The 56205-nt window shown below is 69.6% G+C and carries 54 protein-coding genes, 2 tRNA genes, 1 pseudogene and 1 riboswitch (1 of these 58 running past the window's edge); of the genes and pseudogenes, 24 read left to right on the forward strand and 33 right to left on the reverse strand.

The window, feature by feature from the left end; genetic code table 11:
- Positions 1-493: 493 nt before the first annotated feature.
- A complete protein-coding gene (gene nagB / locus ABCR94_RS10280; RefSeq protein WP_347118897.1) occupies positions 494-1276 on the forward strand; it encodes a glucosamine-6-phosphate deaminase in 783 nt (260 codons plus the stop codon).
- Between the two features lie 172 nt (positions 1277-1448).
- On the opposite strand, the gene ABCR94_RS10285 is transcribed toward nagB, so the two are convergent.
- The 4 genes from ABCR94_RS10285 to ABCR94_RS10300 all read right to left on the reverse strand — a co-directional run bounded on the left by ABCR94_RS10285 (position 1449) and on the right by ABCR94_RS10300 (position 6227).
- Positions 1449-2978: a glycoside hydrolase family 3 protein gene (locus ABCR94_RS10285; protein ID WP_347118898.1), complete on the reverse strand. Its 1530-nt coding sequence runs from the start codon at positions 2976-2978 to the stop codon at positions 1449-1451.
- A 7-nt stretch (positions 2979-2985) separates the two neighbouring features.
- On the reverse strand, positions 2986-3864 hold the full coding sequence (locus tag ABCR94_RS10290; protein ID WP_347118899.1) for a carbohydrate ABC transporter permease: 879 nt from the start codon (positions 3862-3864) through the stop codon (positions 2986-2988).
- Positions 3861-4868 carry a carbohydrate ABC transporter permease gene (locus tag ABCR94_RS10295; protein ID WP_347118900.1) on the reverse strand — a complete coding sequence of 336 codons (1008 nt, stop codon included), beginning with the start codon at positions 4866-4868 and terminating at the stop codon, positions 3861-3863. The genes ABCR94_RS10290 and ABCR94_RS10295 overlap by 4 nt, the downstream gene beginning before the upstream one ends.
- A gap of 78 nt (positions 4869-4946) precedes the next feature.
- Positions 4947-6227, reverse strand: coding sequence for an extracellular solute-binding protein (locus tag ABCR94_RS10300; protein WP_347118901.1), 1281 nt, complete (start codon positions 6225-6227; stop codon positions 4947-4949).
- Positions 6228-6510: 283 nt separating this feature from the next.
- Here ABCR94_RS10300 and ABCR94_RS10305 point away from each other — a divergent pair, with 283 nt between their 5' ends.
- The 5 genes from ABCR94_RS10305 to ABCR94_RS10325 all read left to right on the forward strand — a co-directional run bounded on the left by ABCR94_RS10305 (position 6511) and on the right by ABCR94_RS10325 (position 13703).
- On the forward strand, positions 6511-7275 hold the full coding sequence (locus ABCR94_RS10305) for a GntR family transcriptional regulator (protein ID WP_347119141.1): 765 nt from the start codon (positions 6511-6513) through the stop codon (positions 7273-7275).
- Between the two features lie 200 nt (positions 7276-7475).
- Entirely contained in the window at positions 7476-9692 is a 2217-nt protein-coding gene (locus tag ABCR94_RS10310) for a carbon starvation CstA family protein (protein ID WP_347118902.1), read from the forward strand.
- Positions 9689-9892, forward strand: a complete 204-nt coding sequence (locus ABCR94_RS10315) for a YbdD/YjiX family protein (protein ID WP_347118903.1) — start codon at positions 9689-9691, stop codon at positions 9890-9892. Before ABCR94_RS10310 ends, ABCR94_RS10315 begins: the two co-directional genes overlap by 4 nt.
- A 134-nt stretch (positions 9893-10026) precedes the next feature.
- Positions 10027-10149, forward strand: a riboswitch (cobalamin riboswitch).
- A gap of 141 nt (positions 10150-10290) precedes the next feature.
- A complete protein-coding gene (locus ABCR94_RS10320; protein WP_347118904.1) occupies positions 10291-12678 on the forward strand; it encodes a ribonucleoside-diphosphate reductase subunit alpha in 2388 nt (795 codons plus the stop codon).
- Positions 12678-13703 carry a ribonucleotide-diphosphate reductase subunit beta gene (locus ABCR94_RS10325; protein ID WP_347118905.1) on the forward strand — a complete coding sequence of 342 codons (1026 nt, stop codon included), beginning with the start codon at positions 12678-12680 and terminating at the stop codon, positions 13701-13703. The genes ABCR94_RS10320 and ABCR94_RS10325 overlap by 1 nt, the downstream gene beginning before the upstream one ends.
- A 75-nt stretch (positions 13704-13778) precedes the next feature.
- Here the strand turns inward: ABCR94_RS10325 and ABCR94_RS10330 are convergent, their stop codons facing one another.
- Positions 13779-14009, reverse strand: a complete 231-nt coding sequence (locus ABCR94_RS10330) for a hypothetical protein (protein WP_347118906.1) — start codon at positions 14007-14009, stop codon at positions 13779-13781.
- Between the two features lie 92 nt (positions 14010-14101).
- On the opposite strand from ABCR94_RS10330, the gene ABCR94_RS10335 reads away from it, so the two are divergent.
- Positions 14102-15070: a helix-turn-helix domain-containing protein gene (locus ABCR94_RS10335; protein ID WP_347118907.1), complete on the forward strand. Its 969-nt coding sequence runs from the start codon at positions 14102-14104 to the stop codon at positions 15068-15070.
- A 36-nt stretch (positions 15071-15106) separates the two neighbouring features.
- Here the strand turns inward: ABCR94_RS10335 and def are convergent, their stop codons facing one another.
- The 9 genes from def to ABCR94_RS10380 form a co-directional block, all read right to left on the reverse strand.
- On the reverse strand, positions 15107-15736 hold the full coding sequence (gene def, locus ABCR94_RS10340; RefSeq protein ID WP_347118908.1) for a peptide deformylase: 630 nt from the start codon (positions 15734-15736) through the stop codon (positions 15107-15109).
- 99 nt (positions 15737-15835) lie between these two features.
- A complete protein-coding gene (locus tag ABCR94_RS10345) occupies positions 15836-16816 on the reverse strand; it encodes a tetratricopeptide repeat protein (protein WP_347118909.1) in 981 nt (326 codons plus the stop codon).
- 106 nt (positions 16817-16922) lie between these two features.
- A complete protein-coding gene (locus tag ABCR94_RS10350) occupies positions 16923-18191 on the reverse strand; it encodes an HD-GYP domain-containing protein (protein ID WP_347118910.1) in 1269 nt (422 codons plus the stop codon).
- 68 nt (positions 18192-18259) lie between these two features.
- Positions 18260-19777 carry an HD-GYP domain-containing protein gene (locus ABCR94_RS10355; RefSeq protein WP_347118911.1) on the reverse strand — a complete coding sequence of 506 codons (1518 nt, stop codon included), beginning with the start codon at positions 19775-19777 and terminating at the stop codon, positions 18260-18262.
- A gap of 203 nt (positions 19778-19980) precedes the next feature.
- Positions 19981-20304, reverse strand: coding sequence for a mycothiol system anti-sigma-R factor (gene rsrA, locus ABCR94_RS10360; protein WP_347118912.1), 324 nt, complete (start codon positions 20302-20304; stop codon positions 19981-19983).
- A complete protein-coding gene (locus ABCR94_RS10365) occupies positions 20301-20972 on the reverse strand; it encodes a sigma-70 family RNA polymerase sigma factor (protein ID WP_347119142.1) in 672 nt (223 codons plus the stop codon). The genes rsrA and ABCR94_RS10365 overlap by 4 nt, the downstream gene beginning before the upstream one ends.
- A 231-nt stretch (positions 20973-21203) precedes the next feature.
- On the reverse strand, positions 21204-21842 hold the full coding sequence (locus ABCR94_RS10370; RefSeq protein ID WP_347118913.1) for an alpha/beta hydrolase family protein: 639 nt from the start codon (positions 21840-21842) through the stop codon (positions 21204-21206).
- A gap of 45 nt (positions 21843-21887) precedes the next feature.
- Complete coding sequence (locus ABCR94_RS10375) at positions 21888-22703, reverse strand: SOS response-associated peptidase (protein ID WP_347118914.1); 816 nt, start codon at positions 22701-22703, stop codon at positions 21888-21890.
- Between the two features lie 93 nt (positions 22704-22796).
- Positions 22797-23207 (reverse strand): ATP-binding protein, encoded by a 411-nt coding sequence (locus tag ABCR94_RS10380; protein ID WP_347118915.1) that lies wholly within the window; start codon positions 23205-23207, stop codon positions 22797-22799.
- Between the two features lie 242 nt (positions 23208-23449).
- Between ABCR94_RS10380 and ABCR94_RS10385 the strand changes: the two are divergent.
- The 9 genes and pseudogenes from ABCR94_RS10385 to ABCR94_RS10425 all read left to right on the forward strand — a co-directional run.
- Positions 23450-23638 (forward strand): annotated as a pseudogene (locus ABCR94_RS10385) (helix-turn-helix domain-containing protein); the annotation flags it as partial.
- 45 nt (positions 23639-23683) lie between these two features.
- On the forward strand, positions 23684-24331 hold the full coding sequence (locus ABCR94_RS10390; protein WP_347119143.1) for a DUF5753 domain-containing protein: 648 nt from the start codon (positions 23684-23686) through the stop codon (positions 24329-24331).
- 11 nt (positions 24332-24342) lie between these two features.
- Positions 24343-24549: a DUF397 domain-containing protein gene (locus tag ABCR94_RS10395; RefSeq protein ID WP_347118916.1), complete on the forward strand. Its 207-nt coding sequence runs from the start codon at positions 24343-24345 to the stop codon at positions 24547-24549.
- A 123-nt stretch (positions 24550-24672) separates the two neighbouring features.
- Positions 24673-24927, forward strand: coding sequence for a hypothetical protein (locus tag ABCR94_RS10400; RefSeq protein ID WP_347118917.1), 255 nt, complete (start codon positions 24673-24675; stop codon positions 24925-24927).
- A 368-nt stretch (positions 24928-25295) separates the two neighbouring features.
- Positions 25296-25844: a hypothetical protein gene (locus tag ABCR94_RS10405; protein ID WP_347118918.1), complete on the forward strand. Its 549-nt coding sequence runs from the start codon at positions 25296-25298 to the stop codon at positions 25842-25844.
- Between the two features lie 230 nt (positions 25845-26074).
- Positions 26075-26788 carry a M50 family metallopeptidase gene (locus tag ABCR94_RS10410; protein ID WP_347118919.1) on the forward strand — a complete coding sequence of 238 codons (714 nt, stop codon included), beginning with the start codon at positions 26075-26077 and terminating at the stop codon, positions 26786-26788.
- A 95-nt stretch (positions 26789-26883) separates the two neighbouring features.
- Positions 26884-28200 carry a 3-phosphoshikimate 1-carboxyvinyltransferase gene (aroA, locus tag ABCR94_RS10415; RefSeq protein ID WP_347118920.1) on the forward strand — a complete coding sequence of 439 codons (1317 nt, stop codon included), beginning with the start codon at positions 26884-26886 and terminating at the stop codon, positions 28198-28200.
- A gap of 4 nt (positions 28201-28204) precedes the next feature.
- Positions 28205-29215 (forward strand): ribosome small subunit-dependent GTPase A, encoded by a 1011-nt coding sequence (gene rsgA, locus ABCR94_RS10420; RefSeq protein ID WP_347118921.1) that lies wholly within the window; start codon positions 28205-28207, stop codon positions 29213-29215.
- Between the two features lie 108 nt (positions 29216-29323).
- On the forward strand, positions 29324-29647 hold the full coding sequence (locus tag ABCR94_RS10425; RefSeq protein ID WP_347118922.1) for a DMT family transporter: 324 nt from the start codon (positions 29324-29326) through the stop codon (positions 29645-29647).
- Here the strand turns inward: ABCR94_RS10425 and ABCR94_RS10430 are convergent.
- Complete coding sequence (locus ABCR94_RS10430; protein WP_347118923.1) at positions 29613-30341, reverse strand: TetR/AcrR family transcriptional regulator; 729 nt, start codon at positions 30339-30341, stop codon at positions 29613-29615. The two genes, ABCR94_RS10425 and ABCR94_RS10430, sit on opposite strands and share 35 nt — an antisense overlap.
- A gap of 167 nt (positions 30342-30508) precedes the next feature.
- Between ABCR94_RS10430 and hisN the strand changes: the two genes are divergently transcribed.
- Together hisN and ABCR94_RS10440 are read left to right on the forward strand one after the other, a co-directional pair.
- On the forward strand, positions 30509-31303 hold the full coding sequence (hisN, locus tag ABCR94_RS10435) for a histidinol-phosphatase (protein WP_347118924.1): 795 nt from the start codon (positions 30509-30511) through the stop codon (positions 31301-31303).
- Positions 31304-31528: 225 nt separating this feature from the next.
- On the forward strand, positions 31529-31933 hold the full coding sequence (locus tag ABCR94_RS10440; RefSeq protein WP_347118925.1) for a CBS domain-containing protein: 405 nt from the start codon (positions 31529-31531) through the stop codon (positions 31931-31933).
- 116 nt (positions 31934-32049) lie between these two features.
- On the opposite strand, the gene ABCR94_RS10445 is transcribed toward ABCR94_RS10440, so the two are convergent.
- Entirely contained in the window at positions 32050-33519 is a 1470-nt protein-coding gene (locus ABCR94_RS10445) for a catalase (protein WP_347118926.1), read from the reverse strand.
- A 126-nt stretch (positions 33520-33645) separates the two neighbouring features.
- Here ABCR94_RS10445 and ABCR94_RS10450 point away from each other — a divergent pair, with 126 nt between their 5' ends.
- Complete coding sequence (locus ABCR94_RS10450) at positions 33646-34062, forward strand: Fur family transcriptional regulator (protein ID WP_347118927.1); 417 nt, start codon at positions 33646-33648, stop codon at positions 34060-34062.
- 123 nt (positions 34063-34185) lie between these two features.
- Here ABCR94_RS10450 and ABCR94_RS10455 read toward each other — a convergent pair.
- The 4 genes from ABCR94_RS10455 to ABCR94_RS10470 form a co-directional block, all read right to left on the reverse strand.
- Positions 34186-34259, reverse strand: a tRNA-Met gene (locus tag ABCR94_RS10455).
- A gap of 132 nt (positions 34260-34391) precedes the next feature.
- Positions 34392-36416: a tetratricopeptide repeat protein gene (locus tag ABCR94_RS10460; protein WP_347118928.1), complete on the reverse strand. Its 2025-nt coding sequence runs from the start codon at positions 36414-36416 to the stop codon at positions 34392-34394.
- A 225-nt stretch (positions 36417-36641) separates the two neighbouring features.
- Positions 36642-36715, reverse strand: a tRNA-Met gene (locus tag ABCR94_RS10465).
- A gap of 42 nt (positions 36716-36757) precedes the next feature.
- On the reverse strand, positions 36758-39679 hold the full coding sequence (locus ABCR94_RS10470; protein WP_347119144.1) for a UPF0182 family membrane protein: 2922 nt from the start codon (positions 39677-39679) through the stop codon (positions 36758-36760).
- 127 nt (positions 39680-39806) lie between these two features.
- Here ABCR94_RS10470 and ABCR94_RS10475 point away from each other — a divergent pair, with 127 nt between their 5' ends.
- Positions 39807-40379 carry a PPA1309 family protein gene (locus ABCR94_RS10475; protein WP_347118929.1) on the forward strand — a complete coding sequence of 191 codons (573 nt, stop codon included), beginning with the start codon at positions 39807-39809 and terminating at the stop codon, positions 40377-40379.
- Positions 40380-40462: 83 nt separating this feature from the next.
- Here the strand turns inward: ABCR94_RS10475 and ABCR94_RS10480 are convergent, their stop codons facing one another.
- From ABCR94_RS10480 to ABCR94_RS10495, 4 genes are all read right to left on the reverse strand, one after another.
- Positions 40463-41551, reverse strand: a complete 1089-nt coding sequence (locus tag ABCR94_RS10480) for a YlbL family protein (protein WP_347118930.1) — start codon at positions 41549-41551, stop codon at positions 40463-40465.
- A gap of 89 nt (positions 41552-41640) precedes the next feature.
- Positions 41641-41811 (reverse strand): hypothetical protein, encoded by a 171-nt coding sequence (locus tag ABCR94_RS10485; RefSeq protein WP_347118931.1) that lies wholly within the window; start codon positions 41809-41811, stop codon positions 41641-41643.
- A gap of 243 nt (positions 41812-42054) precedes the next feature.
- On the reverse strand, positions 42055-42522 hold the full coding sequence (locus ABCR94_RS10490; RefSeq protein WP_347118932.1) for a molybdenum cofactor biosynthesis protein MoaE: 468 nt from the start codon (positions 42520-42522) through the stop codon (positions 42055-42057).
- A 149-nt stretch (positions 42523-42671) separates the two neighbouring features.
- A complete protein-coding gene (locus ABCR94_RS10495; RefSeq protein ID WP_347118933.1) occupies positions 42672-43781 on the reverse strand; it encodes an SDR family oxidoreductase in 1110 nt (369 codons plus the stop codon).
- A gap of 193 nt (positions 43782-43974) precedes the next feature.
- Between ABCR94_RS10495 and ABCR94_RS10500 the strand changes: the two genes are divergently transcribed.
- Together ABCR94_RS10500 and ABCR94_RS10505 are read left to right on the forward strand one after the other, a co-directional pair.
- Positions 43975-45450, forward strand: a complete 1476-nt coding sequence (locus tag ABCR94_RS10500; RefSeq protein WP_347118934.1) for a zinc-dependent metalloprotease — start codon at positions 43975-43977, stop codon at positions 45448-45450.
- Entirely contained in the window at positions 45447-45992 is a 546-nt protein-coding gene (locus ABCR94_RS10505) for an NUDIX hydrolase (protein WP_347118935.1), read from the forward strand. The genes ABCR94_RS10500 and ABCR94_RS10505 overlap by 4 nt, the downstream gene beginning before the upstream one ends.
- Positions 45993-46084: 92 nt before the next feature.
- Here ABCR94_RS10505 and ABCR94_RS10510 read toward each other — a convergent pair whose 3' ends face one another.
- From ABCR94_RS10510 to ABCR94_RS10525, 4 genes are all read right to left on the reverse strand, one after another.
- Entirely contained in the window at positions 46085-46840 is a 756-nt protein-coding gene (locus ABCR94_RS10510) for an AIM24 family protein (RefSeq protein WP_347118936.1), read from the reverse strand.
- Positions 46841-46859: 19 nt separating this feature from the next.
- The gene (locus ABCR94_RS10515) at positions 46860-47540 is read right to left on the reverse strand and encodes an AIM24 family protein (RefSeq protein WP_347118937.1); all 681 of its coding nucleotides are present in this window, start codon (positions 47538-47540) and stop codon (positions 46860-46862) included.
- Between the two features lie 11 nt (positions 47541-47551).
- On the reverse strand, positions 47552-49168 hold the full coding sequence (locus ABCR94_RS10520) for a TerD family protein (RefSeq protein ID WP_347118938.1): 1617 nt from the start codon (positions 49166-49168) through the stop codon (positions 47552-47554).
- Between the two features lie 108 nt (positions 49169-49276).
- Positions 49277-49900, reverse strand: a complete 624-nt coding sequence (locus tag ABCR94_RS10525; RefSeq protein WP_347118939.1) for a M48 metallopeptidase family protein — start codon at positions 49898-49900, stop codon at positions 49277-49279.
- Positions 49901-50137: 237 nt separating this feature from the next.
- Between ABCR94_RS10525 and ABCR94_RS10530 the strand changes: the two genes are divergently transcribed.
- Both ABCR94_RS10530 and ABCR94_RS10535 read left to right on the forward strand, forming a co-directional pair.
- Positions 50138-51283, forward strand: a complete 1146-nt coding sequence (locus ABCR94_RS10530) for a ThiF family adenylyltransferase (protein WP_347118940.1) — start codon at positions 50138-50140, stop codon at positions 51281-51283.
- Positions 51284-51348: 65 nt separating this feature from the next.
- A complete protein-coding gene (locus ABCR94_RS10535; RefSeq protein WP_347118941.1) occupies positions 51349-52785 on the forward strand; it encodes an ABC1 kinase family protein in 1437 nt (478 codons plus the stop codon).
- 27 nt (positions 52786-52812) lie between these two features.
- On the opposite strand, the gene ABCR94_RS10540 is transcribed toward ABCR94_RS10535, so the two are convergent.
- The 5 genes from ABCR94_RS10540 to ABCR94_RS10560 form a co-directional block, all read right to left on the reverse strand.
- A complete protein-coding gene (locus ABCR94_RS10540) occupies positions 52813-53013 on the reverse strand; it encodes a hypothetical protein (RefSeq protein ID WP_347118942.1) in 201 nt (66 codons plus the stop codon).
- 133 nt (positions 53014-53146) lie between these two features.
- Positions 53147-53470, reverse strand: coding sequence for a putative WhiB-interacting protein (locus ABCR94_RS10545; RefSeq protein WP_347119145.1), 324 nt, complete (start codon positions 53468-53470; stop codon positions 53147-53149).
- Between the two features lie 32 nt (positions 53471-53502).
- Positions 53503-53871, reverse strand: coding sequence for a WhiB family transcriptional regulator (locus ABCR94_RS10550; RefSeq protein WP_347118943.1), 369 nt, complete (start codon positions 53869-53871; stop codon positions 53503-53505).
- Between the two features lie 158 nt (positions 53872-54029).
- Entirely contained in the window at positions 54030-54344 is a 315-nt protein-coding gene (locus ABCR94_RS10555; RefSeq protein ID WP_347119146.1) for a hypothetical protein, read from the reverse strand.
- Positions 54345-54523: 179 nt separating this feature from the next.
- A protein-coding gene (locus ABCR94_RS10560) for an ATP-dependent DNA helicase UvrD2 (protein ID WP_347118944.1) crosses the window boundary here: on the reverse strand, positions 54524-56205 show its 3' portion. Its footprint extends 520 nt past the window's final position; the window shows 1682 of its 2202 coding nt (coding positions 521-2202); its start codon lies beyond the right edge, outside the window — the gene reads right to left on this strand; it ends in the stop codon at positions 54524-54526.

Raw genomic sequence — 56205 nt, forward strand, 5'->3', positions numbered from 1 at the left:
CCTCCCTCCCCGCACAGGAGGGTGGATTGAGGTGGTCGGCGCTCTCTGCCCTGACTGCGCCACCGCCTCTCGATCGGCCGGCCGGGCCCGCACGCCCGCCGGTCGAAGCAACTCCGGGCTGCGGTGCCGGACGGGCTGAGGGTCCCGTCGCGGTGCCGCGGCCCGCGGGTGCGCCCCCTTTCCCGTGCCCGTCTCGCACCGCTCGGCCCCAGGGGGCCTCCCAGGCGTCACCGGCCTGCGCCGGACTCCGTCCGCCGGGCCCGCGCAGCCTCCCGTGAGCACACCGGGACCCGAGGTCTCCAGGTGGCTGCCCGCCACGTTCCGCGCGATGCTGAATCGGGGCCTCGCCGAGCCCCACGGCCGTCCGGTCACGGGCCCCTGCCCGCCCGCACCCGCCCCGGAAAGTTCACCCAGGGGCACCGGACACGCCCCGCCCCCTCTGCTAGATTGGTCTATACCACACTTCTCATTTCTTCAGATCGGCAGGCCCAGCGTGGAAGTTGTCATCGTCCCGGACGCCAAGGCAGGTGGCGAGCTCATCGCGGAGGCCATGGCCGGCCTGCTGAGCCGCAAGCCCGACGCGCTGCTCGGCGTGGCCACCGGTTCGACGCCGCTGCCCATCTACCAGGCGCTGACGGCCAAAGTGCGCGCCGGCGCCGTCGACGCCTCGCGCGCCCGCATCTGCCAGCTCGACGAATACGTCGGACTGCCCACCGGTCACCCCGAGTCGTACCGCTCGGTGGTGCTGCGCGAGGTCGTCGAGCCACTCGGCCTGACCAACGCGTCCTTCATGGGCCCCGACGGGGCCGCCGAGGACGTCCAGGCCGCCTGTGAGGCGTACGAGCGCACGCTGGCCGCCGCGGGTGGCGTGGACCTGCAAATCCTCGGCATCGGCACCGACGGGCACATCGGCTTCAACGAGCCGTGCTCCTCGCTCGCCTCGCGCACCCGCATCAAGACGCTGACGCGGCAGACCCGGCAGGACAACGCCCGGTTCTTCGACAGCCCCGACGAGGTGCCGCACCACGTCATCACCCAGGGCATCGGGACCATCCTGGAGGCCCGTCACCTGGTGCTGCTCGCGACCGGCGCCGGCAAGGCGGAGGCCGTGGCCCAGACTGTGGAGGGGCCGGTGTCCGCGCTGGTTCCCGCGTCGGCGCTGCAGCTGCACCCGCATGCGACGGTCGTGATCGACGAGGCGGCGGCTGCCCAGCTGAAGCGGGCGGACTACTTCCGCGACACATACGCGGCCAAGCCCGCATGGCAGGGCCTGTAGCCGGACCGGCCGCATCTCGCCGGACGGGCCCGGTCGTTGTGCCGGGCCCGTCCGGCGTTTCGCCGCTCCCTGAAGTGGGCCGCACGGCTCCGGGCAGCGGTCCGCGAGAGGATCCGGGCAGCGGAAGGCGCCGTAGGCAGCCCCCCGGCCGCCCCGGCGCCTTCTCGCGCGCTCAGACCCCGGCGACAACCTCCGCCGCGGCCCGCCCGCAGACCCGCGCCGCACCGTGCGTCGCGATGTACAGCGCACCGCGCGGCGGCGCCTCGGGCACCCCCATCTCGACCACGACCGTGTCGGGCCGCGCGGCCAGCAGCGCGTCGAGCGCCCCGGCCATCCAGGGATGCCGGTGCACGTCGCGCACCACGGCCACGACCCTGCGGTCCCCCGCCGCCCGCAGCACGCTCCCGGACTCGCTCTCGCTGCCGTACGTACCCGTCTCGGTACCCGGCAGCAGCCGCGTCAGCTCGGCGGCCACACCCCACGGCGTCTCGTCACCGACGGCGATGTTCGCCTCGGGGGTGAAGGCGGCGACGTACGGCGCATCCCCGACCGGCGTGAACCGCTCGGTGCTCCGGGTGATCCGCAGCGCGCGGCGGGCCGCGACCAGGCCGATGCCCCCTGCGGTGCCCGGCGCGAAGGTGTCCCCGCCGAGCGAACCCGCGTCCGGACCCTGCTCCGCGATTCCCCGGCTGTGCTGTGTCCAGCGCGCCAGCGAACGCACCCGCTCGGCCGCGTCGGCGAGTCGCTCCTCGGGCAGTTCGCCGCTGTGCACGGCGGCGACCAGCGCGTCCCGCAGCCGCACCACGATCTCGTCGTCGGCCAGGCCGCCGCCGACGCAGATCGCGTCGGCGCCCGCGGCGATCGCCAGGACGCTGCCGTGCTCGATGCCGTACGTACCGGAGATGGCCTGCATCTCCATGCCGTCGGTGATGATCAGACCCTGGTAGCCAAGATCGTTGCGCAGCAGGCCGGTGAGGACCTGTGGGCTCAGCGTCGCCGGGCGGTCCCGGTCGAGCGCGGAGAGCAGGATGTGCGCGCTCATCACGGACTTGGAGCCCGCCGCGATGGCGGCCCGGAAGGGCACCAGCTCGCGGGCGTGCAGGATCTCCAGGTCCACGTCGATGCGCGGCAGCGCGTGGTGCGAGTCGACGGCCGTGTCGCCGTGCCCCGGGAAGTGCTTGGTGCACGCGGCGACACCCGAGGACTGGAGACCCTCGATGTACGCGGCCGTGTGGCGCGCCACGAGCTGGGTATCGGCGCCGAAGGACCGTACGCCGATGACCGGGTTGCCCGGGTTGGAGTTGACGTCCGCGGACGGCGACCAGTTGAGGTTGACCCCGCACTCGGCCAGCCTGCGGCCCAGTTCGCGGGCGACGGCCCGGGTCAGGTCGGTGTCGTCGACGGCGCCGAGTGCCAGGTTCCCGGGGAAGGAGGAACCGCTCTGCACCTCAAGGCGGGTGACGTCACCGCCCTCCTCGTCGATCGCGACCAGGATGTCGTCCCGCTCGGCCCGCAACTGCGCGGTGAGTGCGGCCAGTTGTTGCGGCGAGGTGATGTTGCGGCCGAACAGGCCGACCGAGGACAGGCCTTCGCCGACCCGGCGCAGCAGCCAATCGGGGGCGGTGGCGCCCACGAAGCCGGGCTGGAGGACGGCCAAGGCATCGCGGGTCAGCGTGCTCGTAGGGCTTGCGAGTGTCGTCATGGCAGCGTCATCCCTTCACTGCGCCGGCCGTCAGACCTGCGGCCATCTTGCGCTGGACGAGGAGGAAGAGGATCACGATGGGGACGGCCATCATGGTGGCGCCGGCCATCATCGGGGCGTACTCGGTGCCGTGCTTGGTGGTGAAGTTGCCGAGCCAGACGGTGGCGGTCTGGTTCTGCTGGCTCATCAGCATCAACGCGTACAGGTATTCGTTCCACGCCTGGATGAACCCGTAGACGGAAGTGGCCACCATGCCCGGGGCGAGCAGCGGGAAGACCACCCGGACGAAGGCGCCGGTGCGGGTGCAGCCGTCGACCATGGCCGCCTCCTCCAGCTCCTTGGGAATGTTCACGATGAATCCGCGCAGCGTCCAGACCGTGAACGGCAGGATGAAGGTCAGGTACGTGATGATCAGGCCGGTGATCTTGTCGTACTGACCGAGTTCGTTCAGTAGCAGGAAGACCGGGATGATCATGGCGACCAGCGGCACCATCTGGACCGCGAGGATGCCGACGATCACGACCTTGCGGCCGCGGAAGGCGAACCGGGAGATGGCGAGCGCGGCGAGCATGCCGACGATGATGCCGATGACGACGACGACGGAGGAGACGAGCAGGCTGCGCCCGACCGGCCCCCAGAAGTCCGCGACGTCGAAGGCCCGGCGGAAGTTCTCCAGCGTGAACGGGCTGGGGAAGAACTGCGGATCGGGATCGATCGCGTCCTTGGCCGGCTTGAACGCCGTATTGAGCATCCAGCAGACCGGGAAGCCCACGACGACGAAGACCAGCAGGCCCAGCGCGTTCCAGCCGGCCTTGCCCTTCTTGCCCTTGCGGGGACGGCCCTTGGGACGGGGGGCGACGGCGGGAGCCGCGGTGGTCGAGGTCACTCCACCTCTCCGATCTTGAGCATCTGGCGCATATAGACGGCCACGACGCCGAGCAGCAGCACCACGGTGACCAGGGCGATCGCGGAGCCGCCGGAGTAGTCGTTGACGACGAACGCCTTCTGGTACGAGTACGTGGTGAGCAGCTGGAACTCGGCCTCGGGGTTGCCACCGCGCATCACGAAGACCTGCGGGAAGACCCCCATGTCCCAGATCACCGAGAGCGTCGTCAGCATGACGATGATGGGCTTGAGTATCGGCAGGGTGACCCAGCGGAAGACGCCCCAGGCGCCGGCTCCGTCGAGGCGCGCGGCCTCTTCCATCTCCTTGGGGACCTGGGTGAGTCCGGCGCTCAGTGTGATCACGACGAACGGCACCGCGCCCCACACGACAAGCAGCATGATCACGGCGAGGCCCTGCGGCCCGCTGGCGAACCAGTTGTGGCCGACCATGTCGACGCCGGGCAGCCTGCTGAGCAGCCAGTTGAGTACGCCGTAATCGGTGTCGAAGATCCACTTGAAGATCGCGGTGGCGACGATGATGGGCATGCCCCAGCTCGCCACCAGGGCGATGCTGATGAGCGCCTTCACCCAGCCGGACACCTGCTGCAGAAGCAGGGCGATGGCCATGCCGAGCACCATGGTGAAGATGACGGCGCCGGCCGTGAAGACGATGGTCCGTACGACGACCGACCAGAACTCGGCGTCGCCGAGGATCGCGGCGAAGTTCTTGAAGCCGACCCACTGGGCTTCCTTGAAGCCCCAGAGCTCCGTCTTGCCGAAACTCTGGAAGGAGAGCGTGACCAGCCGCACCAGCGGATAGCCCATGACGAGCACGATGATCAGCAGACAGGGCGCGAGCAACGCCCAGGGCACCGCGGCTCTGTCGGAGGTCTTTTTCCTGACCGGCCCCCCGGCCCCGGAGGTCCGCGCCCCGGACTCCGTTGGTGGCGGTGGCGATTGCCGCGTCGGCGGCACCTTGGCGGTGGTTGTCTCTGCGGCACTCATCGCGCGCTCCTCAGGGTCCCTCTCCAGCTACGGGCGGCAGGGCCCCGCCGGTTCGGCGGGGCCCTGCCGACTCAGAGGTCACTTGGTGTTGATGACCTTGTCGATCTTGGCGTCGGCGGCCTTCGCGGCGGCCTCGACCGACTTCTTGCCGGTACCGATCTCCTGGAGCATGGTCTGGAGGATCTTGGCCTTCTCGACCTGACCCCAGCCCGGAGCGGTGGGCACGAACCAGCTGGACGCCGCGGCGGTGGCCGGGACGGCCGTCTTCGGGTCGGACTTCAGCGGCTCCAGGTCCGTCTTGTTGTTGGGCAGATTGCCCTTGGCGACGAGGCCCTGCTGACCCTTGGCACCGGTGAACGCGTTGATCCACTCACCCGCGACGGCCTGGGCGTCGGACTTGACCGGGACGGCCAGATCGGAGCCGCCGAGGAAGACCGGGAGGTTCTTGCCGGACGGGCCGGGCATCACGAAGGACTCGATCTTGTCGGCCAGCTTGCCGACCTTGTCGTTCTCCGGGGCTGCGGCGGTACCGCCCTCCCAGGCAGCGGCGAACATCGTGGCGGCCTTGCCCTGGCCGAAGACGACCGGACGGTCGGACTCGTCCTTGGTCTTGTCGGCGTGCATGTACGCGTCGAGGATCTTCTTGTACTCGCCAAGACCCTTGACGGACTCGGGCGAGGACAGGCTGGACTTCCACTGGTCGCCGTCCTGCTTGGCGATGGAGCCGCCGGCGTCGTAGACGAACGACATGGCCGCGTACCAGTCGGGCGAAGGCTGGTACCAGGCGCTGTACTTGTCACCCTGCTTCTTCTGGATCTTGTCCAGGGCGGAGGTGAGCTCCTTGTACGTCTTCGGCACGGCCTTGACGCCCGCCTCGGCGGCGACGTCCTTGCGCCAGGTGCCCACCCGGCCACCGGCGTAGTACGGCACACCGTAGGTCTTGCCCTCGTAGGTGACGGACAGCTTGAGGCCGTCCAGCCAGTCGCCCGACTTGTCGAACTTCGCCGGGTCGATCTCGGCGAACGCGCCGGTGGCCATGTATCCGACCATCTCGGAGTTGCCCATCTCGACCACGTCAGGAGCCTTGTCCGTGGCGAGTACGGCATCGAGCTTGGCGTTCTTGTCCGGCCAGCCGTAGTACTCGTGCTTGATCTTGATGCCCGGGTACTTCTTGACGATCGTGGCGTCGGCGGCCTTGACCAGTTCGGGCCAGTTGTTCTGTGCGTCGACCGTGAGCCAGACCGTCAGCTCCTTGGGCTTCGCCTTGTCGCCACCGCCCGTGCTGTCCGAATCGCCACACGCCGCAACGCTGACCAACATGCCCGCGACGCCTATCGCCGCGATGAGCTTGCGCTTCACGCCAACCCTCCTCAGGGATGCCTGCAACCCCCCGCCCACCGCGAATAATTACGACGAGTACAGCCTGGGGCTGGGACCTGGTCTTGAATGGTTTAGACCAGTACCGGGAGCTTGGCCTAGACCTTTAGGGGTGTCAAGGGTGTATAAGAAGGGCTGTCGCGTCCGTTACCGGACCGACACATGAGGGAGGGCGACGTCTCGTGACCGGACCGTGCCACCATGTGAGCCGCGACAGACGGAGGAGCCGGTGACGGCAACAGCGCAGCAGTCGGAAAGGCGGGCCATGGGTACCGACGGGGGCAGCACGGAGCCGGAGGGCACGACGGCCGGCCGTACCGCGCGCGTGCCCAAGTACTACCGGCTCAAGCGTCACTTGCTGGACATGACCGAAACTCTGCCGCCCGGTACGCCCGTACCGCCCGAGCGCACGCTTGCGGCCGAGTTCGACACCTCGCGCACCACCGTGCGCCAGGCCCTGCAGGAGCTGGTCGTCGAGGGCCGCCTGGAGCGCATCCAGGGCAAGGGCACCTTTGTCGCAAAGCCGAAGGTCTCGCAGGCCCTCCAGCTCACCTCGTACACCGAGGACATGCGGGCCCAAGGCCTGGAACCCACCTCCCAATTGCTCGACATCGGGTACGTCACCGCCGACGACACCCTCGCCGGGCTGCTGGACATCACCACCGGCGGGCGCGTCCTGCGCATCGAGCGGCTGCGGCTGGCCAGCGGCGAGCCGATGGCCATCGAGACGACGCATCTGTCGGCCAAGCGCTTCCCCGCGCTGCGTCGCTCGCTCGTCAAGTACACCTCCCTCTACACGGCGTTGGCCGAGGTCTACGGCGTAAGGCTCGCCGAGGCCGAGGAGACCATCGAGACGTCACTGGCCAGCCCGCGCGAGGCCGGGCTGCTGGGCACGGACGTCGGCCTGCCGATGCTGATGCTCTCCCGGCACTCGATCGACGGGGCCGGCGAGCCGGTGGAGTGGGTCCGCTCGGTGTACCGCGGCGACCGCTACAAGTTCGTCGCCCGCCTCAAGCGCCCCCAGGACTGACCGCTTCCCCCCCCCCCGCTCCCCTGGCGTGCCGGTCCTCCGATCCCCCACAGGCTCCAAGAGGATCGGCACAGCCATGCCCGGCCCCACTCCGGCTCCCGATGCCGTACCGATATGCGGACGGGGGTTACGGACGGCGGATGCACGGCTTAGATTGCGTGCGCGTTACGGGTAAAGATCGCGCGAGGGGACGGAACGTCATGCCGGATTCGATACCACCAGCACAAAGGCAACGGGCACTGACCCCGAAGGCCATCGCCGTATGGGCCGTGGTGGCCCTCGTCGGTGCGACCGGCTGGGTCATGCTCGCCCTCTCACGCGGCGAAGAGGTGTCCGCGGCCTGGATGCTGGCCGCGGCTCTGGGCTCGTACGCCATCGGGTACCGCTTCTACTCACGCTTCATCGCCAACCGGGTCCTGAAGGTCGACAAGACCCGGGCCACGCCCGCCGAGCGGCTCAACAACGGCGTCGACTTCCACCCCACCGACCGCCGGGTCCTCTTCGGTCACCACTTCGCGGCCATCGCCGGCGCGGGGCCGCTGGTCGGTCCGGTGCTCGCCGCCCAGATGGGCTATCTCCCCGGCACCATCTGGATCATCGTCGGCGTCATCGTGGCCGGCGCCGTCCAGGACATGGTGACGCTGTTCTTCTCCACGCGTCGCGACGGCCGTTCGCTCGGCCAGATCGCCCGGGACGAGATCGGTGTGGTCGGCGGCGCCGCCGCCCTGGTAGCGGTCTTCGCGATCATGATCATCCTGCTCGCGGTGCTCGCCCTGGTCATCGTGAACGCGCTCGCGCATTCGCCGTGGGGCGTCTTCTCCATCGCCATGACGATCCCGATCGCCCTCTTCATGGGCGTCTACCTGCGCGTACTGCGTCCCGGCCGGGTCAGCGAGGTCTCCGTCATCGGAGTCGCCCTGCTGCTGCTCGCGATCGTCGCGGGCGGCTGGGTCGCGGAGTCCTCGTGGGCCGACACCTTCACCCTTGAGCCCGGCACGCTGGTCATGTGGATGATCGCGTACGGCTTCCTGGCCTCGATCCTGCCGGTGTGGCTGCTGCTCGCCCCGCGCGACTATCTGTCGACCTTCATGAAGGTCGGCACGATCGGCCTGCTCGCCATCGGCGTCTTCATCACCCTGCCGACGCTGAAGATGCCCGCGGTCACCGACTTCGCGAGCCGCGGCGACGGTCCCGTCTTCGCCGGTTCGATGTTCCCCTTCGTCTTCATCACCATCGCCTGCGGCGCGCTCTCCGGCTTCCACTCCCTGGTCGCTTCGGGCACCACCCCGAAGATGATCCAGAAGGAGACGCAGATCCGGGTGATCGGTTACGGCGCCATGCTGACCGAGTCGTTCGTCGCGGTCATGGCGATGATCTGCGCCTCCATCATCGACCCCGGCCTGTACTTCGCGATCAACTCGCCCGCCGGTGTGATCGGTGACAACGTCCAGGCCGCGTCCGAAGCGGTGACCAACCTCGGCTTCTCCATCGACCCGCAGACACTGGCCCAGGCCGCCAAGGACGTCGAGGAAGAGAGTCTGCTCTCGCGCACCGGCGGCGCACCGACGTTCGCGCTCGGCATGTCGGAGATCTTCTCCGCGGTGATCGGCGGCGCCGGATTGAAGGCGTTCTGGTACCACTTCGCCATCATGTTCGAGGCGCTGTTCATCCTCACCACGGTGGACGCGGGCACCCGGGTCGGGCGCTTCATGCTCCAGGACATGCTCGGCAACGTCTACAAGCCGTTCCGCCAGGTCAGCTGGAAGCCGGGGGTCTGGTTCGCCAGCGCGGTCGTGGTGGGCGGCTGGGGCTACTTCCTGTGGGCCGGCGTGCACGACCCGCTCGGCGGCATCAACCAGCTCTTCCCGCTGTTCGGCATCGCCAACCAGCTGCTCGCCGCCGTCGCTCTCGCCGTCTGCACCACGCTGCTCGTCAAGTCCGGGCGGCTCAAGTGGGCCTGGGTCACCGCCGTGCCGCTCCTGTGGGACGTCGCGGTCACCCTCACCGCCAGCTGGCAGAAGATCTTCTCCGGCGACCCGAAGGTGGGCTTCTTCTCCCAGCGCGACAAGTACCAGGCGGGCATCGACGCGGGCGAGGTCATTCCGCCCGCCAAGACCCTCGACCAGATGAAGACAGTCGTCACCAACTCCACGGTCGACGGCGTGCTGTCCGCGTTCTTCGCCGTCCTCATCATCGTGGTGCTCATCGAGGCGGCCCGGGCGTGCGTCAAGGCGGTCCGCGACCCCGCGAGCGTCAAGCTCAGCGAGACCCCGTACGTCGAGTCCCGTCTCGTCGCGCCCGCTTCGCTCCTCGCGACCAAGGAGGAGAAGGCCGAGCTCGTGGCGGCCGGCCTCGGCCCCGAGGGCGGCATGCGCAAGGACGACGCCGCGCCCGTCGGATCGGGGAGCCGGGAATGACCCGTATCGACGTACGCCGCACTGCGGGCCGGATCCGCTGGTACGTCCGCGAATTGACCGGCGAATCCGCCTACGACCGGTATGCGGCGCACACCAGATCCGGCGATCCACAGGCCCCCGTCATGAGCCGACGGGAGTTCGAACACAGTCGTACGGACGCACGCGAGGCGGATCCCCGGGAGGGCTTCCGCTGCTGCTGAGGCCCTCCGCCCAGTGATCGCACGGGCCGTCGCATCTTCCGGGATGCGGCGGCCCGTTGTCGTACGCAGATCCGAAGCCGCAACACCCGCGACACAACATCTGGGGGGTGCAGCATCCCCCGGCCCCCACATGTATGCTCGTGCTCGCTGTCGCCGCAGGGAAATCCGGTGCGAATCCGGAACTGTCCCGCAACGGTGTGATTGGTGCGCTTTTGCGCACCCAGGAGTCCGAGACCTGCCGACGGTGCATCCGGTTCGACCGACCCGGATGCCGATACGTCCGGGCCTCGCGGTTGGGCCGGTGGACGCAACGCGGTGTGCCGCCCTTTCAGGGGTGAGGTGCGCCCGTGCGGCCCCGTTCCCCCGCCGGCCCCGAGCCGAGCGAGGGAGAGCACCCCGTGACCATCGCGCCAGTCGATCCGGCTTCTGTCACGGTGACGACCGAAGGACCCGGCACAGAGTTGCTGCGGACCCTGACGGACCTCACCGCCGATCTGCCCGACACCGACCCCGGCAGAGTCGCCGCGGCCGCGCTGCGCGGCCGGAACGCCGGTTCTGACGCGGCCGAGTTGCGCATGCTCGCCACCGACGCCGCCGCCGGCCTGATCTCCGAGGACCCGGCGTACTCCCGCCTCGCGGCCCGGCTGCTGACCCGCACGATCCGGGACGAGGCGGCGACGCAGGGCGTCCACTCCTTCTCCGACTCGGTCGGCGTCGGGCACCGCGAGGGACTGATCGCGGACCGTGCGGCGAACTTCGTGGCGCTGCACGCCCCGACGCTCGACGCGCTGATCGACAAGACGGCCGACGACCGCTTCGGCTACTTCGGCCTGCGGACCGTCTACAGCCGCTACCTGCTGCGCCACCCGATCACCCGTCAGGTGATCGAGACCCCCCAGCACTTCATGCTCCGGGTGGCGTCCGGCCTCGCCGAGGACGACTCGGTCCGCGCCCTGGACGAGGTCGCCGCGCTGTACCGGCTGATGAGCCGCCTGGACTACCTGCCGTCCTCGCCGACGCTCTTCAACTCCGGTACGCGCCACCCGCAGATGTCCTCCTGCTATCTGCTGGACTCCCCGCTGGACGAGCTCGACTCGATCTACGGCCGCTACCACGAGGTCGCCCGCCTCTCCAAGCACGCGGGCGGCATCGGCCTTTCCTACTCGCGCATCCGCGCCCGCGGCTCGCTGATCCGCGGCACCAACGGGCACTCCAACGGCATCGTCCCGTTCCTGCGCACCCTCGACTCCTCGGTCGCCGCCGTCAACCAGGGCGGCCGGCGCAAGGGCGCGGCCTGCGTCTACCTGGAGACGTGGCACGCGGACATCGAGGAGTTCCTGGAGCTGCGCGACAACACGGGCGAGGAGGCGCGGCGTACGCACAACCTGAACCTCGCGCACTGGATCCCCGACGAGTTCATGCGCCGGGTCGACGCGGACACCGACTGGTCGCTGTTCTCGCCGGTCGACGTGCCCGAGCTGGTCGACCTGTGGGGCGACGCGTTCGACGCGGCGTACCGCAAGGCCGAGGCGGACGGGCTGGCCCGTACGACGATCCCCGCGCGCCAGCTGTACGGCCGGATGATGCGCACCCTCGCGCAGACCGGCAACGGCTGGATGACCTTCAAGGACGCGTCGAACCGTACGGCGAACCAGACCGCCGAGCCGGGCTCCGTCGTGCACTCGTCGAACCTGTGCACCGAGATCCTGGAGGTGACGGACGACGGCGAGACCGCCGTGTGCAACCTCGGCTCGGTGAACCTCGGTTCGTTCGTGCTGGCCTCGGGCGAGATGGACTGGGAGCGTCTCGACGAAACCGTCCGCACCGCCGTGACCTTCCTCGACCGGGTCGTCGACATCAACTTCTACCCGACCGAGCAGGCCGGCCGCTCCAACGCCAAGTGGCGCCCGGTGGGCCTGGGCGCGATGGGTCTGCAGGACGTCTTCTTCAAGCTGAAGCTGCCGTTCGGCTCCCCCGAGGCGCAGGCGCTCTCCACCCGCATCGCCGAGCGGATCATGCTCGCGGCGTACGAGGCGTCCTGCGCCCTGGCCGAGCGCAACGGCCCGCTGCCCGCCTGGGAGAAGACCCGCACCGCGCGCGGTGTCCTGCACCCCGACCACTACGGCGTCGAGGTCACCTGGCCGGAGCGGTGGGACGCGCTGCGCGCCCGTATCGCGAAGAGCGGCATGCGCAACTCCCTGCTCCTCGCGATCGCGCCGACCGCCACCATCGCGTCGATCGCGGGCGTGTACGAGTGCATCGAGCCGCAGGTCTCCAACCTCTTCAAGCGCGAGACGCTGAGCGGTGAATTCCTCCAGGTCAACGCCTACTTGGTGGCGGAGCTCAAGAAGCTCGGTGTCTGGGACGCGCAGTCCCGCGAGGCGCTGCGCGAGTCCAGCGGTTCGGTGCAGGGCTTCAGCTGGATCCCGGCCGAGGTGCGGGAGCTGTACCGCACGGCGTGGGAGATCCCGCAGCGCGGTCTGATCGACATGGCCGCGGCCCGTACGCCGTACCTCGACCAGAGCCAGTCGCTGAACCTCTTCCTGGAGACGCCGACCATCGGGAAGCTCAGCTCGATGTACGCGTACGCCTGGAAGAAGGGGCTGAAGACGACGTACTACCTGCGCTCGCGCCCGGCGACGCGCATCGCGCGGGCGGCCGGCGCCGGTGCGACCGTGGCCGCCGCGCCCATCCCCGTTCAGCAAGTGACCACCGCGACGGCTCCCGACGAGGACGCCATCGCCTGCTCCCTGGAAAACCCCGAGTCCTGCGAGGCCTGCCAGTAATGACCACCGAGACCGAGACCAAGACCAAGAACCTCCTCGACCCGGGCTTCGAACTCACCCTGCGGCCCATGCGCTACCCGGACTTCTACGAGCGCTACCGCGACGCGATCAAGAACACCTGGTCGGTGGAGGAGGTCGACCTCCACTCGGACGTCAGCGACCTCGCGAAGCTCTCCCCCGGTGAGCAGCACATGATCGGCCGGCTGGTCGCGTTCTTCGCGACGGGCGACTCGATCGTCTCCAACAACCTGGTACTGACGCTCTACAAGCACATCAACTCCCCCGAGGCGCGGCTGTACTTGAGCCGCCAGCTCTTCGAGGAGGCCGTGCACGTCCAGTTCTATCTGACGCTCCTGGACACCTATCTGCCCGACCCGGACGACCGGGCCGCCGCGTTCGACGCGGTGGAGGAGATCCTCTCCATCCGCGAGAAGGCGCAGTTCTGCTTCAAGTGGATGGACTCGGTCGAGAAGATCGACCGGCTGGAGTCGAAGTCGGACCGCCGCCGCTTCCTGCTCAACCTGATCTGCTTCGCGGCCTGCATCGAGGGGCTGTTCTTCTACGGCGCCTTCGCGTACGTGTACTGGTTCCGTTCGCGGGGTCTGCTGCACGGCCTGGCGACCGGCACCAACTGGGTGTTCCGTGACGAGACCTGCCACATGGACGCCGCGTTCGCGTTCGTCGACACCGTGCGCAAGGAGGAGCCGGACCTCTTCGACGACGAGCTGGGCCGGCAGATCACCGACATGATCAAGGAGGCCGTCGAGGCGGAGCTCATGTTCGGCCAGGACCTGTGCGGCGAGGGTCTGCCGGGCATGAACACCGAGTCGATGCGCGAGTACCTCCAGTGCGTCGCCGACCAGCGCCTCCAGCGCCTGGGCCTGGCCCCGGTGTACGGCTCGGAGAACCCGTTCTCCTTCATGGAGCTGCAGGGTGTGCAGGAGCTGACGAACTTCTTCGAGCGCCGCCCGTCGGCGTACCAGACCGCGGTCGAGGGCTCGGTCGGCTTCGACGACGACTTCTAGAATCCCCGCGTTCCACCTGCTTCAGGGCTGCCTCCGGTACGAACCGGGGGCAGCCCTGTGTGCGTTTCACGCCCGTCACTCGGCGTTGCGAGCGGCGGCGCCTCCCGCCAGCTCCCAGTCGGCCCGCGACCGGGAGGCGGAGCCGGGAACGGTCCGCAGGTCCGTCGGCGCCGGAGCGCCGGCGGGGCGTTCCGCCTGCCGGAGCTGACGGTCGATGCGGCGCTCCCTCGCATGGCCGATGAAGGACGGAAGGGTCAGGAGCACGAAGATTGCGAGGACCACGAGGTAGTTCACGACTGTTTCCATGCCTCCACTCTGGCCCTCCCTGCGAAGAAATGTCAGTGGCAGGACTGCCATGGAACCTCGCATTACTGCCACGACGGGTGCACACTGGAAGCATGCTGAAAAACGTGGCCGTGGCGCTGATCGACGGAGTCAATCCGTTCGAGCTCGGCGTGGTGTGCGAGGTCTTCGGGATCGACCGGAGCGATCAAGGGCTGCCGGTCTACGATTTCGCGGTGTGCGCCGTGCAGCCGGGACCGCTGCCCACCCGGGCCGGCGCCTTCACCATCTCCGTGCCGTACGGCCTCGACCGGCTGGAGAGCGCCGACCTCATCGCCATCCCGGCCGACCAGCACTGCGAGGCCCGCGTCTACCCCGAGCCCCTGCTCGACGCGCTGCGCCGGGCCGTCGACCGGGGGGCGCGGGTGCTCAGCGTGTGCTCGGGAGCGTTCGTGCTCGGGGCGGCAGGGCTGCTGGACGGGCGCCGCTGCACCACCCACTGGCGGCACACCGACGAGCTGGCCCGGCGCCATCCACTGGCCCGGGTCGAGCCCGATGTGCTGTACATCGACGACGGGCCCATCATCACCTCGGCCGGCACCGCCGCGGGCATCGACGCCTGCCTGCATCTCGTACGCCAGGAGCACGGCCCCGAGATCGCCAACACCATCGCCCGCCGCATGGTGGTGCCGCCGCACCGCGACGGCGGGCAGGCGCAGTACATCGAGCGTCCGCTGACGCACGCGCGGTGCGACACGGTGGGTGACGTGCTGGCCTGGATGGAGCGGAACCTGGACGTGGAGATGACCGTCGAGCAGCTGGCCGAGCGCGCCCACATGTCGCCGAGGACCTTTGCGCGGCGCTTCCTCCAGGAGACCGGGACCACGCCGTACCGCTGGCTGCTGCGCCAACGGGTGCTGCGGGCCCAGGAGTTGCTGGAGGCCACGGACGACACGGTGGACGCCGTCGCGGGCCGCACGGGCTTCGGCAACGCCGCCGCGCTGCGCCACCAGTTCATGCGTTCACTGGGCACGACCCCGAACGCGTACCGGCGTACCTTCCGGGGGCCGATGCGGGCCGCCTGAGCCCCTTGCGTACGCCTTCGTCGGTCATGTCACCCGTCAGGCGTTCTCGACGATCGGGTAGCGCGCCGTGCCCTCTTCCATCTGCCGCAGTGCGTCCTTGCGGTCCCGCTTCGAGAGCCGGTCGATGTACAGGTAGCCGTACAGGTGGTCCGTCTCGTGCTGGAGGCAGCGGGCGAAGTAGCCGGTGCCGCGCACCTTGATCGCGTTGCCCTTGGCGTCCCGGCCGTGCACCACCGCGTAGTCGGGGCGGGCCAGCTCGGCGTACGCCGTCGGGACGGACAGGCAGCCCTCGTTGGCCTCTTCGAGCCGGCGCTGATCCTGCGGGAGCTCTTCGAGGACCGGATTGACGACCACACCGACGTGACGCTCGCCTTCGTCGTCCGGGCAGTCGTAGACGAAGACCTTGAGGTCGACACCGATCTGGTTCGCGGCCAGGCCGACGCCCTCGGCCGCCCGCTGGCTGGCGAACATGTCGTCGATCAGCGCGGCGAGCTTGTCGTCGAACTCGGTGACGTCCTTGCACTCCTTGTGGAGGACCGGGTGCCCGACGACGGTGATGGGGCGGGCGGTGCCGCGCTCGCGGTACGCCTCCTCGCGCTCGGCCGTCTCTTCGGTGTCCACGACGAACCCGTCGTCGACCTGCTGGTCCGTCTCCTGCTGCGACATGTCCGCCGTACGCCTTCCTCAAAACCCACAAAAAACCGAAAAACCCGCATCCGAATCCGCATACCAGAATCCGCTGCGCGTACAGCCTAAGGCCAGCCGTCAGCAGACCTCTTCGAGGTCCCGCCACTCACGGCTGTCGGGGCTGTCCGCGACCCACCCGTCGAGCAGCCCGCGGACCAGCCCGTCCGGCGCCGCCAGACCGCACTCGCGCTCCGGCAACCACAGCTCGCCCGACGTGCGGTGACCGAGCGGCCCGGGGTGACCCGGCTCGCTGTGGTCGTGCGGGTCCAGGTGCTCGCCGTCGCCCTCGTCGCTGGGCATCTGCGATTCGGAGCAGGCTCGGCACAACAGCCGTACGGACGAGGACCAGTCCTCGGCGGCGAACCCCGCGTCGGCCGCCAGCCTCTCCAGCGCGTCCCGGTCCGCCTCGGTGGCGGCCTCCAGGAGAACCACCCAGGTGGGGACGGGTGAGGGGGCCCACAGCTCGATCTCGTCGAAGACGGGGAAGGACGGGCCCGCGGAGGTGACGCGCGAGCCGTGCGGTACGCCGTCGTGCAGGACGACCTCGCCCCAGCGCCGCCCGGACGAAGGCAGCGGGATCGACAGCACCTCGATGCGCGCCGGGTCGAGCCTGCGTCCCCACACCACTTCGGCCTCGCCCTCGGGTGAGAGCCGGACCGCGGCGCTGCCGAGCTCCATACCCACGGGCTCGCCGCTCTCGGTGGGCTCACCGGGCACCTTCAGCCCGTACGCCTGCCAGGCGCGGCGGGCGAGCGGCCAGTCCTGCAGGGCGGTGGCCGCGATCCCGACGTTCCACCAGTCGGGGGCGCCGGTCTCCCGGTCGAGGAGGGCGACGGCGCGCAGTCCGGCCGACCGCGCCTGCTCCCAGTCGTGCCGGAACTTGTGCAGCAGTGCCAGGTTGAACCATGACTCGGACAGCCAGGGTTCGAGGTCCGCCGCGCGCGTCAGCAGCGCCCCCGCGTCCTCGTACCGACCGTCGCCGATCAGCGTGAACGCGCGGTCGGTGGCCTGCCGCCACGAAGCGGAGGGTCGATGCCGTACCTTCCCGAAGATCCTCACGATTCCCGCCTGCCGGTCGCTGAAGGCCCGTGCCCCCGGACACCCATTTCTTGCTCTTCTTCGCATCCAACCATGCCCTGTCGGAGGGCCGCTCATTACCCATGGGTTACCCAGGTGACGACGGGGTCAGACCGCCGCGGGACAGGACACGCGCAAGGGATTCCACGACCTCGCTCTGGTAGTCGTGGCCGGTACCGAGCCGAAGGTGCTCCAGGGCGCTCAGCCTGCCGCCGAGGCGGCTGCCGCTCTCACCCGGCCCGCTTTCCCCCGACAGATCGTCGTACGCGTTGACGGCGCGGACGATCCGGGCGGAAAGCGGCTGCTCCCGGTACGGGTCGGCCTGCCGCTCCACCACCACGGCGACCTCGGCCCGCACCCCGGTCTGGCGTACGACGGCCCCGCCGAGGAGGGCGATCCTGCGCTGCTCGGCGGGCGGCAGGCAGGCGGTGGCCCCGGCGGGGACCGGGTCGAGGAGCGAGAGCTGGCCGATGTCGTGCATCAGGGCCGCGTACTCAAGGACGGTCAGCTCGGGCTCGGACAGGCCGAGCTCGCGGCCGACCGCGCGGCTGAGCTGGGCGACCCGGTGGGCATGGCCCGGTGGGGTGTATCCGGCGATCTCGGTGGCACGGGCCAGCGAGGTGATGGTCTGGCGGTACGTCGTACGCACCTCGGCGTAGCGCCGGAAGGACAGCTGGGTGAGCAGCAGCGGTACGCAGAAGACGGGCAGCGCCCACAGCCCGGCCACGGCGACGGCGAGCGCCATCACGGCGCCGGTGGCACAGACGGCGGAGCCGATGCCGATCAGGGCGCGCAGCTCGTCGCGGAGCAGCGAGCCGTACGGATAGCCGGTGCGCGCGCGGGCCATGGTGGCGGCGAGCACGGCTTCGCACAGGGCGGTGAGAACGAGGACGAGCAGCAGGAAGAGGGCGAAGTACGGCCCGTGGCCGACCCAGCGCCCCAGCGTGCCGGAGTTGTAGAGCGGCTGGAAGCAGACCGCAGCGAAGGCGACGGTGAGGACGCGGCGGGCGACGTGGTCGAGGGTGGGCCCGTGGCCGCATGCGACGTGCGGTACGGCGCCTGCGAGGGCGGCCGCCACGACGACGGCGACGATCTGGAGGACGCCGTGGCTGGTGGCGTGCCCGGCGTTCTGCCCGAGCAGGGCGTAGGCGAGGGCTCCGGCGGAGCCGAGCGGCGCGGGGTCGCGTTCGCCGGGCAGCGGCGAGGGGCCTCGGCGGGCGCCCCAGCGGGCGAATTCGCCGACGGCGATGAGGACCCCGAAGGCGAGGGCGACGCCGGGCTGGGCGACGCCGTGCCAGAGGGTGTCGCCGAGGGCGCACAGGGTGAGCGCGATGGCTGCGGCGTACACAAGTCCCACGGCGAACGGTGGCTTCTGCTGCCTCGCGTGCCCCCGCTTCGCCACGCGCGCGCGTGGCGCGCCCCTGCTCACGCGCCGGACTCCGGGGGCGCGGGAGGACCGGGGGCGGCGACGGGGGCGGGTGCCTCGCCGGGCCCGCCCGCATGTGTCGCCGGGGCGCCGGGGCGCGGTGGCGGGACGTTTCCTCGGAGGTCGGGTGTGCGGGTCGCACCCGGCGTGCCGGGTGTCCCGGGGGCGTGGGGCGTCCCGGGGGCGCCGGTGGTGGTGGCCGGGTCGCGCTCGTCCGCCGTGACCGAGTGGTGCCAGCCGTGCCGGTCGAGCGCCCGGATCAGCGCGGCCACCATCTCGGGGTCGAACTGCGTCCCGGCGCACCGGCCGAGTTCCTCCACCGCCCTGCCGACCGGCCTGGCCCGTCGGTAGGAGCGGGTCGACGTCATCGCGTCGAAGGCGTCGGCGACGGCGACGACCCGGGCGAACTCGGGGATCTGGCGACCGCTGAGCCCGTACGGGTAACCGCTCCCGTCGAGCCGCTCGTGATGGTGCAGGATCGCGGACCGCGCCTCCCCGAGGAAGCCGATGCCGCGGACCATTTCGTGCCCGTACTCGGGGTGCAGTTCGATGATGCGGCGCTCCTGGGGGGTCAGCGGCCCGTCCTTGCGCAGGAGGCGGGTCGGGACGCCGAGCTTGCCGACGTCGTGCAGGATCCCGGCGAAGCGCAGGACCTCGACGCGTTCCTCGTCCATGGCCAGCTCACGGGCGATCATCACGGACGCCTGGCCGACCCGCTCACTGTGCCCGCGGGTGTACTCGTCCTTGATGTCCACGGCCTGCACGAGGGCGCGGATGGTGGCCTGGTGGGCGGCGCGCTCACGGTGGTACTGCGCGAAGACCCAGCAGGAGATGTACATGGGCAGCAGGACGAGAAGCGCGGCGAGCGGTCCGTACGGGCTGCGCCACAGGACGGCCATCATCAGCCCGGCGAGGCCCTGCACACAGTGCGGGGCCAGGGAGCGCAGCAGCAGGCCGCGCCAGGCGGTGCGTACGGGCAGGGGTTCGGCGGTGGCGAGGATGCCGCCGTCGAGGGCGGCCAGGGCCAGGCAGAAGACGAGGACGGCCGCGCCGGCGGGCAGCAGCGCGTACGGGAAATCGGGTGCGACGGCCCCGCCCGACCCGCTGTCGGCTCCGCCGAGCGAGGCCCGGCCGTCGAGGAGGGTGTAGACCTCGGCCGCGGCGCGGGCGGCAAGCGCGAGCTGGGCCGCCCGCCAGGCGCGACGCACGGCACGCGGTCCCTGCTCGACATGGCCGATGAGGGCGCCCGGCACGGCGACGAGCGCGGCGGCCGGGGGTGGCAGCAGCAGGACGGCGGCCAGCAGGACGGGGAAGAAGGAGCCCGCGCCGATCCGTACGGCGCCGCCGAGGAAGGGCCGACGGCCCAGCAGTTCACCCGCGGCGTACAGGGCGGAGAGCAGGGCGACGGCGGTCCACGGCGTACCGGCGTCGGGGCGCAACGCGGGGAGCGCACAGCAGGTGGCCGCGAGCAGCGCCCCCAGAATGTATGCGCGCGCCGCCGCTGAAAGGGCTCTCACCAGCCTCGCTCCTGTGTCCCGCAGCTCGACCCGCCGCGCCCGCCAATCCGTGCGTCAGGCTAGCGAGTTGAGGGGAGCTGGAGAGAATGAAGCAGCCGATTAGCACCATCGAGTGACAACCGGCCGACTTCTCGCCCCGAGAGGGGCCAGGAGGAGCTACAGGATGTCCGGGGGCGCCCGTCGGGCACCCCTGGGAGCGGGCCCTACGCCTCTTTGGCGATCGGCTGGTCCGCGGCGTTCGTGAGCGTCACGTCCTGCTCGGGCACCGCCTGCCCTGAGCGGATCAGATCGATCCGCCCCATGACCTTCGACCGCAGGTCGGACGGTACGTCGTCACTGCCGCAGCAGCGCTTCACCAGCTTCTTCACGGCCTGCTCCAGGCCGTACTTCTCCAGGCACGGGGAGCACTCCTCGAAGTGCACCTCGAACTTGGTGCAGTCGCTGTCGGGCATCTCGCGGTCGAGGAACTCGTAAAGATGGTCCAGGACCTCGGAGCAATCAGTCTCGTGCGGCTTTCCGCAGCTCATGACCCCGAGCCTTTCCGATCGCGCGACTCCCCGGCGCCCGCGGGGACCAGCCCGCGGTCACGCGCGTAGTCCTCAAGCATGCCGCGCAGTTGACGGCGGCCCCGGTGCAGCCGGGACATCACCGTACCGATGGGTGTTCCCATGATGTCCGCGATCTCCTTGTACGCAAAGCCCTCAACATCCGCGAGATAGACCGCGATGCGGAACTCCTCGGGGATCGCCTGCAGCGCGGACTTGACGTCCGAGTCGGGGAGGTGGTCGAGCGCCTGCGACTCCGCGGAACGCAGGCCCGTCGACATGTGCGACTCGGCGCGCGCGAGCTGCCAGTCCTCGATCTCCTCGGCGCCACTGCGCTGCGGCTCCCGCTGCTTCTTGCGGTACGTGTTGATGAAAGTGTTCGTCAGAATGCGGTAAAGCCACGCCTTCAGATTCGTACCTTCACGGAACTGGTGGAAGGACCCGTACGCCTTCGCGTACGTCTCCTGCACCAGGTCCTCTGCGTCGGCCGGATTACGTGTCATACGCAGGGCAGCCGAGTACATCTGGTCGAGGAAGCCCAGGGCGTCCCGCTCGAAGCGCGCGTTGCGCTCGGCGGTGCTCTCCTGCGCGCTGTCCTCTGCCGCCTGGCCGTCGTCGGTCCCTGTGTCGGTCCCAGTGACCGGACCCACCTCCTCCAACGCCGTGGTGAGCCCGAATGCGGACCCACTCGAATCGGAGGATAGACGACGATCCGTCCCGTCCGCCGCCCGACGAGGGACGGTCTTGGCCGCGGTCAGCACCGTCCACTCCAGGTCAGCGGCGTGCGAGCGGCTAGGGCAGATGGTCGAACCCATGCGACGGACTTCCTCTCCACATAAGTGCTGCGTATGTCGACGACCCGAACAACAGCGATCCCTGGTTCAACATTCCCGAAGCCCATCGATCCAGCTCCCCACACCGTCGGTCAGCACTTCCAGGGCCCGCTCCTGACCCCCCTCGGCCCTCTTCGGTACGGCAAATCCGTGATCCCCGTACGGCACCTCCAGGAGCCGGTGGTCCCCCTCCGGGAACTCGGCGGGCTTCCCGAAAGGATCGTTCCCGCCCTGTACGACCAACGTGGGTACCCCGGCGCCCAGGAGTTCGGCCGCCCGGGACTTCTCCGGCCTGCCCGGAGGGTGCAGCGGAAAGCTGAGCGCCAGCACGGCGCACGCCCCCAGCTCGCGCGCCGTCCGGCAAGCGACGCGCGCCCCCGCGCTGCGCCCGCCGGCGATCACCGGCAGCCCGGCCTTCGCCAGCGCCGGCCACAGTCCGCGCCACCCGGCGTCCAGGGTCTTGGGCGCGGGAGCGAGCCGCTTGCCTGCCACCCGCCAGGGCTGCTCGACTAGGGCCACGCTCACGCCGTGCGCGGGCAGCGCACCGGCCAGGGCGACCAGATCCCGGGCCTCGATCCCTCCCCCGGCACCGTGGCTGACGGCCAGCACGAGCCGCGCCTGCCGGGCGGCCACCCAGGTGATGCGGGCGTCGCCCGCGGGGGTCTGAACCAACTCACTAGCTGTCACCCCCACATCCTGCCGCGCGGGCCCCTCTCTCCCGTCCCGCGCCTCTCAGAACAACGTGCCGACTTCCGGCCCGGCCAGCTCGTCCAACAGCTCAGGACCGTTGTTCCGTACGTTGCTCACGGCCGTCCCCACCGGGTACGCCCGCATCAGCCCGCCCGGCGGCGGCGCCAGCAGCGCCCGTACGTCCTCCGCGTCCGTCCTGTCCGGGTCCAGCCACGCGTCCCACCGGTCCGGCAGCAGCATCAGCGGCATCCGGGGATGGATGTCGGCCAGCGACCCGGGCCCCTCGGCCGGCGCCACCGCCAGCGGTGAGGTCTCCGCCTCGGTGGTGATCACCGAGCAGGTCGCCCACCAGGCCTGCGGATGGTCGTCGGGCAGGGTCCGGTCGCGCCAGAACTCGTACAGCCCGGCCATGGCCATCACGGACCCGTCCGCAGGGGTCACGAAGTACGGCTGCTTCCGGGCCCGCTTCTTCTTCCCCTCCACCTCAAGCTCCCGCTCTCCCGCCCCCGTGACCCACTCGTAGTACCCATCAGCGGGAACGATGCAGCGCCGCGAGGCGAACGGCCGCCGGAACGACGGCTTCTCGTGCACCGTCTCGGCCCGCGCGTTGATCATCCGCGCGCCGCCCTCGGGCGACTTCGCCCACGACGGTACGAGCCCCCACTTCAGCTTCCGCAGCTGCCGCACGGGACGCTGGTCGTCCGCGTCCTTGACCGGGCGCTCCAGCACCACCTGAACCTCTTTGGTGGGAGCCACATTCCAGTCGGACGCGAGCGCCTCCGTGGGATCCCACCTCTCCACCCCGAAGAGCCCCACCAGATCCTCGGGCCCCCGACTGGCCGCAAACCGTCCACACATGCGTCCCATCCCTCCCGGACTGCTACTCCACTCCCCACCCATGCTGCCCGACCGGCCACACCAACGGCGAGCCACGGCCAATGGGCCGCACCATCACGGCCCGGCAATCTCACACCACACAAGCTTCCCGCCCGCCCCGAGCAACCCCTCACGCAGGCTGTAATGACCCCACCGGTCGGCCAGCTCATGCACGATCCACAGCCCGCGCCCGCTCTCACTGTCCGCACCGTCCCCCACTGCTTCGACAGGCCGGGGCGGCTCGGGGTTGGTGTCCCAGACAGTCAGCCGCAGTGTCTTGTGCGCCCACTTCACACGGAGGGAGGCGGGCCCGGTCGAGTGCTCATGGGCATTCGTCACAAGCTCCGACGCCAACAGCTCGGCGGTCATGAGCAGTTCGTCGAGCCCATGGGCTCTGAGCATCAGCCGCAGGGCACCACGCGCGACCCCGACGCCCAGCGGGTCGTGAGGGATCTGGATGCTGTACTCCCACTCGTCAACAGTCACACGAATCTCCATCCCAGTACGGGACTTCACGGCACGAAGCGAACGACGAGCGGTGGCAATGCCGCACTCCGGGCAGGCCGAAGAACGGTGCGCTTCCGACATCCCGAAGCTCGCTTGCGTGATGTACTCGACACTCACGGTAAGGAAGAAGGGGTTAGGATTGCAACCCATTCTCTCGAAAGAGTGGATGCCACTTCGCGCCAAAGACAGACTGGGCGCAACACCTAAGGGGAGAACCCGAGTTGGCCCTGCGAACGAGCGTCACCGAACGACAGCGCCGACTCGGCTCCGAGCTGCGCAGGTTGCGAGAGCACGCCAGCATCACTACCGCTACCGCATCCGCCACAGCCGGGATGAAAGCTCCCTTCCTGAGCCACATCGAGGCCGGTCGCACCGCCATCACCACCGAGCGACTGCACACTCTCTGCGGGCTCTACAGGTGCAATTCTGGCCCATACATCGCTTCCCTCGTCGCCATGTCCGAGTCCACCGGCAAGGGCTGGTGGACCTCCTATCGCGGACGCGTCACCAAGTGGGCGCTCAACCTGGCCGAGATGGAGGCCGGGGCAGCCTCTCTCCACTCTTACGAACCCCTCGTCATCCCAGGCCTCTTCCAGACCGAGGACTACGTCCGCACCATCTTCGATGCGGTGCAGCCGGTGCACGCCACCATCGAGGACGCCATCCGTTTTCGCTTGGACCGGCAGAAGATCCTCACCGGCGAGGACGCCCCGTCAGTACACGCGGTCATTCACGAGGCAGCGCTGCGTATGCACTTCGGAGGCCCCGACGTCATGCGCGCACAAGTGCTCCACCTCATCGAACTGGCGAAGCTACCCAACGTCGAGATCCAGATCTTCCCGTTCCGCGCCAGGACATACGCCGGTGTCAGCACCCCGTTCCTGCACGTCGCACCGCCCGTACCTGAACTCAGCACCGTCGTGCTGGAGCATCCGGCCGAGCCGATCTACCGTGAGTCCGAAGCGCACCTGACCCAATACCGCACACTCTTCGACCGTTTGAAGGGCTCCGCCCTACCGCCGATCGACCCGTCTGCGGCTCCCGAGACCCATGCAGCGAAGGATTCGCTGGCACTGGTCCAGCATCTGCTCTACGACCTTTAGAAAGGCCCAGCATGTACCAACTGACCTGGCAGAAATCCTCGTTCAGCGGCGACGAATCCGGCAACTGTCTCAACCTCGCGGTCGCCCCTGACGGAACGATCCGCCTCCGCGAGAGCGACAACCCGGCGGAGATCATCTCCACCAACCCCACACGCCTCAAGGGACTCATACGAGCCATCAAAGCCAACAAGCCCGGAGTCTCGGGCACCTTGAACTGACCACGCCCCGGCTTCAGCACCCAATGCGAACGCAAGGGTTCTCGGTGCCAGCGCCTGGAAGATCAAGAAGTAGCGAACGCATACCCGCGTGGGCTACTTCCAGGAATACTGAAAAGTATGGCGATGGCGACGATACGAGTGAGAACCGACATCCGTGACCGCCTGGCCCGGGTAGCTACTGAGGACCTGGGTGGCGTCACCTTGGACACGGCCCTCGAAGTGCTGCTCCTGCAACACCACAAGGCGCAGATCCTCGCGGCGTACGACCGCCTCAAGAACGACCCCGAAGCGTGGGCCGCGTACACCGCCGAACAGGACGAGTGGGACGGCACAGCCGGTGACGGGCTGACCGGCGACGTCTGGAAAAGCACGCAGTGAGCCGTAGATCCGCCCCGCGGCAGGTCCGGTTCGTCGACCTCGATCCGCTCACCGGGTCCGAGCAGGGCTGAAGGCGCCCCATGGTGGTCGTCTCCCCGCCACCGTGCGCCGCTCAGCAGTTCCTCCCCAATAGGGCAGTTTCGTCGCCCAGGCAAGGGAGTTCGCTCTGGTGAAACGACACGTACGACAGATAGCGTCGAGTCACCTGAGACAACTTTCGCCCCACCGGGAGTCAACCGTGAACCGCCGCTCTTTGCCCGTTGCTGTCGCACTCACAGCAACCGCTGCCCTACTCCTCACGGCATCGCGAGCAGTATCCGTCTCTTCGACTTCGACGGTTCGACACTGCTCACTACCGGATCGGGCGAATGAGCGCGGCGGCGCCTCCCTCCGACTACCGGCTCCTTGTTCCCCGTGACTGGTTCCGCATCGACCTCACGCGGGAGCGCTGGCGTCACCAGCTGAAGACCTTCGTGGACCGGGAGTCCGCGGACAGCCACGTTACGACGGAGATCACACGAGGCATCTGGGCAACGCTGCGCAACACCGCCGAAAACGGCGTCGCACATGGGGCGTTGGAGTACTACCTCAAGACCGAATCCCCCGGTGACGCTGCCATGCCGGCCTCCTTGCTGGTCTCACTGGTGCCCGCCCCCCGCGGGCTGACGCCGCCGCCACAACAGTTCGCTCGGACGATGGCGCAGCGCAGCGGGCGGCAGGACACCGAGTTCGATGTCGTCGAACTGCCGGCGGGCGAGGCGGTCCGGGCCGTCACCGAAACCAACCTGGACTTTCATGTGCAGATGCCCGGCGACATGGGCTACCTGGTGCTCGCCTTCGCCACCCCCATGAGCAGCACGACAAGCCCGATGGGTGATCTGTGCGACGCCATTGCGCACTCCCTTCGATGGGTCTGACCCACGGTGGGTGAACGGTCGCCCGGAGACGATCACGCGGTGTATGACATCCGCCGCACACCTTCGCCCCCGGGAACGATGCGGCCCTCCCCCGCGTCTTAGCCAGCATCCGCACCGAGGTGCCAGACTGCCCCGATCGCCGAACCGGCCAAGGATGGCCGGCCGGCCCGGCCACTAAGACCGCCGTGCCCGCCAAGACCACCGCCAAGCCCCAAGGAGCCGCCCGCACCATGGACAGCACCCATCTCGGCGACCTGTGGGACCGCGTCTTCGGCACCCAGCCCGACCCCGACCAGTGGCTCGTGATCGTGACCGCCCTGGTCGCGCTCGTCACCGTCACTCCGCGCCCCCTCTGGCGGCTGACCCGCAACGCCGTCACCATCGCCCACGAGGGCGGTCACGGTCTGGTCGCTCTGCTCACCGGGCGCAGCCTCGACGGGATCCGGCTGCACTCGGACACTTCCGGGCTCACCGTCAGCCGCGGCAAGCCGACCGGCATCGGAATGATCCTCACCGCCGCCGCCGGCTACACCGCGCCGTCGCTGCTCGGCCTGGGCGGGGCCTGGCTGCTCGCCGCGAACCACATCACGCTCCTCCTGTGGGTCGCGACCGCCCTGCTCATCGCCATGCTGGTGATGATCCGCAACGCGTACGGCGCGCTCACCGTGATCGTCACGGGCGCCGCGTTCCTGCTGATCTCCTGGCTGACCACCCCGGAGGTGCAGGCGGCATTCGCGTACGCCTCGGTCTGGTTCCTGCTGCTCGGCGGCGTACGCCCCGCCTTCGAGCTCCAGTCCAAGCGCCGGCACGGCGGGGCCCCCGATTCGGATGCCGATCAGCTGTCGCGGCTGACGCACGTTCCGCCCATGATGTGGCTGTTCCTCTTCCACACCGTGTCGATCTGCGCGCTCCTCGGCGGCGGCCGCTGGCTTCTCGGCCTCTAGCGGGGTTCAGCGCCTCTAGCACTACCGGGTTACGCCCCGGTTTCCGCGTATTTGATCAAGATCTGGGTCCGCCGGAAGCCACTAAAGTAGGGGCCATGACCGAAAGCCCCGTGCACCCCGCCCTCTGGCCCGCCCCCCACACGAGCGTGGCCGTCGACGCGACCGTCACCGTGCCCGGCTCGAAATCGGTCACCAACCGTGGTCTGGTCCTGGCCGCCCTCGCCGCCGAGCCGGGCTGGCTGCGCCGCCCGCTGCGCTCGCGCGACACCCTGCTGATGGCGGATGCGCTGCGCGCGACCGGCGTCGGCATCGAGGAGGGCGTCGGCCCCGACGGCTCCGGCGAGGCATGGCGGGTCATCCCGGCGGGCCTGCACGGCCCGGCCACGATCGATGTCGGCAACGCCGGCACGGTGATGCGCTTCCTGCCCCCTGTCGCGGCGCTCGCCGACGGCCCCATCCACTTCGACGGCGACCCCCGGTCGTACGAGCGCCCCCTCGGCGCCGTCATCGAGGCGCTGCGCACCCTCGGTGCCCGCATCGACGACGACGGCCGCGGCGCGCTCCCGCTGACCGTGCACGGTGGCGGCGCGCTCGACGGTGGCCCGGTGTCCATCGACGCGTCCTCCTCCTCGCAGTTCGTCAGCGCGCTCCTTCTCTCCGCCCCGCGCTTCAACCAGGGCGTGGAGGTACGTCACACCGGCGCCACCCTCCCCTCCCTCCCGCACATCCTGATGACCGTCGACATGCTGCGCGCGGTCGGCGCCCAGGTGGACAGCCCGGAGTCCGGCGGCGAGCCGAACGTCTGGCGGGTCGCCCCCAGCGCCATGCTCGGCCGCGACCTCACCGTCGAGCCCGACCTCTCCAACGCCCAGCCGTTCCTCGCCGCCGCCCTGATCACCGGTGGCCGCGTGACCATCCCGGACTGGCCCGAGCACACCACCCAGCCGGGCGACGCGCTGCGCGAGATCTTCACCGCGATGGGTGGCTCGTACGAGCTGACCGAGCTGGGGCTGACCTTCACCGGCACCGGCACGGTCCGGGGCATCGACGTCGATCTGAGTGACGTCGGCGAGCTCACCCCTGGCATCGCGGCGGTCGCGGCCCTGGCCGAGTCCGAGTCCGTCCTGCGCGGAGTCGCGCATCTGCGGCTGCACGAGACCGACCGCCTCGCCGCCCTCACCAAGGAGATCAACGGGCTCGGCGGCGACGTCACCGAGACCAAGGACGGCCTGCGCATCAGGCCGCGCAAGCTGCACGGTGGGATCTTCCACACGTACCACGACCACCGGATGGCGACCGCAGGCGCGATCATCGGCCTCGCCGTGAAGGACGTACAGATCGAGAACGTCGGTACCACCGCCAAGACGCTGCCGGACTTTCCGCAGATGTGGACCGGAATGCTCGGGGCCTGAGGACATGCGCCGTTACGGGAAGAACCCCGATGAGGACGACATCCGGATCCGCCCCAACCGCAAGGGCAACCGGCCGCGCACACACACCCGCCCCGCGCACGAGGACGCCGTCGAGGGCTTCGTCCTGACGGTCGACCGGGGCCGCGTCACCTGCCTCGTCGAGGTCCGTACCGTCATCGCGATGAAGGCCCGCGAACTGGGCCGCAAGTCCGTGGTGGTCGGTGACCGCGTCGGCATCGTCGGCGACCTCACGGGCGACAAGGACACCCTGGCCCGCATCATCCGGGTCAAGCCGCGCGTCTCGGTGCTGCGCCGTACCGCCGACGACGACGATCCGTACGAGCGTGTCGTCGTCGCCAACGCCGATCAGCTGGCGATCGTCACCGCGCTCGCGGACCCCGAGCCGCGCCCGCGCATGATCGACCGCTGTCTGGTCGCGGCGTACGACGCCGGGCTCTCCCCCCTCCTGGTGCTGACCAAATCCGACCTGGCCTCCGCGGAGCAGCTGCTCGACACATACCGTCCGCTCGGCATCCCGTACCTGGTGACCAGCCGCGAGGAGCTGCAGAGCGGCGCCGCGACCGAGCTGGTGCGCAAGCATCTCGACGACCATGTCACGGCCTTCGTCGGGCACTCGGGTGTCGGAAAGACGACCCTGGTCAACGCGCTGGTGCCGGAGGAGCAGTGGCGTACGACCGGCCATGTCAACGCCGTCACCGGCCGCGGCCGGCACACCACCACTTCGGTGCTCGCGCTGCCCCTGTCGGGCGGCCACGGCTGGGTGATCGACACACCGGGTGTGCGTTCCTTCGGGCTGCACCATGTGGATCCGTCGCGCGTCATCCTCGCCTTCCCCGACCTGGAGCCAGGTACGGCCGACTGTCCGCGCGGGTGCACCCACGACGAGCCGGAGTGCGCGCTGGACCGGTGGGTGGCCGATGGCCACGCCGACCCGATCCGGCTCGACTCGCTGCGGCGGCTGCTCGCCACGCGGGAACGGCGGGAAGGCGACTGATCCAGGGGTGCCCGGCACGTTTGCCGCCCGCTGACGCTGGTAAGTGCATACTCGCACCAAGAGCGACGAAGCAGTCACCGATGCGGACCGATGCGGGAGGCACAGACCATGGCGTGGCTGCTGGTAGTGGTGGCAGGGCTCCTCGAAACGGGTTTCGCGGTGTGCCTCAAGCTCTCGCACGGCTTCACCAGACTCTGGCCGACGGTCGCCTTCGCCGCGTTCGCGCTGGGCAGTTTCGGTCTGCTCACGCTCGCGCTGCGGAAGCTCGATGTGGGACCCGCGTACGCCGTATGGACGGGCATCGGCGCGGCGGGCACCGCGATCTACGGCATGGTCTTCCTCGGTGACGTGGTCTCGACGCTCAAGCTCGTCTCGATCTCCCTGGTGGTCATCGGCGTCATCGGCCTGCAGCTCTCGGGCTCGTCCCACTGACCCCGGCGCCGCCGGCGAGGGCGGCCCCGATCAGCCGCCCGAGTTCCTCCCGGGAGCTTGCGGGCGCGACGACGTAGGAGAGTGCGAGCCGCACGGTCAGCTCACAGCGGTACGCGAGCTCCCCGGCCTCCTCCTTCGAAGCCCGCGAATCCTTCGGATCCCTCGGATCTCGCTCCCTCACAGTCCTCGAAGCCTGCGAATCCTTCGGGGCCGTACGCCCCCGCTCCAGCGCCGCCACCGTCTTGTCCCGCACCGCCGCGATCAGGTCGACGGGCGCGGGTGTGCCCGCGTCGGCGCGCCGCTGGGCGGGCACGGGTGACGGCGGTTGGCGGGTGCGCGCTCCGGCGGCCGGGTGGGGTGCGTGCAGCCGCTCGCCCCAGCAGCCGGTGAGGAGGGCGCGTACGAGCGGATTGGCGCGGGCCGCCCCCGCGGTCCACTCGGCGACGGCCAGCAGCCGGTCGCGGAGATCGCCCGGCCGCTCGGCCAGCGCCCGCTCCACGCCCGCCAGATACGCGTCGGCCTCCCGCAGCACCAGGGCGCGGGCCAGGCCGTCCTTGCTGCCGAACTCGTTGTAGAGGGTCTGCCGGGACACTCCGGCCGCGGAGGCGACATCAACCATGCGCACCCCGGACCAGGGCCGGTCGGCGAGCGCGGTGAAGGCCGCGTCCAGTAAGGCACCTCGTGCTGTGGGCATCGGATCGCCTCCCGGGTCGGGGTCCCGGGCCGTACGGATCGCACGGCTTGCTCCGGTGTCAGAGTTGACGCACCACCGGACACTGTCAAGAGCCCGCGCGGCGGGAGGACAAGGCTCGGCCACGGGACGCTGTGGTCCGCGCGGAGGGCGGTCGATACTGTTCGGTCATGCCCGACTATCACGATGATCTGCGCTTTGCCCATGTCCTCGCGGACGCCGCCGACGCCACGACGATGGCGCGTTTCAAGGCTCTGGATCTAAAGGTCGAGACCAAACCGGACATGACGCCGGTGACCGAGGCCGACAAGGCCGCCGAGGAGCTGATCCGCAGCCACCTCCACCGCGGCAGGCCGCGTGACGCGGTCCTCGGCGAGGAGTACGGGCTACAGGGCACCGGCCCGCGGCGCTGGGTCATCGACCCGATCGACGGCACCAAGAACTATGTGCGCGGGGTGCCGGTCTGGGCGACGCTGATCGCGCTCATGGAGGCGGGCGAGAACGGCTTCCAGCCCGTGATGGGTGTGGTGTCCGCGCCCGCTCTCGGCCGGCGCTGGTGGGCGGCGAAGGGCGGCGGCGCGTACACCGGTCGCAGTCTCACCTCCGCGACGCCATTGCATGTCTCCAAGGTCGACGAGATCGCGAGCGCGTCGTTCGCGTACTCCTCGCTCAGCGGCTGGGAGGAGCAGGGCCGGCTCGACGGCTTCCTGGATCTGACCCGTGACTGCTGGCGTACCCGCGGGTACGGCGACTTCTGGCCGTACATGATGGTCGCCGAGGGTGCGGTGGACATCTGCGCGGAGCCCGAGCTGTCGCTCTGGGACATGGCGGCGACGACGATCATCGTTCAGGAGGCCGGCGGGGTCTTCACCAGCCTCGACGGGGTGCCGGGACCGCACGGCGGCAACGCTGCGGCCTCCAACGGCCTACTGCATTCGGAGATGCTGGGCTACCTGCGCGGCTGATTCCAAGGCGGTACGGCAGCAGAAACGGGCGGTACGGCAGCGGTACGGCGGTGCCCCGTGGGCGGGGGGCCGCCGAAACCGGCGTACGGGAGCAACTTCCCGGCCGACGCGTCCTCCCGCGCCCCCTTGTTGACCCACCCTGCGGATGTCACTCTAGGAGTCCCCCCACTTGTGAACTTGTGAATCGCTTCTCGTAGGCCGTTCACCAAGGAGGTGGCTCCGTCCATGCTCGTCCGTGACGCCATGAGCACGATGGTCCTCACCATCGGCCCCGCCCACACACTCCGCCAGGCCGCCCGGCTGATGGCGGAGCGCCATGTCGGGGCGGCCGTCGTCTTCGACACCGACGCCGGCGGACTCGGCATCCTGACCGAACGCGACATCCTCATCGCGATCGGGGCCGGCCAGAACCCCGACTTCGAGACCGCAGGTACGCACACCACTACCGATGTCGTCTTCGCCGCGCCGTCCTGGACCCTCGAAGAGGCCGCGGAGGCCATGACGCACGGCGGCTTCCGCCACCTTGTCGTCCTCGACGGAAACGGCCCGGTCGGCGTTGTGTCCGTCCGCGACATCATCCGCTGCTGGTCACCGGCCCGCAGGCACCCGACAACCGCGCTGGCAGGCTGAGGCGACCGGACAACCCCGAAGCAACACGGCCACACGGCCGCACCCCCACCCACGACACAGGAGGGCCGGGCTCCCCTGGGGGAACCCGGCCCTCTGCCTACGACAAACGGTCCGAACTAGCCGCGCAGGGCCTGGACCGCGGTGTCCAGCCGCTTGCCGAAGTCACCGTCGGCCTGACGGAAGTTGTTGACCGCGCGCTCCGCGATGTCGTCGCGCGACACCTGGGAGATGAAGCCCGCGAGGTTGTCGATCAGACGGCCCTTCTCGTCCTCCGACAGCATCCGGTAGAGGTTGCCCGCCTGGACGAAGTCGTTGTCCTCGGCGTGGCTGGGAGCCTCGTGGTTGCCGGTGGTGCCGGTGACCGGGGCGGGCTGCCACATCGGCTTGTCCGTCTGGAACGGACCGCCGAAGCTGTTGGGCTCGTAGTTCTTGGAGCCCGCGTGGCGGCCGTCGTACAGGAAACCGTCACGGCTGTTGGTGCGCGCCTCGGTGGCGTGCGGACGGTTCACCGGCAGATGGTCGGCGTTGATGCCGACGCGGTAGCGGTGGGCGTCGCCGTACGCGAAGAGACGGCCCTGGAGCATCTTGTCCGGGGACGGGCCGATGCCCGGCACGAAGTGCGCGGGGCTGAAGATCGACTGCTCGACCTCGGCGAAGATGTTCTCCGGGTTGCGGTTGAGCTCCAGCTTGCCGATCTCGACCGGCGGGTAGTCCTCGTGCGGCCAGACCTTGGTCAGGTCGAACGGGTTGAAGCGGTACGACGCCGCGTCGGCCGCCGGCATGATCTGCACCTGCACCGTCCAGGACGGGAAGTCGCCGCGCTCGATCGACTCGCGCAGGTCGCGCTGGTGGCTGTCCGGGTCCGTGCCGGCGAGCCGGCCGGCGTCCTCGGAGGTGAGGTTCTTGATGCCCTGGTCGGTCTTGAAGTGGTACTTGACCCAGAAGACCTCGCCGGCCTCGTTGTTCCACTGGTACGTGTGCGAGCCGTACCCGTTCATGTGGCGCAGGGTCGCGGGGATGCCGCGGTCACCGAAGAGCCAGGTCACCTGGTGCGTCGACTCGGGCGACAGACCCCAGAAGTCCCAGACGTTGTCCGCCTCCTGCGAGCCGGTGTACGGGTCGCGCTTCTGGGTGTGGATGAAGTCGGGGAATTTGATGGCGTCCTTGATGAAGAACACCGGGGTGTTGTTGCCGACGAGGTCGTAGTTGCCCTCTTCGGTATAGAACTTCAGCGCGAAGCCGCGAGGGTCACGCACCGCGTCCGCCGAACCGAGGTTGCCCGCCACGGTCGAGAAGCGCAGGAAGGTCTCGGTCTGCTTGCCGACCTCGGCGAGGAAATTCGCACGCGTCCACTGCGAGACGTCGCGGGTCAGCGTGAAGGTGCCGTACGCACCGGCGCCGCGCGCGTGCACGATGCGCTCCGGGATGCGCTCGCGGTTGAAGTGCGCCAGCTTCTCCAGCAGCGCCTGGTCCTGAACCAGGACCGGACCGCCGGCGCCAGCGGTCTCACTGTTCTGGTTGTCGGCTACCGGCGCACCGGCCTCCGTCGTAAGCGGTCCCTGCGTCACGTGCGCCTCCTGCGTCATACCTGCAAGTCCTGTTCCCTTGGCGTTTGCCGATCTCGATCCTACGATGGACTCTGTCTAAGTCAAGCAAACATCCAAAGTCACACCCGTTCGGGACCTGGTCCCTCCACTGTTAGGCTGGTTCCCATGAGTGACCTGTTGGAACGCCTGCGCGGACGCGGCTGGCGCATGACTGCCCAGCGGCGTGTCGTGGCCGAAGTCCTGGACGGGGACCACGTCCACCTGACGGCCGACGAGGTGCACGCACGCGCTGTGGCCAAGCTGCCCGAGATCTCCCGGGCGACGGTGTACAACACGCTGGGCGAGATGGTTTCCCTGGGCGAGGTGCTCGAAGTCTCCACGGACCGCCGCGCCAAGCGCTACGACCCGAACGCCCACCACCCGCACCAGCACCTGGTGTGCGCGCGCTGCGGCGCCATCCGTGACGTACACCCTTCGGGCAATCCGCTCGCGGACCTGCCGGACACCGAGCGCTTCGGCTTCACGGTCTCGGACGTCGAGATGACGTACCGCGGCGTCTGCCCGAACTGCGCCTCGGCCTGACACCTGACAGCAAGCCGGCCCGACGAGTGTCCGTCGGGCCGGTCAGCCATGCCGCCGTACGACCACGGCGTACGACGAAGGCCCGGGACTCTTACGAGTCCCGGGCCTTCGTTTCTTCTTCAGTAGCGGGGACAGGATTTGAACCTGCGACCTCTGGGTTATGAGCCCAGCGAGCTACCGAGCTGCTCCACCCCGCGTCGGTAAACCAGACTCTACGTGGCGGTGTCGGCCAGTGCAAATCCCTTTCGGCGCGGCCCCGACAGGGCTACGACCTGGCTGTTCCCGACCGTCTCCTGGTTCCCGACCGTCTCCTGGTGGAAGGCGCGCTGCTACGCCGTGAGCTCCTGGTGCAGCGCCTCGCGCAGTCGCGCGGCCCGCTCGGTGACCTCGGCGGGGCCGAGCTCCACGGCCCGCGCGCACCACCGCTGGCCCTCGTCGAGCTCGCCGCGGCGGGCGGCGAGCAGCGCGAGCCGCAGCGCGGCGCGGCCATGCCCGGCCTTGGCGGCGCGGGACCACCACAGGGCGGCCTCCGGCTCGCTTCCCTCGCGGGCCAGCAGCAGCCCGAGGTTGAACGCGCCGTTGCGGCTGCCCGCCTCGGCGGCCTCGCGGTACCAGCGCGCGGCCGCCTCCAGGTCGCCGCGCCGGGCCGCGAGCATGCCGACCCGCACCTGGGCGCGGCGGTGCTTCTGCTCGGCGGCGCGCTCGTACCACTCCTCGCACTCCGTCTTCTCGTCCAGCACCTCACCGAGCGCGGGCGGCCCGGCGGGGGGCTGGCGGGAGTCGAGCAGCGTGGCGAGACGGAAGGCCGCCTCGGCGCTGCCGCTGCCCGCGGCGCACCGCAGATGCCGCTCGGCGTCCTGCTCCTCACCGTCCCTGAGCAGGGCGATGCCGACCTGGAGCGCGGCCTCCGTGTGCCCGGCGGCGGCGGCGCGCTCGTACCAGACGAAGGCCGTGCTGTCGTCGTCGCGGCCCGCGTGGAGGATGCCGAGGTTGAACGCGGCGTCGACGCTGCCCGCCTCGGCGGCCTTGGAGAACCAGGGCTCGGCACCGGCCGCGTCGCCGCCCTGGAGCAGCAGGACGGCGAGCGCGTTGGCGGCCTCGCGGTGGCCCGCGTAGGCGGCGCGGCGGTACCACTGGTCGGCCTGCGCGGTGCGGCCCTGCGCGGCGCACAGCAGGCCCAGGTTGTACGCGCCGTTGACGTCACCGGCGTCCAGCGCGGCGCGGTACCAGCGCTCGGCCGTCTGCTGCTCGCCGCGAGCGGCGTGCAGGGCGCCCAGCGCGTTGGCCGCGTTGCCGTCGCCGTCCTGGGCAGCGCGCAGCCACCAGACTGCGGCGCTCTCCTCGTCGCCCGCGTCGCGCAGCAGGAAGCCCAGGGCGCAGGCGGCGCGGGCCTCGCCGTCCTTGGCGGAGGTCAGGTACCAGCGGCCGGCCTCCCTGAGCTCACCGCGCTCCTCCAGGATCGCCCCGAGGTGCAGGGCGGCGCGGCGGTGCCCCCGGGCGGCGGCCTGGCGGTACCACTGCTCGGCCTCGACGGCCGCATCGGGCTCGGCGACGGTGCGGCCGGTGCGTCCAGTGCGGGTGACGCGGCCGGTGCCGGTGCTGACCCCGGTGCCTGTTTTGGTGCTGCGGCCGGTGCCGGTGGTGCGGCCTCCGCCGGCGCTGGCGCCTGTGCCGGTGCCGGTCCCCGTGCCCGTACCGCCCGCCTGACGGCCCGTCCGGCGCCCGGCGCGCACGCCGGGGTCACGCGGGGCGCCGGAGGCGGATGCCCCGGCGTGCGCCTCCGCGGCGGCCCGGCGGTCGAGGGTGCGGGCGAGGCGGTACGCCGCCTCGCGGTGACCCTGCTCGGCGGCGGCGCGCAGCCAGCGCTCGGCGCCGACGTCGCTGCGGTGCTCAAGCAGGTCGGCGAGGGCGTACGCCCCCAGCGCGTGACCCTGCTCGGCGGACTGGCGCAGCCAGTACTCGGCGGCGGGCTCGTCGCCGCGCTCGCGGTAGTGACGGCCGAGGGCGTGCGCGGCGGCCGCGGAACCCGCCACCGCGGCGATGCGCCACCAGCCGGCCGCCTCGTCGGCGTACCCGCGCTGGTGGAGAAGGACACCCAGATTGTTGGCGGCGGCGCGGTCGCCGTCGGCCGTCGCGGCCCGCAGATGGGGTTCGGCCGCGTCGAGGTCACCGCGGCGCAGCAGGAGGGATCCGAGCACGCTCAGGGACTCGGTGTCGCCGCGCTCGGCGGCTTGCCGGTACCGTGCCTCGGACTCGGCCTCGGCGGTGTCCGCGGTGTCCACAGCGTTCTCTTGATGTCGCTGCACAAACCGCCCTGTCTCCAACAGAGTTGCCCTGTCCCCCATAAAATCCATCGTCGCACCACCCGCAACCCGCGTACACCTGGTATACCGCAGCCAGTGAGGTCACTTCAGCGTTTTGTCGACATGCCCACAGAGAGACTCTCCAAACGCTTTGGCGCCAACTCCGCCCACCAGAACGGTGGTTCGTATGGACACCTGGGTACATGACGGACACGGATGACACACAACGAGGGCCCGGATCTCTTTCGAGATCCGGGCCCTCATCTTCTTCTTCAGTAGCGGGGACAGGATTTGAACCTGCGACCTCTGGGTTATGAGCCCAGCGAGCTACCGAGCTGCTCCACCCCGCGTCGTTGTGTCCAAAGACTAGCACGACGCGGGATGCTCCCAGCTCAGTCGCCCTTCGGGTCGCCCTTCCCGGCCGGCTCGGCGCCTCCGGCCGGCTTGGCCTTCGCCTCGGCGTCGGCTGCCCGCTGGAGCGCGTCCTGAAGGTTCTCCTGCGCCTTGCCGTAGGCGACCCAGTCCTGCTTCTTCAGGGCCTCTTCGCCGTCGGTGTACGCCTTCTGGGCGTCCTCGATGGCCTGCTGAAGGGTCCCGTCACCGGCCGGTGGCTTCGGCTTGCTGGGATCGCCGTCGTCCGCCGGCGGCGGTGGCGCGCCCTCCTCGCCGAAGACCGCCGTGAGCGCTTCCGCCAGGTTGTCCTTGAAGACGGTCTCCTTGCCGTACGAGACGGCGACCTTCTTCAGGAGCGGATAGGCGTTGTTGCCCTGGGCGTAGACCGGTTCGACGTACAGGAAGCCGTCGTTGAGCGGGATCGTCAGCAGGTTGCCGTACTCGATGTCCGAGTTGGCGCCCTTCATGTTCCTGACGAACTCGGCGACTTCACTATTGCTGTTGAGCCGGTTCTGCACCTGTTGCGGACCCGGCACGTCGCCGGTGACTCTCAGAAGCCTTATGGTCCCGTAGTCCTTGCTGGAGGCGTCGGCGTCCACCGCCATGAACGCCCCGAGGTTCGGACGTCCGTTGGGTGTGAAGGTCGTCGTCAGCGAGAACTTCCGTTTCGCGTTCGGATCGACCTCCGCGCCCTTGACCGTGGGCATCTTCAGGCTCAGGTAGTACGGCGGGACCGAGCTCTTGTCACCGGTCGTCGGGTCGTCCGGCACCTGCCACGCGTCACTGCCGCTGTAGAACTGCGACGGGTTGGTGACGTGGTAGCGGGTCAGCAGCTCACGCTGGACCTTGAACAGGTCCTGCGGGTAACGCAGATGGGACATCAGACCCGCTTCGATGTCGCCCTTGGGCTGCACCGTCCCGGGGAATGCCTTCATCCAGGTCTTGAGCACCGGGTCCTCGGTGTCCCACTGGTACAGCTTGACCGAGCCGTCGTACGCGTCGACGGTGGCCTTCACCGAGTTGCGGATGTAGTTGACCTGGTTCTGCTGGGCGACCACCGCGCGCTGGTCGTCCGTCTGCGAGAGCGAGTCCGCCGTGGTGTCCCCCAGCGTCGTACGCGACGCGTAGGGGTAGCCGTTGGTGGTGGTGTACGCGTCGACGATCCACTGGACGCGACCGCCGACCACCGCCGGATAGGCGTCGCCGTCGAGGGACAGCCAGGGCGCGACCGCCTCGACGCGCTCCTTGGGCGTGCGGTTGTACAGAATCCGCGAGCCCTCACCGATGGCACCCGAGTAGAGCATCTGCGGCTCGCTGAACGCCACCGCGTACGCGGCGCGGTTCAGCGGGTTCGACAGGCTGACCCCGCTCTTGCCCTTGTAGCTGGTGGTCGTGGTGGGCTCGCCGTTCTTCTCGTAGTCGAGCTCCTTCTGCGGGCCACCGACGATCGAGTACTGATCGGTCTTCTCGCCGTAGTAGATCCGCTGCTCGTAATTGGGGAGCGAACCCTTGGCGGGCAGGCCGGACTCGGTGAAGTCCGGTGCGCCCTCGGTGTCCGGCTTCACGGCCGTGCCCTTGGCCGCGACCATGCCGTAACCGTGGGTGTAGGTGAAGTGGTCGTTGATCCAGTTGCGCTTGTCGATACCCCTGAGGTCGAGCTCGCGCAGACCGACGACGGTGTCCTGGCCGTTGTAACGGTCCACGTCCAGCGTCGAGGGGAACTGGTAGTACTTGCGCTCCTGCTGGAGCTGGTCGAAGGTCGGCGGCACGACATTCGGGTCGATCAGCCGGTAACTGGCCGCCGAATCGGCGTCGTCGCGCAGCTTCGCGTTGTCCTGGCCCTCGCCGACGCCGCGATAGTCGTCGACCTGGGCGTCATCGATGTCGTACGCCTTGCGCGTCGCGTCGATGTTCTTCTTGATGTACGGCGCTTCCTTGGCCTGCTCGTTCGGCTGGACCTGGAACTTCTGCACGATCGCCGGGTAGAGCCCGCCGATGAGGATCGCCGAGAGCACCATCAAGCCGAAGCCGATGACCGGGAGCTGCCAGGTGCGGCGCCACAGCGTGGCGAAGAACAGCACGGCACAGATCGCGGCGATGCAGAAGAGGATCGTCTTCGCCGGGAGGTAGGCGTTCGCGTCGACATAACGCAGTCCCGCCCAGTTGCCGGTGGCCTTGAAGTCACTGGACTTCACCGCCAGGCCGTACCGGTCGAGCCAGTACGCCACGGCCTTGAGCGAGACGAAGATGCCGAGCAGCACCGACAGATGGCCGGTGGCCGCGGCCGTCGCACGCGCGCCGGGGCTCGTGATGCGCAGGCCACCGTACAGATAGTGCACCAGGGCGGCGGCGATCAGCGAGAGCACCGCGGCCGCGAAGCCGAAGCCCAGCAGGAAGCGGTACCAGGGAAGGTCGAACGCGTAGAACGACACGTCCATCTTGAACTGCGGGTCCTTCTGACCGAAGGGAACCCCGTTCACCCACATGAGCCAGGTGCGCCACTGCCCGGAGGCAGAGGCTCCGGCGATCAGCCCGACCAGTGCGGTGATCCCCAGGAGCACCCACTTCTTGTACGGGGCAATACCCATCCGGTAGCGGTCGAGGTTCTGCTGCTCCAGCGACATGGCGCTGAGCGGCGGCCGGAGCCGGTGCGCGAGCCAGATGTTCACCCCCACGGCCGCGGCCATCAGCAGGCCGAAGACGGCGAACAGCCCGATCTTGGTCCACAGGGTGGTGGTGAAGACAGATGAATATTTGACCGAGCGGTACCAGAGCCAGTCCGTCCAGAACCCGGCGAACATGACAAAGGCCATGGCCAGGACGGCCAGTACCCCCAGTGTCATGAGCAGGGTCCGGACACGCCTGGACGGTCGGCCGACTCTCATCCGTGGCCCTGTCGGGCCTCCGCCGCGGTCCGGCATCTGGAAAGCCAAGGTGCGCACCTCGAAGTTCGCTGTTGTGGTATCAGGGCTCCGCGATCGTAGAGCCCACTCATGCAACTTACTGAAGCTTTACTCAGTTCCCGTTTTGGGGGCCGAAGGAGGCAGGATGTTGGGCATGTCCAATGTTTCCCCCTCCGCCTCCGGTACTCCGATGGCCGCGAGCCCCCTCACCCGCGCCGTACTCGAAATCGACGACTACTCCGCCGGGCTCGGCTGGGACCAGCCGGCCAGGCTCTTCGCCCTGGTCGACACGGCCCGGCTGCGCGCCCAGGAGCCGGGCCTCGCGGCCCAGCTCGGCCTCGACGACAGCGAGTCGACGGCCACCCTCACCCCCGTCGAGCAGGACGAGATTCCCGCGACGACCCCGCTCGACGAGTTCCTCGGCACGGTCGCCTGGCCCGACGCGGTGGTCGGCTGCGCGCTGACGGTGGAGCGGCTGATGCTGCCGCCGTCCGCGGAGACCGCCGTGCCCCAGGGGCTGAACGAGTCCCAGCTGGCCAAGTGGGTGGCCGAGCACCCCGACCGCCAGGAGGTCCGGATGACCGTCGCCGTGCTGCGTGACGGGGCACGCGAGTCGGCGCTGCGGCTGCGCGAGAAGGACTCCGCCACCGAGGTCCTCACCGGCTCCACCCTGGTCCCGGGTCTCGCCGAGGCCCTGGCCGCCACCTTCGAGGCGTAACTCCGCCGGCTCTCCGGCGCTCCCGGGTTCGTCGGGGGACACGGCTTCATCGGGGGCTGCTGCTTCATCGGGGACATGGCCGATCAACCCGTCGTGCACTGCGGCAGGCCAGCCGTGTCCTCCTTGCCGATCTTCTCCAGCGACTTCTTCGCGTCGTCGATCGTCTTGACCTTCACCAGCGTGAGGCCCTCGGGAATGTCCGCCGCGGCCGAGGCGCAGTTCTCGTCGGGCGTCAGGAAGTACTCGGCGCCGGCCTGTCGTGCGCCGACGGTCTTCATCTCGATACCACCGATCGGGCCGACCTTGCCCGCCTCGTCGATCGTGCCGGTGCCCGCGACGAACTTTCCGCCGGTCAGATCCTTGGGCGTGAGCTTGTCGACGATGCCGAGCGAGAACATCAGGCCGGCGCTCGGGCCGCCCACGTCCGCCAGCTTGATGTCGATGGTGAACGGGAACGCGTGGTCGGGGCCGGCCTTGATGCCGACGATCGCACGGTCTTCGTCGGGTGCCTTCTCCGTGGAGATGGTGATGTCTTCGCTGCCCGCGGGCTGCTTGCCGGCCTTCTCGGCGGCGGCGGCCTCCTTGGCAGGGACGATCGTGAAGACGACTTTCTCGCCGGGCTTGTGCTTGGTGACGAGCTTGGCGACGTCCTGGGGATCCTTGATGGCCGCACCGTCCACCGACTTGATGACATCGCCCGCGTGCAGCTTGCCCTCGGCCGGAGTGTCCTTCAGGACGGTGGAGACCACTACGCGGGTCTGCACCGGGATGCCCAGCTCCCGCAGGGCCGCCGCTTTGGCGCTCTCCTGGGACTGGCTGAATTCCTCGGCGTTCTCCTGAGTGGACTGCTCTTCGGTCTTGCCGTCGGGATAGAGCGTGTTGTGCGGCACCACGACACTGTCGTGCGCCAGCCAGCCGTAGACCGCCTCGACGAGATTCATTCTGTAGTCGGCGCCGGTGACCCTGACCGTCGTCATATTGAGATGACCGGTCGTCGCATATGTCTTACGGCCGGAGATCCGCAGCACGGGCTCTCCGCCCGCGTCTCCGAGCGTGTTCACCGTGGGGCCGGGCGACATCTCCGAGTAGGGGACTTTGATGAATACCCCCACGCACAGGAGCGCGATCAGGATGAGCGTGGAGGCGAGCATCGTCGCAGTGCGGCGTGGCATGGAACGACAGTACGGGACGGGTCTGTCACTACACCGCTGGGGCCGGTCCGTACGGGGCGCAGGGCGTCGGCCGTACGGCGGGGGCCGCGTCAGAGAACATCGGAACCGGAGTGGGATTTCTCCATCGCCTCACGGAACCGGGTGTAACCGGCAAGCTCGGAGATATCGCCGGTGGTGCGATTACGCGCTGCCCAACTGCCCCATATCGCAGCACCGACGGCAGCGAAAAGCGGAATCAGCAACCACGCGAGTGCTGCCATCCCGACCTCCCGACCCCAAGAGCGACCGCAACCGACCGATCAGCAAAAACCGACCGATCAGCAGATTAACCATCCGCTGCTCCAACGCTCGCGGCAGGGGTCGGGTTACGCAAATCGGGGCGCATGGGTGGTCACCGGGTTTCAGCGGACCCCAACCGTCGCTTCAACGGGCCCCGCCCTCAACGACGCGCTACGCGCCGACCCGCCCTCCCGTCGCCCGACCACCACCCCCGGATGACGCCGCTACGCGCCGACCCACTCATCGGTACCGTCCGAGAACGTCTGGTGCTTCCAGATCGGCACCTCGTGCTTGAGGTCGTCGATCAGCTGCCGGCACGCCTCGAACGCCTCACCGCGGTGCGGGCAGGACACCGCGACGACCACCGCGAGATCCCCCACCGCCAGATCGCCCACACGGTGGACGGCGGCCAGCGCCCGCACCGGGAAGTCCGCGACGACCTTCTCGGCCACCCGGCGCATCTCCGCCTCCGCCGTGGGATGGCAGGAATAGCCGAGCTTGTCGACATCGGCGCCGGAGTCGTGGTTACGCACGGTGCCGACGAAGAGCGCGGTACCGCCCGCGGCCTCGTCCCCCACCGCCCTGAAGATCTCGTCGACGGACAGCGGGGTCTCGCGGACCGCCAGCAGCCGGATGGGGTCCTGAGCCGCCTGCTCGCCCGGGTGGGACTGGGTACCTGTGGTGCCTGCCATGGCGCCCATCGTGCCGTACCGCGCCGACAATACGGAATAGCGCTTTCGACCGGCCGTACGTGCCCCCCGTATGGAGGGTCCTACATGCGGCAGGAGGGCCCAGGACACGGCTGCGGGGTTCCTGGATACGGCGTGCCCTCGACCGGGTCCTAGATGCGGCGCCGTGCCTTGCGGGCGCGGCGCACCAGGGCCGCCGTACCCAACAGAGCGACCGTGGCGCCCGCGGCGCCCGCCGCGGTGGCGTCCTTGCGGCCCAGTCGGCGGCCCGCGAGGGTGTGCCGTCCCGCGACCTCCTCCAGCAGCTCGGTGAGGACCTCCTCATTGGTCCACCGGGGCCGCCAGCCCGCTTCGTGGAGCCTGCTGACGCTCACCACCCAGGGGTACATCGTGTACGCCAGATCGCCCGCAGGAGAGGGCGTGAGGCCGATCCGGTGCAGCCGGGCCGCGGCACCAAGGGCGACTGCGGACGGCAGCTCCATGCGGCGGATGCCGCTGAGCTCCTCGACCTCCTCCTGCTCCAGCCAGCCGTCACAGCCGACCGCGAGCTCGCCGTCGACCTTCTCCAGAGCGGCGTACTCCAGGGCGCTGACCAGGTCGTCGACGTGGCAGAACTGCCAGGTGGGGCGAGATTTCGCGACGACGAGCAGGCGGGGCGACTCGAAGTAGCGGGTGAGGGCCGTGTCGGTGCCGCCCACCAGGACGGCGGGCCTCACCACTGTGACGTTCAGACCGGGGTGCGCGCGGGGCGCGCGGCGGCCGAGGCGCTCGATCTCCAGGAGATCGCCCACGCCGGTGGCCTCCGCGGTGGCGCGCAGTTCGGCGTCCTCGGAGAGCGGGACGTCGTTGTCGGGCAGGGCGCCGTAGACCATCGCTGACGTGCACAGCACGACACGGTGGACACCGGCGGCGGCCGCGGCGGTGAGCACCGTCTGGGTGCCCCGCACGTTGTAGGCCGTACGGGCGGCCGGGTCGGATTCCAGGTCGAGATCGAGCGCGAGGTGCACGACGACATCGGCGCCGCGCAGCTTCTCCGCGATGGCCGGGTCGCGCACATCCAGGATGTGCCACTGCGCCTCGGTCACCTCGCCCCGGCGCTCGTCGATGGCGATGACCTGCTTGACCTCTTCCAACGCGGCCAGCCGCCGGGTGAGCAACGCTCCGATGCCCGAAGCGGCACCCGTGACCGCGACCACGGGACCGCGGGCAGCCGGGGTTGAGCGGTTTCGCGCTGCGCGAACCTGACGATCTGGGGAACTCACGGGGCGTCTCCAGCGGTTGTCTTCAGTACGTACACGCGGTAGCGCGTACGTACCAGGTGGCGTCCATCCTGCCGCAGGCCATGCGTCGGCGGAGCATCGAGCCCACATCACAGGCTCCGGTGTCTACGCTGGGTGGTGATGTCGGGCAGTCGCCGTCGGCCGGAGCCGGCGGCCCAATGAGCCGAGGAAACCCGTGAGTGACTCCCCATTCGGATTCGGCCTTCCGCCGGAGGACGGCGACGATGGCAAGAAGAAGGGCAGCGAGGGCAGTGGCGAGGGTGGCCGGAATCCAGCGGATCCCTTCGGCTCGCTGGCAGGCGGCGCGGGCGGCGACAACCCGTTCGCGGCGATGTTCGGCTCGCTGAACCCGAACGATCTCGGTGCGGCATTCCAGCAGCTGGGCCAGATGCTGAGCTACGAGGGCGGTCCCGTGAACTGGGACATGGCCAAGGACATCGCACGCCAGACCGTCGCGCAGGGCACCGCCGACGGCACCAAGGACGCCAGCGTGAGCCCCGGCGAGCGGTCCGCCGTCGAGGAGGCCCTGCGGCTGGCCGACCTGTGGCTCGACGGTGTGACGTCCCTGCTGTCCGGCGCGAGCACGTCGGTGGCGTGGAGCCGCGCCGAGTGGGTCGAGGCGACCCTGCCCGCGTGGAAGCAGTTGGTGGACCCGGTCGCCGAGCGCGTCGGCGCTGCGATGGGCGACGTACTGCCCGAGGAGATGCAGGCCATGGCTGGCCCGCTGCTCGGGATGATGCGCTCCATGGGCGGGGCGATGTTCGGCCAGCAGATCGGGCAGGCCGTGGGTGTGCTGGCGGGCGAGGTGGTCGGGTCGACCGACATCGGGCTGCCGCTCGGCCCGGCGGGCAAGGCCGCGCTGCTCCCGGTGAACATCGAGGCGTTCGGCAAGGACCTCGGTGTCGGCAAGGACGAAGTGCGGCTGTATCTCGCCCTGCGCGAGGCCGCCCACCAGCGTCTCTTCGCACATGTGCCGTGGCTGCGCTCGCACCTGTTCGGCGCGGTCGAGGGTTACGCACGCGGGATCACGGTCGACACCTCGAAGCTTGAGGACGTCGTCGGCCGGCTCGATCCGCAGCACCCGGAGCAGCTGCAGGAGGCGCTCCAGCAGGGCATGTTCCAGCCGGAGGACACCCCGGCGCAGAAGGCGGCGCTGGCCCGTCTGGAGACGGCCCTGGCGCTGGTGGAGGGCTGGGTGGACGCGGTGGTGCACGAGGCCGCCAAGCCCCGGCTCACCTCGGCGGACGCGCTGCGCGAGACGCTGCGCAGGCGCCGGGCGTCCGGTGGCCCCGCCGAGCAGACCTTCGCGACGCTCATCGGCCTTCAGCTGCGGCCGCGCCGGCTGCGGGATGCCTCGCGACTGTGGGCCTCGCTCACCGATGCGCGCGGCCTCGATGGACGCGACGCGCTGTGGGAGCACCCGGACATGCTGCCGACAGCGGAGGACCTGGACGACCCGGACGGGTTCGTGCACCGCGAGCAGCTGGACTTCTCCGAGCTCGACAAGATGCTCGGCGAGGCGGCCGGCGGCGGCGGCAAGCCGACTCTGAAGAAGGACGGCGGAGCCCCCGCGGGCGGCCACGGGCCGAGCGACGCCAAGCCGGGCGACACAGCCGGCACGACCGAAGAAGAGGGCAACACCGACAAATGATTCTGTACGACGATGCGGTCCTCGTGCTGAAGGGTTACGAGGGCCGGGAGCAGGGTCAAGAGCAGCTGCGCCAGACCTATCTGGATCACTTGGCGGCGCATCCGGACGGGATGTGGAAGGCCTGCGGGGCCGGGCACATCACGGCGAGCGCGCTGGTCGTCGACCCGTCGCGCGGGCGTGTCCTGCTGACGCTGCACAGGAAGCTGCGGATGTGGCTGCAGATGGGCGGGCACTGCGAGCCGGGCGACCCGACGCTCGCGGTGGCCGCACTGCGCGAGGCCACCGAGGAGTCTGGGATCGCCGGGCTGACGCTGCTGCCGGTGGGCCCGGTGCGGCTGGACCGGCACCCGATTCCGGCGCCCTGCAACTGGCATCTGGATGTGCAGTACGCCGCGCTGGCTCCCGAGGGCGCGGTGGAGGCGGTCAGCGAGGAGTCACTGGACCTGCGCTGGTTCACCTACGACGAGGTGGCGGGAGTGGCCGACGACTCGGTCGTACGCTTGCTGGAGAGCACGCTCGCGGCGCTCCGACCGACCTCGTGAACGGGTCTTGAGCAGATCGTGAGTAAGGGGCGGCCTCCCAGGAGGCTGCCCCTTACTCATGATGATCTGCACTCAGATTGTTCGCCCGGCTGTCAGTTCCAGGCGTTGTTCTGGTTCTGGCTGTGCGCGCCCTGCTGGCCCACGCCGAACTGCGCCGCGGCGCCCTCGCCGATCTGCGCGTTCTGCGGCGGCATCACCTCGCTGGGCTGCACGAGCGCGAAGCCCTGCCCGAGGAAGCTGAGCTCCCAGCCCTCGCCGGTGTTGCCACGTCGGCGCCGGATCCCCGAGGAGTGCGTCTGGGCCTGCATCTGTACCCGCAGCGAGCTGGACCAGGCGACGATCGCGTCGGCGTCGGCGTTGACGTACTTGTCCGGCGTGACCTGCAGCATCAGCGGCTGGCCCGAGGTCATCAGCGCGACCTTGCCCTGCCCCGAGATGTTCAGCTGGTACTTGCCCGAGCCGGAGATGCCGTACTGGCTGTCCACGGCGATGACTTCGGTGTGCAGCGTGGAGTCCAGGGCGAGGACATAGCTGCTGTCCACCGTCATGCCGTCGCGGTCGACGTCCACCACGTGGACGTACTGCGCGAGGTTGGCGAAGTAGACGGTGCCCTGACCCGAGCAGCGCATCAGGTCGAGGCCCTCACCCGTGCGGGCGCGGGCGCTGCGCTGGTTGTTCGACTGGTACTCGCCGTCGAAGTCCATCAGTCCCTGGTACGCGACCATGGAACCCTTGCGGGCGAGGACGTCGTCCTGACCGGTGAGCGAGACCCGCAGAAGCTGCGGATTCTGCACGGTGTACCGGTCCTGGGACTGCTGTTCCGTGTGGCTGAAAAGTGGACTCTGCATGGTGTGTTCCCGCTCCCCCTCAGCCCCGGACCCGCAGGCGGTCGGTGCTGTCCTCACTCGGCTGTACGACGACCATGCCCTGGCCGGAAAAGGCCATCTGGTACGCCTCACCGCTCCCTCGGCCGATCAGGGAGGAGGCCTTGAAACTGCGCTTCCCCTTCACCTTGAGGTTCGGCGACCAGGCGACGAGGGCGTCCGGGTCGACATAGGTCTCGTCCTCACCGCTGCCGCAGTCGACGACGATCGGTGTGCCGCGCGAGGTCACCGCGACCCAACCGGTGCCCGCGATCTGGACGTTCCACAGGCCCTGTCCGGTGAACTTGGCCAGGCCCTTGACCCGCTCCACGCCCCAGGTGAGGTGGGCGTCGAATGCCAGCAGGTTGGTGCCGTTGACCGACAGCGAGTCATTGTTGAGGTTGATCACGACGACGTCCGCGCCGTAGTCGGCGAGGTAGAGCAGGCCGTCACCGGCGCACTTCATGATCGGCGCGCCTTCGCCGGTGATCCACTGGGAGGCGACCTGGCGTACGCCGGGCGGGTTGGGCTCGTACTGGATGAAGCCCTCGTACGCCACCATCGAGCCGGTGCGCGCGTAAAGGTCCTGGCCGGTCGCCATGGCGACCTTGAGCATCGCACGGCCGTGATTTTCCATCCGGGCCGTGATCGGTGTCGGGGCGAAGCCCGCGAGTTGCTGGTTCATGACGGGCTCCCTCAGACCTCGTAGGGCTGGACGACGATGAAGTTTCCGGGGGCGCCCCGGAACTGGAGATTGATGGTCTCTCCGCTGTGGCCGGGATAGGCGTTGCGGCGCAGGCGCACCTGCGTGGAGAGGATCACCTGGGACGCGGAGGACCACGCGACGACGGCGTTGGCGTCGGCGAAGGTGGTCGGCGTGACGGGCAGGACCACCGGAACGCCGTGCGTCTTGACGACGACGGTGCCCGAGCCCTGGAACTGCATGGTGAACAGGGCCCCGCCGGGAATGCCGTGACCCTCGATACGGCGGATCTCGTACTGGAGCGACTCGTCGAAAGCGAGAACGTTCTCCGCGGAGACGCAGATGCCGTCGCCCTGGAGCTCGATCGGGTGCAGATGCGCACCCTCTTCGGCGAGGAAGACCTGGCCGCGGCCGGAACAGCGCATCAGCTGCATTTCCTGGCCGGTCGCGTTGCCGACGAACCGGCCCGCGAAGCCCGCACCCTTGTAGCTGAAGTCGACCTTGCCCTGATACATCACCATGCTGCCCTGACGGGCCAGGATCGGCGTACCGCCCATGCCCAGCTCGACCCGCATGAGCTGCTGGTTCTGCGGGGTCCAGCGCTGGCCGGTGGGTGCCTCGCGGTACGGCTGGAGGGCGGCCGCGAGACCGGCTCCGGCCTGCGGGAGACCTTGAGGTACGCCCTGGGGCGCACCCTGCGGCTGCCCCAACGGCGCACTCTGGCCATAGGGAGCGGGCGCGCCCGGCGGCTGGGCCTGGCCCGGGATCTGGCCGGGCGGCTGGAACTGGCCCGGCGGCTGCCCGGGGATCTGGCCGAACTGCGGCTGCTGGGGCGGCTGTCCGTACGCCGCCGGGGCGGCCGGCGGCACGGCGCCACCTTGCGGGTGCAGCGGCGCGGCGACCGTCGGCGCCGAGTGCATCTGCGGGGCGGGTGCCTGGGCTGGCGGCGGGGCGAAGCTCTGCGCGGGGGCAGGAGCGGGGGCCGGTGCCGGGGGCGCTCCGAAGGACGGAGCGGGCTGCTGCGCCTGAGGCGGCGGGGCGAAGGACGGAGCCCCGGCCGGTGGCTGCGCGGCCGGCTCTTCCTCGGCCACCTCGCCGCCGAAGTTCTTCAGGAGGGCATCGAGCCCGCCGTCGAATCCCTGGCCGACGGCGGCGAACCGCCACACGTCCTTGAGGTAGAAGTCGCCCAGCATCACCGCGCGCTCGGTGCTGAACTGCGAGCCGTTGAAGGCGTACCTGACGACCTCTTCGCCGCCCGCGACGATCCGGATGTACCCCGGTCCGACCTGCGACATCTGCCCCGCGCCGTCGATCGTGGCGGTGAAGGAGAGCTTGTGGATGTTCGCCGGAATGCGGTCCAGGGTGACGCGGAAGGACTCGGTGTCACCGGACTGCGGGCCGAGCTGCTGGATTGATTCCTCGGGCGACTTCGGCTGGTTGAAGAAGATGAAGAACCGGTCGTCCGAGAGCTGCTCGTTGACGTCGAGGCCGAAGCAGCTGATGTCGAAGGTCAGTCCGGGCCCGGTGATCTGCACACCTACGTACAGATCCGTTCCCGCTGTGAGGTCACTGATCTTGGCCTTGTGGCCACTTTGGAATTCCCTGGCCATACGTAACGACCGTCCCCCAGTCCCGAATGTAAATGCGTCGCGTCAGGCTAACCGCTAACGCCGACATCCGGCCAAGCCGGTACACACTCGGTACAGAATCACCGGCTGTTACTCACCGCGTGCGCCCGGCAGGTGCGGCAACCGGTCTGCGGCCACCACCCCTTCGAGGTATCCACGGGCCCGCTCGGTACGGGGATACGCCTCCAGGAGCCGCCAGAAGCGCGGGCCGTGTCCCGGTACGAGCAGGTGGGCGAGCTCATGGACGAGCACATAGTCGACGACGTACTCCGGCATGCCCTGCAGGCGGTGCGAGAGGCGAATGCTGCCCTCCGCCGGGGTGCACGATCCCCATCGGGTGTTCTGGTTGGTCACCCAGCGCACGGACGTGGGTAGTGCCCTGCCGTCGAAATACTGGCCCGACAAGCGCTGCGCGCGCTCTGCGAGTTCGGCGTCCCCGAACACGCGTTTGTTCTCCTGGGCGGCGAGTTTGTCAAGCATGACCGTCACCCAGCGTTGCTCTTCCGCCTCCGACATACGGGCGGGAATGAGCACGATCGTACGGTCGCCCTCCCGGTACGCGGAGACCGTTCGGCTGCGTCTGGCGCTCCTGCGAACCTCGACCGCGCTCGGCCGCAAGCCGGTGGCTGGCTGATTCGGCGCGCCGCGCGGCGGACTACCGGCGCTCTGCAGTGGGGTCTCCCCCGCGAAGCGGGGCGACGGGTCGGCGGACACGCCTCGACGTTACCCGCTGTCAGCGGCGGAAGTCCCGCCTCAGATGAGTCGAACGCGATCCGCTCCCTGGAGTGCAGCATTTGAACGACAAGCATTCCGGGCCTGTGGACAACTTTCCGCACGATTCGACCACCCCGTGCATTCTGGGATCCGAGAACGGATCACGTGACGGATCACGTGGCGGATCACGTGATGCCTCGCGTGATCGATCCTGAAAGACCGACGGGGGGCAGCGATATGCATCCGGTGGTGAAGCCCGCGCTGCGGCGCGCATGGCGGGACCGGCAGACCGTGCAATTCGGGATGACATCCGCGCACGCGGTGACAGTGGGGCCGGTGGACACAGCGACAGGGAGTTTCCTCGCGCTGCTGGACGGCACTCGCGGCCTGCCGCTGCTGCGCGAGGAGGCCCGGGCAATGGGCCTGCCGGACGGGCGGGTGGACGAGCTGGTGACCCGGCTGACGGCGGCGGGGCTGATCGACGACGCCACAGGCGGTGGCCCCGGGGCGGACGCGCTGCGCGGACGCACCAAGGTGCGCGACCGGCTCCGCCCCGATCTGGCATCCCTCTCGGTGATCCATCCGGCGCCGGGCGGCGGGGCGCGGCGGCTGGCGGCGCGGCGCGCCATACGGGTTCAGGTGAGAGGCGCCGGGCGGGTCGGCGCAACGATCGCCTCGGTACTGGCCGCCGGGGGTGTCGGGTGTGTCGAGGTGCTGGACGGCGGGTGTGTGGAGCTGTGGGATGTGGCGCCGGGCGGGCTGCCGGCCCAGTCCGTCGGCGACCGGCGGGACGTGGCGGCCAGGCAGCTGGTGCGGCGGGCCGCGCCCGACCGGCCACCGCGGGCGGCGGAGCCCGGCGCGTCCACTGCCGGGGGCGAGCCTGGGCTGTCGCTAGTCGTCGTGGCTCCGCGGGACGGGTCCGCGGCGTACGCCCCCGATCCGGGCGCCGCCGAGCCCTGGCTGCGTTCGGGGACGCCGCATCTGTATGCGGGAGTGGTCGAGGCGACAGGCGTGGTGGGGCCGCTGGTGCTGCCGGGCGGAAGTGCGTGTGCGGGCTGTATGGCGCTGGGGCGGGCGGAGCGCGATCCGAGTTGGCTCCGGATGCTGGCGCAGTGGCGCTCCGGGCGACCCGGGCCCGTACCGGCGTGCGACATCGCCCTGGCGACCTCGGTGGCGGGGCTGGCCGCGGCGCACGCCTTGTCCTTTCTGGACGGTGAACTGCCGGCGACCACGGGAGTGCGGTGGGAGGCCGCGCTGCCGCTGCTGGACTGGAGACGGGAGCGGATGTTGCCGCACTCCGACTGTTCCTGCGGTGCGAGTGGGCACACTGAGGGGGAGTACACCTCGGGGGCCGCCGAGCCACAGGACACAATGGCCGGATAACCGTGACCGTGGAGGCATCGTCGCAAGGCACACACGGCGCGGGTGTCTGGGTTTTGGAGGGGCGCATGTCTGATCTTCCCCGGAAGGCGGTCACCCGTACCGCCAAGTTGGCAGCACTGCCGCTGGGCTTCGCGGGCCGGGCCACCTGGGGGCTCGGCAAGCGGATCGGCGGCAGATCCGCCGAGATTGTGGGGCGCGAGCTCCAGCAGCGCACGGCCGACCAGCTCTTCAAGGTGCTCGGCGAGCTCAAGGGCGGTGCCATGAAGTTCGGGCAGGCGCTGTCCGTCTTCGAGTCAGCACTGCCCGAGGAGGTCGCGGGCCCCTACCGGGCGGCGCTGACCAAGCTCCAGGAAGCCGCGCCACCGATGCCGACCCGCACGATGCACGCGGTGCTGACCGAGCGGCTCGGGGCGGAATGGCGCGATCTGTTCCTGGAGTTCGAGAACAAGCCGTCGGCCGCCGCCTCGATCGGCCAGGTGCACCGGGCGGTGTGGCACGACGGGCGCGAGGTCGCGGTCAAGGTGCAGTATCCGGGAGCCGGCGAGGCCCTGCTCTCCGACCTGAACCAACTGAGCCGTTTCGCCTGGCTGCTGGGTCCGATGATCCCGGGCATGGACATCAAGCCGCTTATCTCCGAGCTGCGTGACCGGGTGTCGGAAGAGCTGGACTACGAGCTGGAGGCACAGGCCCAGCGGGCACACGCCCGGGAATTCGCGACCGATCCGGACGTGGTGGTGCCCGACGTGGTGCACCAGAGCGATCAGGTGCTGGTGACCGAGTGGATCGACGGCATTCCGCTGGCCGATGTGATCACGGACGGTACGACCGAGCAGCGCGACAGGGCCGGGCAACTGCTGGCCCGCTTCCTCTTCTCGGGTCCGGCCCGCACCGGACTGCTGCACGCGGACCCGCATCCGGGCAACTTCCGGCTGCTGCCCGTGGAGGACGACGACGGCGAGGAGGGCGAGGCCGAGAAGTGGCGGCTCGGGGTGCTGGACTTCGGCACCGTGGACCGGCTTCCCGGTGGACTGCCCGACACGGTCGGCAAGTCGCTGCGCATGACGATCGACGGCGAGGCCGAGGCGGTGTACGAGCTGCTGCGCGAGGAAGGCTTCGTCAAGGAGTCGATCGACCTGGACCCGGACGCGGTGCTCGACTATCTGCTGCCGATCATCGAGCCGGCGCAGGCCTCGGAATTCACCTTCAGCCGGGGGTGGATGCGCAGTCAGGCGGCGCGCGTGGCCGATATCCGCTCCCCCGCGCACCAGTTGGGCAAGCAGCTCAATCTGCCGCCCGCCTACCTGCTGATACACCGGGTGACTTTGAGCACGATCGGGGTGCTCTGCCAGCTGGGTGCGACGGTACGGCTGCGGGATGAGCTGGAGGAGTGGCTGCCCGGGTTCGTTGCCCCGGCACAGGACGGCAGAGGCACCGAAGTGGGCGCCGAGAGCGTGGAGTGCGAGGAGGACGAGGAGGACGAAGTGGCGGCGGCCGGAGCCTAGGGGTTCCGCCTGGGCCTGGGCTCGTGGTCACCACCAGGGCGAATCGAGCCGTCCCTCAATGGCTCTGAGGTTGGCGCGCGAGCAGTCGTCGCAGAAGTAGTGACGGCTGCCGTTCTCCACGGAGCAGGTCCAGGTCGGTGGGATGCCCTGGGAGACCGCGCCGCAGTGGGAGCACACGAGATGCTCGGCACCCGACTGCGCTGCGGGGCAAGGAGTCTGCTGGTCCACCCCGTGACGATATCCCCGTCCCGGGGCGGTTGCGGGAACAACGCACCGTGGGGGCCGGTCCGTTCGGACCGGCCCCCACGGAGAGCTGATTACTGCTGGTGCCTGTCTGCCGGCTGGTTTCGGTGCCGGGCTTCTACTGCATGACCGCCATGGCCAGGGCGCGGCGGGCGCGCAGTGCGGTGCGCTCGGCACGGCGCTGCATCCGCCGGGCGGCGACCAGGCGCAGGGCCCGGCGTTCCGCCTCGGCTTCACGCAGCAGGTCGTGCATATGAGCACGAGCCAGGGCTTCTGGGATGAGTTGCATTTCGCGGGTCCTGTTCTGGCGTGAGTCGTTCACGCCAATGGTGGTGACGGCGGGGGTCGCGGACCCGAAGGGCTCGCTGGTGAGAGAGGTCATCGGGGCCTGCTTCTTGGGATCGTGCGTATGGGGTCGGTCGATGGTGCCGGTGCGGTTCAGGGGCTTGAGCGCAGTCCCCCAAGAGATGTCGGTCATGCTGCGACCGGGTTCTTGCGCGGACGGCCACGCGGACGCTTGCGGGCCACGACGACGCCCTGGACGAAGAGCTCGCCACCCCAGACGCCCCAGGGCTCACGGCGCTCCTTGGCACCGGCGAGACAGGCCTCGACCAGCGGGCAGGTGCGGCAGAGCGACTTGGCGTACTCGACATCGGCCGGGGACTCGGCGAAGAAGACCTCAGGGTCGAAGGAACGGCAGGGGACGGGCACGCCGAGGTTCTCGATGGCGTCGTCGAGCGCGGTGAGCGCGGTGAGGGGAGTCAAGGCGGGGTCCTCCGTGAGACCGGGCGGGGAGATCGTTCGGGAAGGCGGTACTGACGGGGCGTGCGCTTCGAGTTGCACGGTGGTTTTTTCCTCGTCTGGTCGTTCCGGCCTGTTGGCCGAATGGCTTCTGCTGTCCCGGGGCCCCTTCGCTTCGTCTCGCCCGTTCGGGCAAAACAAAAGGGCCGCGGATCCCGGGTGGGGTTCCGCGGCCCTGAAGGCGCCTGCCTGATGGTGAATCAGGCTGGATCACTCCAGGGTTCAGGCCCACGGAAGGCCCACATCGTGTGGTGCTGCGTCGTCTGCTTCTTGGATCCGGCACCGGCCGCCGCAGAGGCATAGGCGTGCGCCTGCGCGACTGCTACTGCTGCTTCCGGTGCCTCGGTCGGTCGCTCATTGCGCTCCCGGACGGGGAGATCGGCCAGGACCAGGACGGCCGGGCTGAAGACCGCGGGGCTGAAGGCAGCAATGCCGGACAGACCGATACCACTGAGCGAGGAGCCGAGCGGGCAGGTGGCGACGACCGAGTGATCGGTCACTTTGGTGAAAGTCATGAAGCTGGTCACTGGGCTCGCCTCCCTCGGCGTCTCGGGGACCTCGGCCGGAGCCGGATCCCATGTGTGTGGATAAGTACAGCACGGGCACAGGGCTTCGGAGAAGCCCTTGTTTCCGTGGTTAAGAACCTATGGGGATTCCTGGGGCATGCGCAAACTATTTTCTCGACGAATTTTGATCAATCCTCTTCGTCGGCTCCTCCAAGCTCCTGACCTGCGCAGAGAGCCAGCACATCGGCTCCGAACCGCTCCAGTTTCCGGGCGCCGACTCCGGAGATCATGGCCAGCGCTCCGTCGTCGCCCGGCACCGCCTCGGCGATCGCCATCAGAGTCTTGTCGGTGAAGACGCAGAAGGCGGGCTGCCCCAGCTCCTCGGCCTGGCCCGCGCGCCAGTCGCGCAGCCGCTCGTGCAGCGCCTCGTCGATGTCGGACGGGCAGTCCTCGCAGCGCATCAGCTTCACCTCGCCGGCCTCGGTGAGTGTCTTCGCACACACTCGGCACCTGACCTGTCCCCGCCGCCTGCGCTTGGTGCCGGTGGCGGTGCCCGTGCTGCCGGCGACTGCGCCGTGCTCGATGCCTCCGGCACCGCCCGTGCCGCGCCCGGCCGGTGCCCCGGAGCCGGGGCGCAGGCCGCTCAGGAACCGGCTCGGGCGGCGGGAGGCCCGGCCGCCGGGCGAGCGGGACAGCGCCCAGGACAGGCTCAGGTGGACCCTGGCGCGCGTGACGCCGACGTACAGCAGTCGTCGTTCCTCCTCGACCTGCTCGTCGGTCTTCGCGTAGGTGATCGGCATCATGCCTTCGGTGAGGCCGACCAGGAACACGGCGTCCCACTCCAGGCCCTTCGCCGAGTGCAGCGAGGCCAGGGTGACGCCCTGGATGGTGGGTGCGTGCTGGGCGGCCGCGCGCTCGTCGAGCTCCGTGACGAGGTCGGAGAGGGTCGCGGTGGACTTGGCCTTGGTGTAGTCCTCCGCGAGCCGCACCAGGGCGGCCAGCGACTCCCAGCGGTCCCGGACGGCGCCCGAGCCCGCCGGGGGCTCCGTCGTCCAGCCCTTGGTGCTGAGCACCGCCCGGACCTGGGAGGGCAGGTCGTCGGCGTCGTCGAGCAGCGAGTCGTTACCACCGGCCCGCGCCGCGCCGCGCAGCGCGATGCCCGCCTCCCGCACCTCCGGGCGCTCGAAGAACCGCTCCGCGCCCCGCAGCTGGTACGGCACCCCGGCGTCGGCCAGGGCCTGCTCGTACACCTCCGACTGGGCGTTGATGCGGTAGAGCACGGCGATCTCGCCGGCCGGGACGCCCGCGTTGATGAGGTCGCGGATGCAGCGGGCGGTGCCCTCGGCCTCGGCGGGCTCGTCCGCGTACTCCGGGTAGACCGGGTTGGGGCCCGGCTCGCGCTGGGAGATGAGCTCCAGACGGTGCTCGGCGGCCCGGCCCCGGGCCTGGTTCAGCAGGCCGTTGGCCAGGTGGACCACCTGCGGGGTCGAGCGGTAGTCGCGGACGAGCTTCACCACGGTCGCGCTCGGGTGCTTGGTGCGGAAGTTCAGCAGGTGGTCGGGGGTGGCGCCGGTGAAGGAGTAGATCGTCTGGCTGGCGTCGCCGACGACGCACAGGCTGTCGCGGTCGCCGAGCCACAGCTCAAGCAGCCGCTGCTGGAGCGGGCTGACGTCCTGGTACTCGTCCACCACGAAGTGCTGGTACTGACTGCGCACATGGTCGGCGATGTCCTGCCGGTCCTGGAGGATGCCGACGGTCAGCAGCAGCACATCCTCGAAATCGATCATGCCGCGGTCGCGCTTGAGCTGCTCGTACAGTCCGTAGATCTGGGAGATCTCGGCCGGGTTCCTGGGGGCGTCGCGGCTGGACT

It is taken from the genome of Streptomyces changchenzhani (assembly GCF_039766235.1).
In the GTDB taxonomy this organism is placed as follows: Bacteria; Actinomycetota; Actinomycetes; order Streptomycetales; family Streptomycetaceae; genus Streptomyces.

Excerpts from the sequence above, each read along its gene's own strand:
- ABCR94_RS10520 (WP_347118938.1), bottom strand. The coding sequence starts at position 49,168 with ATGGCCAGGGAATTCCAAAGTGGCCACAAGGCCAAGATCAGTGACCTC.
- def (WP_347118908.1), bottom strand. The coding sequence starts at position 15,736 with ATGTCGCAGCAGGAGACGGACCAGCAGGTCGACGACGGGTTCGTCGTG.
- ABCR94_RS10470 (WP_347119144.1), bottom strand. The coding sequence starts at position 39,679 with ATGCCGGACCGCGGCGGAGGCCCGACAGGGCCACGGATGAGAGTCGGC.
- ABCR94_RS10285 (WP_347118898.1), bottom strand. The coding sequence starts at position 2,978 with ATGACGACACTCGCAAGCCCTACGAGCACGCTGACCCGCGATGCCTTG.
- ABCR94_RS10395 (WP_347118916.1), top strand. The coding sequence starts at position 24,343 with ATGTACCAACTGACCTGGCAGAAATCCTCGTTCAGCGGCGACGAATCC.
- ABCR94_RS10390 (WP_347119143.1), top strand. The coding sequence starts at position 23,684 with ATGTCCGAGTCCACCGGCAAGGGCTGGTGGACCTCCTATCGCGGACGC.
- rsgA (WP_347118921.1), top strand. The coding sequence starts at position 28,205 with ATGCGCCGTTACGGGAAGAACCCCGATGAGGACGACATCCGGATCCGC.
- ABCR94_RS10535 (WP_347118941.1), top strand. The coding sequence starts at position 51,349 with ATGTCTGATCTTCCCCGGAAGGCGGTCACCCGTACCGCCAAGTTGGCA.
- ABCR94_RS10335 (WP_347118907.1), top strand. The coding sequence starts at position 14,102 with ATGCTGAAAAACGTGGCCGTGGCGCTGATCGACGGAGTCAATCCGTTC.
- ABCR94_RS10450 (WP_347118927.1), top strand. The coding sequence starts at position 33,646 with ATGAGTGACCTGTTGGAACGCCTGCGCGGACGCGGCTGGCGCATGACT.
- ABCR94_RS10505 (WP_347118935.1), top strand. The coding sequence starts at position 45,447 with ATGATTCTGTACGACGATGCGGTCCTCGTGCTGAAGGGTTACGAGGGC.
- ABCR94_RS10325 (WP_347118905.1), top strand. The coding sequence starts at position 12,678 with ATGACCACCGAGACCGAGACCAAGACCAAGAACCTCCTCGACCCGGGC.
- ABCR94_RS10430 (WP_347118923.1), bottom strand. The coding sequence starts at position 30,341 with ATGCCCACAGCACGAGGTGCCTTACTGGACGCGGCCTTCACCGCGCTC.
- ABCR94_RS10405 (WP_347118918.1), top strand. The coding sequence starts at position 25,296 with ATGAGCGCGGCGGCGCCTCCCTCCGACTACCGGCTCCTTGTTCCCCGT.
- ABCR94_RS10485 (WP_347118931.1), bottom strand. The coding sequence starts at position 41,811 with ATGGCAGCACTCGCGTGGTTGCTGATTCCGCTTTTCGCTGCCGTCGGT.
- ABCR94_RS10425 (WP_347118922.1), top strand. The coding sequence starts at position 29,324 with ATGGCGTGGCTGCTGGTAGTGGTGGCAGGGCTCCTCGAAACGGGTTTC.
- aroA (WP_347118920.1), top strand. The coding sequence starts at position 26,884 with ATGACCGAAAGCCCCGTGCACCCCGCCCTCTGGCCCGCCCCCCACACG.
- ABCR94_RS10400 (WP_347118917.1), top strand. The coding sequence starts at position 24,673 with ATGGCGACGATACGAGTGAGAACCGACATCCGTGACCGCCTGGCCCGG.
- ABCR94_RS10460 (WP_347118928.1), bottom strand. The coding sequence starts at position 36,416 with ATGGATTTTATGGGGGACAGGGCAACTCTGTTGGAGACAGGGCGGTTT.
- ABCR94_RS10480 (WP_347118930.1), bottom strand. The coding sequence starts at position 41,551 with ATGCCACGCCGCACTGCGACGATGCTCGCCTCCACGCTCATCCTGATC.
- ABCR94_RS10440 (WP_347118925.1), top strand. The coding sequence starts at position 31,529 with ATGCTCGTCCGTGACGCCATGAGCACGATGGTCCTCACCATCGGCCCC.
- ABCR94_RS10475 (WP_347118929.1), top strand. The coding sequence starts at position 39,807 with ATGTTGGGCATGTCCAATGTTTCCCCCTCCGCCTCCGGTACTCCGATG.
- hisN (WP_347118924.1), top strand. The coding sequence starts at position 30,509 with ATGCCCGACTATCACGATGATCTGCGCTTTGCCCATGTCCTCGCGGAC.
- ABCR94_RS10315 (WP_347118903.1), top strand. The coding sequence starts at position 9,689 with ATGACCCGTATCGACGTACGCCGCACTGCGGGCCGGATCCGCTGGTAC.
- ABCR94_RS10310 (WP_347118902.1), top strand. The coding sequence starts at position 7,476 with ATGCCGGATTCGATACCACCAGCACAAAGGCAACGGGCACTGACCCCG.
- ABCR94_RS10510 (WP_347118936.1), bottom strand. The coding sequence starts at position 46,840 with ATGCAGAGTCCACTTTTCAGCCACACGGAACAGCAGTCCCAGGACCGG.
- ABCR94_RS10555 (WP_347119146.1), bottom strand. The coding sequence starts at position 54,344 with ATGACTTTCACCAAAGTGACCGATCACTCGGTCGTCGCCACCTGCCCG.
- ABCR94_RS10515 (WP_347118937.1), bottom strand. The coding sequence starts at position 47,540 with ATGAACCAGCAACTCGCGGGCTTCGCCCCGACACCGATCACGGCCCGG.
- ABCR94_RS10445 (WP_347118926.1), bottom strand. The coding sequence starts at position 33,519 with ATGACGCAGGAGGCGCACGTGACGCAGGGACCGCTTACGACGGAGGCC.
- ABCR94_RS10410 (WP_347118919.1), top strand. The coding sequence starts at position 26,075 with ATGGACAGCACCCATCTCGGCGACCTGTGGGACCGCGTCTTCGGCACC.
- rsrA (WP_347118912.1), bottom strand. The coding sequence starts at position 20,304 with ATGAGCTGCGGAAAGCCGCACGAGACTGATTGCTCCGAGGTCCTGGAC.
- ABCR94_RS10530 (WP_347118940.1), top strand. The coding sequence starts at position 50,138 with ATGCATCCGGTGGTGAAGCCCGCGCTGCGGCGCGCATGGCGGGACCGG.
- ABCR94_RS10295 (WP_347118900.1), bottom strand. The coding sequence starts at position 4,868 with ATGAGTGCCGCAGAGACAACCACCGCCAAGGTGCCGCCGACGCGGCAA.
- ABCR94_RS10490 (WP_347118932.1), bottom strand. The coding sequence starts at position 42,522 with ATGGCAGGCACCACAGGTACCCAGTCCCACCCGGGCGAGCAGGCGGCT.
- ABCR94_RS10375 (WP_347118914.1), bottom strand. The coding sequence starts at position 22,703 with ATGTGTGGACGGTTTGCGGCCAGTCGGGGGCCCGAGGATCTGGTGGGG.
- ABCR94_RS10305 (WP_347119141.1), top strand. The coding sequence starts at position 6,511 with ATGGGTACCGACGGGGGCAGCACGGAGCCGGAGGGCACGACGGCCGGC.
- ABCR94_RS10330 (WP_347118906.1), bottom strand. The coding sequence starts at position 14,009 with ATGGAAACAGTCGTGAACTACCTCGTGGTCCTCGCAATCTTCGTGCTC.